The organism is Rhizobium sp. SL42, from assembly GCF_021729845.1.
In the GTDB taxonomy this organism is placed as follows: domain Bacteria; phylum Pseudomonadota; class Alphaproteobacteria; order Rhizobiales; family Rhizobiaceae; genus Allorhizobium.
This window is the reverse complement of sequence record NZ_CP063397.1, coordinates 715315-772985: the sequence shown is the minus strand read 5'-3', so window position 1 is coordinate 772985 and position 57671 is coordinate 715315. Positions and strand designations below refer to the sequence as shown.

Here is a 57671-nt window from a genome sequence, read left to right as displayed (position 1 = left end):
GCACATGCGGGCTGGTCGATCCGCGGTGCAGTTCAATCAGACGATCGGTGATTTCAGCGTCTGCCTTGGTACGGCGCTGATTGTGACGAACGTAATCGACCCAGGTCGGAACATGGTAGGTTTCCGTCCAGATCTCCGGCTTTTCGAGATCGCGCATCAGCGTCCAGTTGCGTGCGCCGTCGCGCAGGCGAATGCGGCGACGTTCGACCATGATGCGCAAAAATTCCGGCACGTCGGCATCATCAATCTCGAAATCGATCTGGATGACGATCGGCCCGCTGCGCGGTCGTATGTCCAGTTTCAGTGCCGGTTCGTTGAAACGGTTGAGAGGATCGAGATCGAGGGTGGAAAAGGCCGGCATCGGCAGGAAGAATCCAATCGCCACGCCGACCATCATCAAAGCGCCGGAGGCGATGAGGGCGTGCCCGGACCCGGAATTTTCCGCGATGCTGCCCCACAGCCAGCTGCCGGTTGCCATGCCGCCGAAGGTCGCCGTCTGGTACAATGACAGTGCCCGCCCGACCACCCAGCGCGGCGTCGAGAGCTGCACAACCGTGTTGAAAAGGGACAGCGCCAAGACCCAGCAGGCACCGGCAACCATCAAAGCGGCGCCCGCCATCCAGATCGAACCACTGACACCGGTGACGACCGTCGCCAGCGCAAAGCCGGCAAAGGAGGCGCGTACGATGTCCTCACTCGACAGGATGTCGCGCAGTCGCTGATTGTAGATCGCGCCGAGGATGGCACCCACGCCGAAGGCACCCAGGAGACCGCCATAGACCAGGGGCCCGCCCGCCAGCTGGTCGCGGGCCACGATCGGCAGAAGCGAGAGTATCGATGTCGCCGTCAGGCCGAAGACAAAGCCGCGAAACAGAACCTTGCCGAGATTGGGCGACATGGCGACATAACGAAGACCGGCCGAGATCGCCGGACCAAGCTGCTCGCGCGGCAGCGTGCTCTGCGGGTAATCAGGCTTCCAGCGGAACAGCGCGTAGAGAATGGCGAAATAGCTGAGCGTATTGGCCGCAAACGCCGCCGCAGCCCCAGCTGCAGCAACGATCAGGCCGCCGATGGCCGGGCCGACGCTGCGGGTGATATTGAAGCCCATGCTGTTGAGCGAAACCGCCGCCGGCAGATCGGCGCGCGGCACCATGTCCCCAACCGATGCCTGCCAGGAGGGATTGTTGAGCGCCGTGCCGCAGCCGATCAGGAAGGTGAAGGCCAGCAGCGCCCAGGGCGTAATCAGCTCGAGATAGGCAAACAGCGCCAGCAAGGCCGAAATCGTGATCATGAAAAGCTGCGAGGCGATCATCACCCGACGGCGGTCGAAGCTGTCGGCGATGGCACCGGCGATCAGCGAGAACAGCATGATCGGCCCGGTATTGGACGCCTGAACGAGCGCCACCATGTTTTCGGAGCTGGAGATGGATGCCATCATCCAGGCAGCGCCAACCCCTTGAATCAGTCCGCCGAGATTGGACGCCATGCTGGCGAACCAGATCCGCCGATAGAACTCGTTTGCAAGCGGAGATAGCGGAGATCGGCTGTCGGGCACAGAGCTTACTCGTCGATTGGCTTGTCCGGGAATGGAATTGGCGGAGCACGCCAGCCAGAGGCTCACCTTGCAACGGCCAAGCCCTTAAAGGCAAGTTTGTTTTCGACCCGACGCGAAAAGCTTGCATTTGGGGGCAAGGCAGCGTATACGGCATTCAAATTCTTGATCGACCGATGGAGAGTGGGACCGCAAGGACCCGCTCTTTTTTATTGGCGATCGCAGCCAATCGGGAGTATGACGATTGTCCGATAACATGCCGCAGCCTGAACCGGGCGAAGCACGGATTATCATTGAGACGGGCCTGGACCGTCGTATCGCAGAGATCATCGAGCCTGTGCTCGTGGCGATGGATTTCAAGCTCGTCCGCGTGCGGATGATGAACCAGAACGGGCTCACGCTGCAGGTCATGGCCGAACGCAACGACGGGACAATGACCGTCGAGGATTGCGAAGCCGTATCCATGGCGATCTCGCCGGTGCTTGACGTCGAGGACCCGGTCGACAGGGAATATCATCTGGAAGTCTCGTCCCCAGGGATCGACCGGCCGATGGTTCGCAAGTCCGACTTTGTTCGCTGGCAGGGCAATCTGGTGAAGTGCGAGACATCGATTCTCGTCGATAACCGCAAGCGCTTCCGCGGCAAGATCGTTGCCGTGGATGCCGATGGCTTCACGCTTGAGCGCGATCAGCCGGCTTATGGCGAAGAGCCGCGGCTGGTCATCCCGTTCAGCACCTTGGCAGAAGCCAAGCTCATTTTGACGGATGAACTGGTCCGTGACGCGCTTCGTGCAGACAAGTTGGCAAAGGCGCAAGCGGCCAACCAGAATGACGAAGACGACAGCGAAGACGCATAACGTTTGACAGATAGCCTTGCGGCAGACGCCCAGGCATGAAGACGGAGACCTAAGACAATGGCAGTCAGTGCTAACCGGCTCGAGCTCTTGCAGATCGCAGATGCCGTTGCCCGCGAAAAGGTGATCGACCGCGAAATCGTGCTCGCCGCCATGGCAGACGCGATCCAGAAGGCTGCCCGTTCGCGTTACGGCACCGAGACCAATATCCGCGCCGACATCAATTCCAAGACCGGCGAAATCCGCCTGCAACGTCTGTTGGAAGTCGTCGAGAAGGTCGAGGACTATGCGACGCAGATCGCGCTCGAACTGGCGCGCGACCGCAATGTCGACGCGAAGCTTGGCGACTACATTGCCGATCCGCTGCCGCCGATGGATTTCGGCCGTATTGCTGCCCAGTCTGCCAAGCAGGTCATCGTGCAGAAGGTTCGCGAAGCCGAACGTGATCGCCAGTATGACGAGTTCAAGGACCGCATGGGCGAAATCGTCAACGGCACCGTCAAGCGCGTCGAATACGGCAATGTGATCGTCGATCTCGGCCGCGGCGAAGGCATCATTCGTCGCGACGAGATGATCCCGCGCGAAGCTTTCCGTTACGGCGACCGCGTTCGCGCCTATGTCTACGACGTGCGCCGTGAACAGCGCGGCCCGCAGATCTTCCTGTCGCGTACCCATCCGCAGTTCATGGTGAAGCTGTTCACCATGGAAGTTCCGGAAATCTACGACGGCATCATCCAGATCAAGTCGGTTGCCCGCGACCCCGGCTCGCGCGCCAAGATCGCCGTCATTTCCAACGACTCGTCGATCGATCCGGTTGGCGCCTGCGTCGGTATGCGCGGTAGCCGCGTTCAGGCCGTTGTCGGCGAGCTTCAGGGCGAAAAGATCGACATCATTCCGTGGTCCCAGGATCCGGCATCCTTCATCGTCAACGCCCTGCAGCCGGCTGAAGTCGCCAAGGTCGTTCTCGACGAAGATGCAGAACGTATCGAAGTCGTGGTTCCCGACGAACAGCTGTCGCTCGCCATCGGCCGTCGCGGTCAGAACGTTCGCCTCGCGTCGCAGCTGACCGGCTGGGATATCGACATCATGACGGAAGCCGAAGAGTCGGAGCGCCGCCAGAAGGAATTCAACGAGCGCACCAACCTGTTCATGGATGCCCTCGACGTCGACGAAATGGTCGGCCAGGTATTGGCCTCGGAGGGCTTCGCGGCCGTCGAGGAACTGGCTTATGTCGAGCTCGACGAAATTGCCTCGATCGATGGCTTTGACGAGGACACGGCCGAAGAAATTCAGACGCGTGCTCGTGAATACATCGAGAAGATCGAAGCCGAGAGAGATGCCAAGCGCAAGGAACTCGGCGTTGCCGACGAACTGCGCGAGATCAACGGCATGACCTCGCAGATGATGGTCGCGCTTGGCGAAGACGGCATCAAGACGATCGAAGATTTCGCAGGCTGCGCCGCCGACGACCTGGTCGGATGGAGCGAGCGTAAGAACGGCGAAACCAAGAAGTTCGAGGGCCTGTTCTCGAAGTTCGAGATTTCGCGTGCGGAAGCTGAAAACATGATTGTCCAGGCGCGACTTTCCGCCGGATGGATCACCGAAGACGATTTGGCTGCTGAAGCCGAAGGCGATGTGGAAGGCGAGGCGGAAGCCGAGCAGGAAGCGTGATGGCCGCCCAGTCTCCAGACACGGCACAGGACGAAGACGACTTCGACCTCAGCGACGTGAATGGACGCATGTGCATCGTCACCCGTGAGAGCAGTTCGCCCGAGACGTTGCTTCGCTTCGTCGCGGGGCCGGACGGCTTGATCGTTCCCGATCTGAAGCGCACGCTTCCCGGTCGGGGCTGCTGGGTCACACCGAGCCGCGAGGCTGTCGATAAGGCTGTGGCGAAGAAACTCTTCGCCAGGGCGCTCAGGAAAGACATCAAGGCGGATCCCGACCTTGGTGCGATGGTTGACAGGCTTCTCGCCAGCCAACTGACGGGAATGATGAACCTGGCCCGCAAGGCGGGGCAGTTCATCATCGGATCCGCCAAGGTCGAACTCGCTGTGCGCAGCGGGGAAGCGCTTGCGGTGTTCCACTCAACGGACGCCGCGGCGGACGGGATACGAAAGATCGACCAGGCCCGAAAGGCCCGGCATCTCGGAATGGAAACTGAGGCGGAGATCCCTTCGTTCCAGCTTCTATCCGGGAATGAAATGGACGAACTGATGGGCCAGAATGCGTTTATCCATGCCGCAGCGCTTGCAGGGCAGGCGGGTGAAGGTGTAGTGAAACGCGCAACTCTGCTCGAAACCTATCGGGGCCAAGCGCCTCGCAGGTTGAGCACTGGCCCGAGACCACAATGACGCGGTCATCGGCCAAGGCCGACCTCCGTGGTTTAGGACAGTATGTGAACGGCTTGGTCTGATGCTCGGCATCCGGCCTCGCTCGAAGGAACGGGAACGGAATGACCGACAACAAAGACGACAAGACCATCGGCGTGAAAAAGACGCTCACCCTGAAGCCATCGGGGATGAGCCAGGGCACCGTACGCCAGGACATGGGGCGCGGCCGCACGAAGTCGGTCGTCGTCGAAACCGTGAAGCGGCGCCCGACGCGGCCGCAGGACGAAAAGCCGCCGATCACGCCGGTCCGGGCGCCTGAGCCTGTCGCACCGGTGGCTGTTGCTCAGCCACCGCGGCCGGCAGCGCCTGCACCTGCGCCGACACCCGCTCCTCGGGTCCAGCCGCCGGCTCCGCAACACCAGCGCCCGGTTCAGCAGCAGAACAACAACCGCCAGCCCGAGCGCCCTCAGCAGAACCGCCAGCCGGAACGTCCGCGCGGCGCCGTATTGCACGACCTGTCGGCCGGCGAGATGGAAGCCCGCCGTCGCGCGCTGATTGAAGCACAGGCACGCGATGTCGAGGACGCCAAGCGTCGCGCCGAAGATGAAGCCCGCCGTCAGAGGGAAGCCGAGGCAGCAGCGATCGTCGCGGCCGAGGAGGCCGCCCGCCGGGCCGCCGAGCCACAGCCTGAACCGCAACCCGAAGCACCGGTCGAAACGGCTCCTGCCGCTGTCGCTTCGCCTGCGGCTGGTCGTCCTGCCAACGAAACGCGTCCGGCTGCACCGACCGCTCCGGCGGCTCCAGGCTTCGTGCGTGGCCGCAAGGCCTCCGACGATGAAGAAGATCGTGCGCCGGCTCGCGTCATTCCGGGTCGCGGCAAAGTCGTGGCTCCGGCTCCGGCCAAGGTCCCTGCCCGTCCGAAGGTCGAGGAAGACCGCCGCCGTGGCAAGCTGACGGTCACCACGGTGAGCACTGACGACGATGGCAATGCACGCGGCCGCTCGATGGCAGCGACCCGTCGCCGCCAGGAAAAGTTCCGCCGCAGCCAGATGCAGGAAACGCGCGAGAAGGTCATGCGCGAGGTCATCCTGCCGGAAACCATCACCATTCAGGAACTGTCGCAGCGCATGTCCGAACGCGCTGTCGACGTCATCAAGTACCTGATGAAGGAAGGTCAGATGATGAAGCCGGGCGACGTCATCGACGCCGACCTCGCTGAACTGATCGCCACCGAATTCGGCCATACCGTCAAGCGCGTTTCGGAATCCGACGTTGAAGAAGGCATCTTCAACATGAAGGACGACGAAGGCGAAATGGTATCGCGTCCGCCGGTCGTGACCATCATGGGTCACGTCGACCACGGCAAGACCTCGCTGCTCGACGCCATCCGCAAGACCAGCGTCGTTTCCGGCGAAGCCGGTGGCATTACGCAGCATATCGGTGCTTATCAGGTCGAACAGAATGGTCAGAAGATCACCTTCATCGACACCCCCGGCCACGCCGCATTCACCGCGATGCGTGCCCGTGGCGCCCAGGCTACCGACATCGCCATCCTGGTGGTTGCTGCCGACGACAGCGTGATGCCGCAGACGATCGAGTCGATCAGCCATGCAAAGGCTGCCGGCGTTCCGATCATCGTGGCGATCAACAAGATCGACAAGCACGAAGCCAATCCGGACAAGGTTCGTCAGCAGCTTCTGCAGCACGAAGTCTTCGTCGAATCCATGGGCGGTGAAGTGCTAGACGTCGAAGTTTCGGCGAAGAACAAGCTGAACCTCGACAAGCTGCTGGAAGCGGTCCTTCTTCAGGCCGAAATTCTCGACCTGAAGGCCGATCCGAACCGGACTGCCGAAGGTACGGTCATCGAAGCCCAACTCGACCGCGGTCGCGGCTCGGTGGCAACGGTTCTGGTCCAGAAGGGCACGCTGAAGCCCGGCCAGATCATCGTGGCCGGCGACCAGTGGGGCCGCGTTCGTGCGCTGGTCAACGACCAGGGCGCGCATGTCAAGGAAGCCGGTCCGGCAATGCCAGTCGAGGTGCTCGGCCTGTCGGGCACGCCTGCTGCCGGCGACAAGTTCGCTGTTGTCGAAAATGAAGCCCGTGCTCGCGAGATTTCCGAGTACCGTCAGCGTCTGGCCCGCGACAAGGCCGCTGCCCGCCAGTCGGGTCAGCGCGGCTCGCTGGAACAGATGATGACCCAGCTGCAGAATACCGGTTTCAAGGAATTCCCGCTGGTGATCAAGGGCGACGTGCAGGGTTCGGTCGAAGCGATCATCGCTTCGCTCGACAAGCTCGGCACCGACGAAGTGCGTGCCCGCATCGTTCATTCGGGTGCAGGTGCCATCACAGAATCGGACATCTCGCTTGCCGAGGCGTCCAATGCCGCCATTATCGGCTTCAACGTTCGTGCCAATGTCCAGGCACGCGCCGCGGCCGAACGGGCGGGCTCTGAAATCCGCTACTACAACATCATCTACGATCTGGTGGATGACGTGAAGGCAGCGATGTCGGGCCTCCTGTCTCCGGAACGTCGCGAAACCTTCCTCGGCAATGCCGAAATCCTGGAAGTCTTCAACATCACCAAGACCGGCAAGGTCGCGGGTTGCCGCGTCGTCGAAGGCAAGGTCGAACGTGGTGCCGGCGTGCGCCTGGTGCGCGACAACGTCGTCATCCACGAAGGCAAGCTCAAGACACTCAAGCGCTTCAAGGACGAAGTCGCCGAAGTGCCGATGGGTCAGGAATGCGGTATGGCCTTCGAGAACTACGAAGACATCCGTGCCGGCGACACGATCGAGTGCTTCCGCGTGGAGCATATCACCCGTACGCTCTGATCCAGAGATTGCGGTCACAAATAGAGAACGGGCGCCGGGTTTCCGGCGCTCGCTTTGTTTGAATGCGGCCATTGGTCTGCAACGGCTGTTGCAGCCGATCGTATCTTCTCCCAACTGATGCATTGCGACCGGGAAAAACCGGAACTTCGGACCCCATTGAATGCGAAAGGGCAAACGACCATGAGCAAAGCAAACTCTTCAGCTCCCACGCAGCGCATGCTGCGCGTCGGCGAGCAGGTGCGCGCCGCCATCACTCAGGTCCTGCAGCGTGGCGATGTACGCGATGATCTGATCGAACGGACGGTCATCTCCATTTCGGAAGTGCGGATGTCCACCGACCTGAGGATCGCGACGGCCTTTGTGGCCCCGCTGGGGGTCAGCGACCATACCAGCATCATCGACGCCCTGAACCGTCATGCCAAATACATCCGGGGGCGGATCGGCAGCCAGCTTCGCCAGTTGAAGCATATGCCCGAGGTGCGTTTTCGCGACGACACCAGCTTCGACAACTACCAGAAAATCGATGCGCTGCTGCGCTCGCCGGAGGTCCAGCGTGACCTTGCCGCCAACAGTGCAGACGACGAACAAGAATAAGAGACAATGTCCAAACCCAGAAAACCCAAGGGTCGCCCGATTTCCGGCTGGCTCGTTCTCGACAAACCCGTAGACTTCGGTTCCACCGAAGCCGTCGGCAAGATCAAATGGCTGTTCAACGCCCAGAAGGCCGGCCATGCCGGCACGCTCGATCCACTCGCCTCCGGCATGTTGCCGATCGCGCTTGGCGATGCGACCAAGACCGTTCCCTATGTCATGGACGGCCGCAAGATCTATGAATTCACCGTGACCTGGGGCGAGGAACGCTCGACGGACGATCTTGAAGGCGAAGCGACCCGGACATCCGACAAGCGGCCGAGCGAAGACGACATCCGCGCGCTGCTGCCGAACTATACCGGCGTGATCAACCAGATCCCGCCACAGTTTTCCGCCATCAAGATTGCCGGCGAGCGGGCCTACGACCTCGCCCGCGAAGGCGAGACGGTGGAAATTCCGTCGCGCGAGGTTGAAGTCTTCCGCCTGACCTTGCTGAACGTGGAAACCGACAGGGCGCATTTCGAAGTGGAATGCGGCAAGGGCACCTATGTGCGGTCGATCGCCCGGGATCTCGGACGCGATCTCGGCTGCTACGGCCATATCTCGAGCCTGCGTCGCTCGTTTGTCGCGCCGTTTGCCGAAGAGATGATGGTGCCGCTTGCGGAGCTGGTGGCGCTTGAGGCCATCGAGGACCGCGATGCCCGGCTCGAGGCACTCGATGCCTTCATCGTCGACACGAGCGAGGCACTATCGGCCCTGCCACAGATCCGCATCACCGAGGACCAGGCGCATCGCCTGCGCATGGGCAATCCGATCATCGTACGGGGCCGAGACGCTCCGGTTGCCGAACCGGAGGCTGTCGCGCTGTCGGGAAGCAAGCTGGTTGCAATCGGCGAGATTGCCGGCGGCGAGTTTCATCCACGACGGGTGTTCAACTGAAATCACCGAAAAACGTCCGCTCTTCCCTTTCAAAGGGGAATGGAGTATAGGCGGCACCAGCTGGCGCTTATGCGCCTGCATTCATGGCCATTGCTGAACGACATCTCGGCATTGGGCGACCTTTTTCTCATAAATTCTAGAAAGGATTTACGATGTCGATTACTGCAGAACGCAAGGCTGCCCTCATCAAGGAATACGCGATCAACGAAGGCGATACCGGTTCTCCGGAAGTCCAGGTTGCGATCCTGACCGAGCGGATCAACAACCTGACGGAACACTTCAAGGGTCACAAGAAGGACAACCACTCCCGCCGTGGCCTTCTGACGATGGTTTCGACACGCCGTTCGCTTCTTGACTATGTCAAGAAGAAGGATGAAGCCCGCTACAGCAAGATCATCGCTGCTCTGGGCATCCGCCGCTAAAACAGTTTCCGGCGGATCTTCGGATGAAGATCCGCCGGCCTCTTTTGGGACACAGGTCCCTGGACTTCGACAGATTGTCATCGTGATCGAAGCGCATGAAAGGCAGTCCGGATGACCGGTGCTGCAAATACCAACCGATGACCTGTCATGGGGCAGGATTGCCGGATGCTTTCGCCAGAGATCTGGCGTCAGATGGACTGAGCGGTCGGAAACAGATCCGTTCGCGACACCCGAAAGCCTCCCGCTGTCTTGCCCGTGATGTGTCAGAATTTCCGCGGAGACGTTGGTTCCTTCTGGACCGTTCGTCTATTTGTGCAAGGGCACTCCGTGGATGAAGGACAAGAGATGTTTGATACTCACAGCGTTGAAATCGAGTGGGCAGGCCGCCCGCTGAAGCTCGAAACCGGCAAGATCGCCCGTCAGGCTGACGGCGCCGTTCTGGCCACCTACGGCGAAACCGTCGTTCTCGCCACCGTCGTTTCGGCCAAGGCACCGAAGCCGGGCCAGGACTTCTTCCCGCTCACCGTCAACTACCAGGAAAAGACCTATGCCGCCGGCAAGATCCCCGGCGGCTATTTCAAGCGCGAAGGCCGTCCGTCGGAAAAGGAAACGCTGGTTTCCCGCCTGATCGACCGTCCGATCCGCCCGCTGTTCCCGGAAGGCTACAAGAACGACACCCAGGTCGTCGTCACCGTCGTCCAGCACGACCTTGAAAACGATCCGGACGTATTGTCGATGGTTGCCGCCTCGGCAGCCCTGACCCTTTCCGGCGTCCCGTTCATGGGTCCGGTCGGCGGCGCACGCGTCGGCTACATCAACGGCGAATACGTTCTGAACCCGCATCTGGACGAAATGGACGAGTCCGTACTCGACCTCGTCGTTGCCGGCACCCAGGACGCCGTCCTGATGGTTGAATCGGAAGCCAAGGAACTCAACGAAGAAATCATGCTCGGCGCCGTCATGTTCGGCCACAAGGGTTTCCAGCCGGTCATCGACGCGATCATCAAGCTTGCCGAAGTGGCTGCCAAGGAACCGCGCGATTTCCAGCCGGAAGATCATTCCGAGCTCGAAGCCGAGATGCTCAAGCATTTCGAAGCCGAACTGCGCGCTGCCTACAAGAACACCCAGAAGGCTGAACGTTATGCAGCCGTCGACGCCGTCAAGGCGAAGGTGAAGGCACACTTCTTCCCTGAGGGCGTTGAGCCGAAGTACACCGCCGAAGTCATCGGCGCGACCTTCAAGCACCTGCAGGCAAAGATCGTCCGCTGGAACATCCTCGACACCAAGAGCCGCATCGACGGCCGCGACCTGTCGACCGTTCGTGCGATCATCTCTGAAGTCGGCATCCTGCCGCGTACACATGGCTCTGCGCTGTTTACCCGCGGCGAAACCCAGGCCATCGTCGTTGCCACGCTCGGCACCGGCGAAGACGAGCAGTATGTCGACAGCCTGACCGGCATGTACAAGGAGCGCTTCCTGCTCCATTACAACTTCCCTCCCTACTCGGTTGGCGAAACCGGCCGCATGGGTTCGCCGGGCCGTCGCGAAATCGGTCACGGCAAGCTCGCATGGCGCGCCATCCGTCCGATGCTGCCGTCGGCTGAACAGTTCCCCTACACGCTGCGCGTCGTCTCCGAGATCACCGAGTCGAACGGCTCCTCCTCGATGGCAACCGTTTGCGGCACCTCGCTCGCCCTGATGGACGCCGGCGTTCCGCTGGCAAAGCCGGTTGCCGGTATTGCCATGGGCCTGATCCTCGAAGGCGAGCGCTTTGCGGTTCTCTCCGACATCCTCGGCGACGAAGATCACCTCGGCGACATGGACTTCAAGGTTGCCGGTACTGCCGACGGCATCACCTCGCTGCAGATGGACATCAAGATCGCCGGTATCACCGAGGAGATCATGAAGGTGGCTCTGGAGCAGGCTCAGGGTGGTCGCAAGCACATCCTCGGCGAAATGGCCAACGCCATCAGCGAAGGCCGTTCGCAGCTCGGTGAATTCGCACCGCGCATCGAAGTGATGAACATTCCGGTCGACAAGATCCGTGAAGTCATCGGTTCGGGCGGCAAGGTCATCCGCGAAATCGTCGAAAAGACCGGCGCCAAGATCAACATCGAAGACGACGGCACCGTGAAGATCGCCTCTGCCTCCGGCAAGGAAATCGAAGCCGCCCGCAAGTGGATCCATTCGATCGTGGCCGAGCCGGAAGTCGGCGTTGTCTACGAAGGTACCGTTGTGAAGACCGCCGACTTCGGCGCCTTCGTCAACTTCTTCGGTTCGCGTGACGGCCTCGTGCACATCTCTCAGCTCGCTTCCGAGCGTGTTGCCAAGACCTCTGACGTCGTCAAGGAAGGCGACAAGGTCTGGGTCAAGCTGATGGGCTTCGACGAGCGCGGCAAGGTTCGCCTGTCCATGAAGGCCGTCGACCAGACGACCGGCAAGGAAGTTGTCGAAAAGAAGAGCGAAGGTGGCGAAGCCGCTGAATAAGCGCGCTTCCTGCTGATCCAGAGGCGCGGAATAACTTCCGCGCCTTTTTTGTTATCCGATTGTTTGACGCAGTCTTCACCCGAAGAGGCCCGGCGCCCTTCCCTGAACTGCTCTAAAGGGGCCTCGACATGAGCCGCGAAACGCTGAAGACACTGTTCCATCCGTTCGTGACGGAAACCATCGCGCTGCCGGGCGAAGGTACCCGCTACCTCTTTCTCGGCGCAGAAGCAGGCTTTGCCAAGCCCGACGGATTTGCCGCGGACCTGACTGTGGTTCAGGGCTTCCGCCCCGATTTTCGCCGACTGGAAGCCGCACACCAGGCGCCCGTTCCTGTCGCAGAAGGCGATGACTTCGATGGTGCGCTGATCCTGTGCGACAAGCACAAGGGCATCAATGAAGACCGTGTTGCCGAAGCGCTGAAGCGCGTCAGGGCTGGTGGCCTCGTCGTGATCGCAGGCGCCAAGGAAGACGGCGTTCAGCCATTGCGCAAACAGCTCGATCGCCTGGGCTTCGAGCCGGAATCGATGCCGAAGTATCACGGCGTCGCAGTCTGGTTTACCGTGCCTGAGGATGCGTCCGCCGCGATCGCTGCGCTGCAGGCCAAGCCGGTCATCGTGGACGGTCGTTTCGAGACCCGTGCCGGCCTGTTCTCGCACGCGCATGTCGATGGGGGCTCGGAGCTTCTGGCAAGCCGACTTCCGACAAATTTCGACGGCAACGCTGCCGACTTTGGTGCGGGCTGGGGCTATCTTTCCGTCATGCTTGCCGAAAAGTCGCCGCGCACCAATCGCATCGATCTTTTCGAGGCCAGCCATGACGCGCTGGAACACGCCCGCAGAAACCTCGCGACCAACTGCCCGAGGCTGACGACGCGTTTCTTCTGGCAGGATCTCGGCAACGAGCCGGCGAAGGAGAAATATGATCTGGTGATCATGAACCCGCCTTTCCATGAAGGGCACGCCGCAGAACCATCCATCGGTGAAGCGATGATCAAGGCCGCGGCCGAGGCACTGCGCAATGGCGGCGAACTGCTTCTGGTCGCGAATCGCGGCTTGTCCTACGAGGCCGTGCTTGCTGCCAACTTCAAGCAGCATGGAGAAACCTGCCGCAACGCTCGCTTCAAGGTCCTTTGGGCGAAACGCTAGTTCATACTTTCGTATCTGGTCACGGGAGATTGATATCTTCCGCGACCGCCGCACTCGACTCGCGCAGTGTCTTGACTTAGCTTTTGACGCCAAGCTCTTTCCCTTCGGCGCCAGGCTTTCCAATGCCGCAAAAAAATCTGACCGATGAACTGACGACGGTCGCGGGCCTTGCCTCGGCCGTAGTGGTTCACGCCCAGAGCTACGGCATAGATATCGTGCCGATTTGCAAGGCGCTGGACATCAATCCTGACTGTTTCCAGAGCATGACTGCCCGCATCAGCCTTGATCGCCTGTGCAGGCTCCTGGAAGCCTGTGCGCTGCTTTCCGATGACGAGGCATTCGGCCTTGTCAGCGTCCGAGCCTACGAGCCGGGTTCGACCGGCGCCTTCGGCTACGGACTGTTGTCTGCACCGACAGGTCTCGACTTCGTTCGCTTCCTTGATGCACATATTCAGTATGTGACCCATACGAGCTATTCGCGGCTGTCGATCGACGAGCGTGGCGCGCTTCTTTCATGGACATTTGCGCCGATCATCGTGAAACGCGATCAGTATGTCGATATGTCCGTAGCACTTGTCATGCAGCGCGCGCGTGATCTTGCCGGCCCGGTGACAGATCATGTCGAAATCGAGTTGGAGAGACCGAGGCCAAGGAATATCCAGCCGTTTCGGGAGTGCCTCACCCGGAAAGTCAGTTTTGGCCAGCGGATGAACTGCATCCGGTTCCCGACCAGTTTTCTGGAGGCGGTCAATCCGTCCGGCGACAAGCGGCTGCACGAACTGATGGATACGCAATGTCGGGCAGCCCGGCCCGCCACGCTCGACATGGATGGCGACTTTCTCGACCAGGTACGCCACTATCTGCTTCTGCATGTCTGCGATGGCGAATATCCGCTGTCTGACATTGCGCCCTATTTCGGCCTGTCGGAGCGGACCTTCCAAAGAAGGCTGGCCCAGCATGGCACGAGCATGAATGATCTTCGGGACAGCATTCGCCGCGACGTCAGCTTCAACCTGCTGACGGAAAGCGAGCTGCCGATCTCCGAAATCTGCTACCGCCTGGGTTATTCCGCGCCCAGCGCCTTCACGCGATCGGTCACCCGATGGTTCGGTCACACGCCAACCGAGGTGCGCGAGCGAAAGTCGGCATAAGCTTAAGGTCTTGACAAAAAAGCCATTGTGCCGCGAAATAGAGTTTCGGCTCAAGCCTCCCCCCAAGCAATCACACTGGCTTGCACCAAAGGATAAGACTTTGGCGCGCGGGGATAAATACTTTACGGCTGGTTGGTTTATAAGGCGGCCGTGTTGACGAGCGGGTTGAGCCCTTCCGTCTTGTGTGGCTTTACCTTCCCGGCATAAAGAAAATGATGACCGACACCCATATGGCGATCGGAGATCGGCTGATTTCTCCGATGCTTACAGATCGTGAAATACACTGCCTGACGCTGGTTGCCGAAGGCAAGAAGCCTGACGAAGCCGGAAATGGCTTGGCTCTATCGCGCGCGGATATCGATGTGGCGTTGACGTCGGCACGGATCAAGCTGAATGCCAGCAATCTCATGCATGCCGTAAGCATCGCAATGTTGATCGGCGCAATCGATCACTCGGATAAATCTCATTCGGAGTAGCCGATCTCCCATCGGCTAGCGGACCTTCCGACTGAATGCCTGGCGCGTTACGAGACGCGCCAGGCTTTTTTTACCCCTTATTCGCTGTCCGCACTGGCGAGAACATCCAGCGCAGGCATCGATGTGACGTTGTAGCCCGCATCCACGTAGTGGATTTCACCGGTCACACCGCGCGACATGTCCGAGAGAAGATAAAGCGCCGAACTGCCTACATCCTCGATCGTGACACTGCGGCGGAGCGGAGAGTTCTTCTGCTGCCAGGACAACATCGCGCGCGCATCGGCAATGCCGGCACCTGCCAGCGTGCGGATCGGGCCTGCGGAGATCGCATTGACGCGAATGCCGCGGGGACCGTAGTCAGCCGCGAGATAACGCACCGATGCTTCAAGAGCTGCCTTGGCAACACCCATGACATTGTAGTTCGGCATGACCCGGACAGAACCGCCATAGGTCAGCGTCAGCATCGAGCCGCCCTCGGTCATCAGGCCGGCTGCACGCTTGGCGATTTCGGTGAAGGAGAAGCAGGAGATCACCATGGTCTTAGTGAAATTATCCCGCGTCGTGTCGGCATACAGCCCCTTCAGCTCGTTCTTGTCGGAAAAGCCAATGGCGTGAACAATGAAGTCGATCTTGCCCCAGCGGGCCTTCAGGGCGTCGACAACCCCATCCAGCGACGCCAGATCCTCGACATCGCACGGCAAGACGACATCCGAGCCGAGTTCGGCCGCCAGCGGCTTGACGCGTTTGCCCAGCGCTTCGCCCTGGTAGGTGAATGCGAGTTCCGCGCCGGCCGATGCGAGCGCCTTGGAGATACCCCAGGCGATCGAGTGATTGTTGGCAACGCCCATGATCAGGCCGCGTTTGCCCTGCATAGATCCCAGCATACCGGTCATGCGTCGTGGCGCTGGAAGACCAGCGTGGCATTCGTGCCACCAAAGCCGAAGGAGTTCGAAAGCACCGTGTCGATCTTCGCGTCATCGATGCGCTTGCGCACGATCGGCACACCGTCGAATTCGGGATCCAGTTCGGTGATGTGGGCGCTTTCGCCGATGAAACGTTCCTGCATCATCAGCAGGCCGTAGATCGATTCCTGAACGCCGGCTGCACCGAGCGAATGGCCGGTCAGCGACTTGGTCGACTGGATGTGCGGGATCCTGGAGCCGAAGACTTCGCGAATGGCGCCGATTTCCTTCGAATCGCCCACCGGCGTCGAGGTGCCGTGGGTGTTGATGTAGTCGACTTCGCCCTTCACCGTGGAGAGAGCCTGGCGCATGCAGCGGATGGCGCCCTCGCCCGATGGCGCAACCATGTCATAGCCATCCGACGTCGCGCCGTAGCCCGTGATTTCCGCATAGATCTTGGCGCCGCGTGCCTTGGCGTGCTCGAGCTCTTCCAGGACAAGAACGCCAGCTCCGCCGGCAATGACAAAACCGTCACGCGACGCGTCATAGGCACGCGATGCAGTCGAAGGCGTTTCGTTGTATTTCGAGGACATCGCGCCCATGGCATCGAAGAGGTTCGACATCGACCAGTCGAGATCTTCATGGCCGCCGGCAAACATGATGTCCTGCTTGCCCCACTGGATCATTTCAGCCGCATTGCCGATGCAATGCGCCGACGTCGAGCAGGCCGAGGAGATCGAGTAGTTGACGCCGTGGATCTTGAACCAGGTGGCAAGGGTTGCCGATGCAGTCGAGGACATCGCCTTCGGCACGGCGAACGGCCCGATGCGTTTCGGGCTCTTGTTCTGGCGGGTGATATCGGCCGCCTCGACGATCTGTCGGGTCGAAGGACCGCCGGAGCCCATAATGATCCCGGTCCGCTCGTTGGCGGCGTAGTCCTTTTCCTCAAGGCCGGAATCGGCCAGCGCCTGCTTCATGGCAACGTGATTCCAGGCACCGCCCTGCGACAGAAAACGCATTGCGCGGCGATCGACCAGATCGGTGGGATCCAGGTTGGGCTTTCCCCATACCTGGCATTTGAAGCCATGTTCGGCGAAATCAGGCGAAAAGCTAATGCCCGACTTTGCGTTGCGCAGCGATGCGGTGACTTCAGCAGCGTCAGCGCCGATCGAAGACACGATGCCAAGACCCGTTACAACAACCCGTCTCATCTCTCAGACCTTCTAGTAATTATGGTGGGGGACGGGCGCCTATTCGGCAACCTTGTCCTTCGACAGACCTACACGAAGGTCGGACGCCTGATATATGGTTTCGCCGTCAGCCTTCAACCAGCCGTCGGCGGTGCCGAGCACAAGGCGGCCACGCATCACGCGCTTGAAGTCGATGCCGTATTCGAGCAGCTTCGTATCAGGACGAACCATGCCCTTGAATTTCACTTCGCCGGTGGACAGCGCCATACCGCGACCTGGTTCCCCGAGCCAGCCGAGGAAAAAGCCGGTCAGCTGCCACATGCCATCGAGGCCCAGGCAGCCAGGCATGATCGGGTTGCCCTGGAAATGGCAGGGAAAATACCAATCATCCGGACGAACATCGTATTCCGCACGGATATAGCCCTTATCGAAAGCGCCGCCGGTTTCGGAGATGTCGGTGATGCGATGAACCATCAGCATCGGCGGCAGCGGCAATTGCGCATTGCCCGGGCCGAACAGTTCACCACGACCGCAGGAGAGGATTTCTTCGTAATTATAGCTAGACTGTCTCGTTACCATTTTTCTTCTTCTTCCCCCCTCGGCTGCATATGTCCGGACCCAATAGAGCAAGAGAGAGGCAAAATGAAGCCCCGCAATCTTGGGTCAGCCACCGTCGGCATTTCAGCCGGACGATGATCCTATTTCACTCAAGGTCGATACAGGAAGCAATAACGCACCACCAGACCCATTTCGCCGAAAAAAGGGCGCCTGCCCCGCCTGCCCACCGGCTTGTGGCCACCCGAACTATTGAAACGCCCTGATTTTGCAGTTATATCCGAAGTTGATGCGATGCACATTGCTCGCACCGAACCGGAGGTCGTTCTTTGACGATGGCAATGTGCCAGACTGGCATCGAACTGAAATTGCGCCGATCGGGCCTGCGCCCGACGCGTCAACGTATCGCGCTGGCCAATCTTCTGTTCGCCAAGGGCGACCGCCATCTAACCGTGGAAGAACTGCACGAGGAAGCTCTTGCTGCCGATTTCCCGGTGTCTCTGGCAACGGTCTACAATACGCTGCACCAGTTTACAGAGGCCGGGCTGATCCGTGTTCTCGCGGTCGAAAGCGCAAAGACCTATTTCGATACCAATGTTTCCGACCACCACCATTTCTTCGTGGAGGGGGAAAACAAGGTTCTCGACATCCCGGTCAACAACATCACGATCGACAACCTGCCGGAAGCCCCCGAAGGCATGGAAATTGCGCATGTCGACGTGATCATCCGCCTGCGCGCCAAGCAGGGCTGAGCCTCACATCACCTCATCCGGATGCCGTCCCGGCTTGTGCCGGTAGGTCGGGAAGGTCCAGCCGAAATAGAGTGCGCCACCGCGCACAATGAATGCCGCCAGCGCGCCAATCATCGATGCCACATAGAGCGGCACGCCGTTTTCATTGGCGACGGTAAAGACAGCGGCGCCGACAAGCGCTGCGGTGATATAGATTTCCGGCCGCAGCAATACCGATGGCTCATTGGCGAGAAGGTCTCGCAGCACGCCGCCGAGGCTCGCCGTCAGTGTTCCCGTGACAATGGCAATCGTCGGTGATCCCGTGGCAGCCAGCCCCTTGGCCGCACCCATGACGCAATAGGCCGAGAGCCCGATCGCATCCAGCCAGATCAACAGCTTGTAGCGCGACTCGACAAGATGCGCGGTAAAGAAGACCAGCACGCCGATGGCGCAACAGACAATGATGTAGTCCGGATTGAGGACCCAGAAGACCGGGACACGACCGAGCACGATGTCACGCACCGTGCCGCCGCCCAGGCCGGTGATGACGGCGAAGAACAGGAAACCGATCATGTCGAGCTGCTTGCGCGACGCCGCCAACGCACCCGTTGCCGCAAACAGCGCGATGCCGGCATAGTCCAGATACGATAGCAGCGACATGTCTCTTTCTCCTTCCGGCCGGTGCCAGGATTTGAATCACGCCGTTAAGGGTGACGCAAGCCGCCTGCGCTAGATTGACGCCTCCTGTCGTTTGGCCGCTGCACACCGGAGGTTCAGCTTTGTCGCCTTTTCTTCGCTTGCTTCTTGCCCTGCTGCTTGGCCTTGCAGCGCCGATTGCCCATGCACAGCAGGAACTTCTCAATGATCCGGAGATCTACGAGAAGGAGCATTACGGCAAACGCTGCAAACTGGTGCAATACGGTGCCGACTTCATCGGTCGCATCGACATCAACAACGATGGACTGATCGACGCGGTCACCAATAGCAGCGAAATCCTGTGCGATGGCACGCGCGGCCCGGACTGCTCCGAGGAGGGTTGTCCGTTCAATTTCTACCTCCAGGTCAAGGAGGGCGGCTATTTCATGATCGCCACCGCGCAGATGTACAGCTACGACTTCATTAAGCGCTTCGGCAACATGGTCTTTGTCCTGAAAATGCACCCGAAATATTGCGAGCGCGAGGAAGGCACAGACCCTTGCGAAATGACGGTGCGGGTCAGAGGCACAAAATTCCTGACAATTTCCAAGAAGTAGGCGGGCCTTCTAAGACGTAGCCGGGTCGGCTCACGGCGCGGGATAAAGCGCGCTCGTTCGCCCGAGGGCATAATAGGCGGCAAGACCGATGCCTTCACGCACAGCCGTTGCCATCTGTTGCGCGTTCAAGGTCGGCTGGGTGAAATCCAAAGCGGGCGTGACGATGCCACTCGTGCGGAAATCGACGGGCCAGGGCACAACATCGATGCCGGCCTTGCGAAACAGGCCGATGGAGCGCGGCATGTGAAAGGCCGATGTGATCAGCAGACAATTGCTCAAGCCATTGCGCTCAAGGAGTGCTCCGCTGTTTTCGACATTTTCGTAGGTCGTGCGCGAAGCGGGCTCACCGATCAGCCTTTCGGCCGGAACGCCGAACGTGGCAAAGAAGCGTTCGGAGGCCGCAGCATCACCTTCATAGCTGCCGCTCAGCGACCCGTCGCCGCCAGACACGAAAATCTTTGACCGAGGAAACTGCTGGGCCAGCCGCAGCGCCTCGACGAATCGCTCGCTGGCCTGGTTGAATTCGATACCGCCGCGCTGTGTAGTCACCTCCGTATCGAAGGCACCGCCGAGCACGATCATGCAGGAAGGCGCCGCTGGATCTCCTGCCGGACGGGCAAAGCGCGCCTCGAGGCCCTGCAGCGCGTAGGACCCGAGCGTCGTGTAAAGCGTGAGAAACAGAATGATGAGACCGACCAGAAGGGCGCTGATTGCCGTTTTGCGTCGATGAAATATCAGGGCGAAAAAGGCCAGCGTTGCGAAGAGAAAGGCTAGCGATAGCGGCTGCGCCGCCATCCAGAACAATTTCGACACAACAAACATACGGCTTCCTTAATTCCCGCACTGCCCCGGCACGGCTCATCGACGCAGAGCCTTATTTTACATCCTGCGCGCCGGATTGCGCGGATCCTTCAAGATACGTCAGTTTCGCTCAAGCGCGCGTTTCTACATCCACATCCATTGCCAAATTTCGATTCTTTAATGGGGAGGGTGTTCATGCGTTTTGCAATTGATACCGTCGATGAAACCGGAAACAACCGCATCTATATCGGAACCCCGCTCGGCATGGCCGAAGATACATTATGCGTCCAGCTCCGCGACAGAGAAATGAAAATCCAAATCGACAAGATCGTCGACTGGTTCCCCATCGATCGCCCCGAAAGCAGGGAACGCGGGCAGCTTTTCCCGCGCTGAACGCAAAATATATCTCAACGAAGGTGAGCGACGGTCTCGGATACATCCGCGGCCGTTTTTCGTTCATACGGAAATGACCAGGGTTTATCCCGATTCAGCAGAATGATCTATCTATGATTGGAGAGTTTTGGTGGAGCTAAGCGGGATCGAACCGCTGACCTCTTGCATGCCATGCAAGCGCTCTCCCAGCTGAGCTATAGCCCCATCAAGGGTCCGGCAAGGCCGGTTCCGGGAACCCCGTGAAGCAGTGCTTCCGTCGGGGTGGCGGCTTAATACGTTCGGTTTCCGAAGATAGCAAGCCTAAAAATTCGGACCCGGAAAACTTTTCGTCGCCGGGCCCGAAAATATTGAAAAATCAGACTTCGTCGTCATCACCGGAGACGCCGATGATGCCGGTCATGTCGTCATCGTCATCATCTTCATCGGCTTCGAGGAAGGTATCATCATCGTCATCGCCGTCGATTTCGACGTCGTCGTCGCCGAGGTCAGGAATGTCGTCGCCGCCGGCTGCATCATCTGCATCCTCAAGCGAAACCAGTTCGACATCCGTGTTCTCGGTATCGACTTCGGCCACTTCCTCTTCTTCAGCCTTCTCCATGATGGCTGCGACCGAGGTCTCCTCGAAATAGGAGAGGGGCCAGGATTTGCCCGTGTAGGGGGATACGACCGGATCCTTGTTCAGATCGTAGAATTTCTTGCCGGTATCAGGGCAAGTGCGTTTCGTTCCAAGTTCTGCCTTCGCCACTGTCAAAGCCTCATGAAGTCGTGAAGAATAAGGGCATGCGCCAAGCGCCCGGCGGAAAGCCGGCCAATCTGTAGTCGGTCCCCTTAATCGTTGCGCTCGGGTCTGTCAAAGGCAAACTGCAGCGATTGAGGGAGACAGCAGACCAGCTCCTGCGTTCAGCCGGTCGATAGGCCTGGAATCGCGTCTCGACACTGGAAGGCGCCACCTGGCGGCATGCTTGGCATTCACGGCCGAGATCGGTATCAGAAACGCAGATCTCATTTTCACGACGAGGACGCCGATGATCATCGCCATTGATGGACCTGCTGCAGCCGGCAAGGGAACGCTATCGCGCCTTATCGCCGAAAACTATGGGTTCCATCACCTCGACACGGGGCTTACCTACCGCGCCACAGCCAAGGCCCTGCTGGATGCGGGACTTCCGCTCGACGACGAAGGCGTTGCAGCGGAAATGGCGTGCTCCGTCGAGCTTGCGGGCCTCGACCGTGAGATCCTGTCGGCACACGAAATCGGCGAGGCCGCCTCGAAGATCGCTGTCATGCCCTCTGTGCGTCGCGCGCTGGTCGAAGCGCAACGTGCCTTTTCCAGCCGCGAGCCCGGAACCGTGCTCGACGGTCGCGATATCGGCACCGTCGTCTGCCCGCAGGCGCCGGTGAAACTCTATGTCACGGCCTCACCCGAGGTTCGAGCCAAGCGTCGCTTCGACGAGATTGTCGGCAAGGGCGGATCTGCCAGCTTCGACGCCATTTTCGATGACGTGAAGCGTCGCGACGAGCGCGATATGGGCCGTGCGGACAGCCCCTTGAAACCAGCTGCAGACGCGCACTTGCTAGATACATCGGAAATGAGTATAGAGGCGGCGTTTCAGGCAGCGAAGGTCTTGATCGACGCCGCCTTGGATAAAGCATGAACTGATCCGGAACCGGCCTAGCCGTTTTCCGTTTGAGTTGACCGATCCCACCGTCCCCGCGCCGGATTGCTCTTTAGAGCGGACGAAGGAATTGGCCCCGACCAACACGAACCACCGGCGCAGCCCGCATCCGAGATGGATGCGATTAGGAGATTTCATGTCTGTTTCTACCCCGTCGCGGGAGGACTTTGCAGCCCTTCTCGAAGAATCCTTTGCCAAGACCGATCTGGCAGAAGGCTATGTTGCCAAGGGCATCATCACAGCCATCGAGAAGGACGTCGCAATCGTTGACGTCGGTCTCAAGGTTGAAGGCCGCATCGCGCTGAAGGAATTCGGCGCACGTGCCAAGGACGGCACGCTGAAGGTTGGCGACGAAGTCGAAGTTTACGTCGAGCGCATCGAAAATGCTCTTGGCGAAGCTGTTCTGTCGCGCGAAAAGGCTCGCCGCGAAGAAAGCTGGATCAAGCTCGAAGCCAAGTTCGAAGCTGGTGAGCGCGTTGAAGGCGTCATCTTCAACCAGGTCAAGGGCGGCTTCACGGTCGACCTCGACGGCGCTGTCGCCTTCCTGCCGCGTTCGCAGGTCGACATTCGCCCGATCCGCGACGTCACCCCGCTGATGCACAACCCGCAACCCTTCGAAATCCTCAAGATGGACAAGCGTCGCGGCAACATCGTTGTATCGCGCCGTACGGTCCTCGAAGAATCGCGCGCCGAGCAGCGTTCGGAAATCGTGCAGAACCTCGAAGAAGGCCAGGTTGTTGACGGCGTCGTCAAGAACATCACCGATTACGGTGCGTTCGTTGACCTCGGCGGCATCGACGGCCTGCTGCACGTCACCGACATGGCATGGCGCCGCGTCAACCATCCTTCGGAAATCCTGTCCATCGGCCAGTCGGTCAAGGTTCAGATCATCCGCATCAACCAGGAAACCCACCGCATCTCGCTCGGCATGAAGCAGCTCGAGTCGGATCCGTGGGATGGCATCGCTGCCAAGTACCCGGTTGGCAAGAAGATCTCCGGTACCGTGACCAATATCACCGACTACGGTGCATTCGTCGAGCTGGAGCCGGGCATCGAAGGCCTGATCCACATCTCGGAAATGTCCTGGACGAAGAAGAACGTTCATCCCGGCAAGATCCTTTCGACCACGCAGGACGTCGACGTCGTCGTTCTCGAAGTCGATCCGTCGAAGCGCCGTATCTCGCTCGGTCTCAAGCAGACCCTCGAGAACCCGTGGCAGGCATTTGCCTTCAGCCATCCGGCCGGCACTGAAGTCGAAGGCGAAGTCAAGAACAAGACCGAATTCGGCCTGTTCATCGGCCTCGAAGGCGACGTCGACGGCATGGTTCACCTCTCCGACCTCGACTGGAACCGTCCGGGCGAACAGGTCATCGAAGAGTTCAACAAGGGTGACGTGGTCAAGGCCGTCGTTCTCGACGTTGACGTCGAGAAGGAACGCATCTCGCTCGGCATCAAGCAGCTCGGCCGCGACGCGGTTGGCGAAGCAGCAACTTCGGGCGAACTGCGCAAGAATGCCGTTGTTTCGTGCGAAGTCATCGCGATCAACGATGGTGGCGTCGAAGTGAAGCTCGTTGCTCACGAAGACATCACGTCGTTCATCCGCCGCGCCGACCTTGCTCGCGACCGTGACGACCAGCGTCCTGAGCGTTTCTCCGTTGGCCAGGTTTTTGACGCTCGCGTCACGAACTTCTCCAAGAAGGATCGCAAGGTCATGCTGTCGATCAAGGCTCTCGAGATCGCAGAAGAGAAGGAAGCCGTCGCTCAGTTCGGTTCGTCCGACTCTGGCGCATCGCTCGGCGACATCCTGGGCGCAGCCCTGAAGAACCGCACCAACGACTAATCGTTTCGGTTTCGCTGAATAGGAAAACCCGCCGGACAAAAACGTCCGGCGGGTTTTTTGTTGAGAACCGCCTGACCTTCGCTTGGCTGCTCCGGCTTCAGATCAATCCGGACATCCGAACATAGAGATCATGGGCGGGGTCATCGATCTCCCCAGTCTGCGTGACCCGTGGATTGAAAGAGAGATCCACCAAAACGGCGGCCGGCTCGGTTGCTCCAAGAGAGTGGACAGGCTCTTCCTCTACAGCGTCGTCCTGCGCGGCCTGGTCATGATCGTGTTCGTTCTGTTCAGCGCCGGCGGAACCGTCATCCGGCCGATCCTCGTCGGCCTGCTCTGCCCCGTCATCCTCCGGTCTGTCATCCTCTGCTTCTTCATCCTCACCAGAATGCCTGCGCTCGTCGACCTCCGTCGGCTCCGCCTTGAAGTCGTCTGCAATCAAGTAGTTTACGAAGGGAACGGGGATGACCTCGCGCAGTCCCGAATGGAGAAGAATTTCGGGCGTCTCGGTCAGCGGCGGCGTTGTTGCATAGACCACCTGTTCCTCGAAGCCGCCGTTGCGGATACGCGCCGCCTGAGCGAGATCTACGGCATCTTCGTCCGGAACTGTGCGGGCAACGCCCACTTCCTGAAGCATGGCCATCCGATCGTCAGCATCGCTGTGGACGCTGTCGGCGCGGGTGACATCGTCGTTGCCATCCTGCCCTTGAAGATTGAGCAAGGCGCGAACCAGATCTGTCTCGGCGGCTTCAACCTGCAAAGCAGCAAGGCTTGTTGCAAGCGTTACCGGCATCGAACCCGCAGCACCCGGCAACGCAGCAAACATGGCATTGTCTTCATCTTGCTCAACCAGGTCGCGATCGACCCCGCCAACGCGCGCAGTATCCTGCCCGACATCTTTGTGCCGCAGACCGGCCGGGAGTCCATGCTTGTCGTCAAGCTCGGTGTCTTCGATTGACGAAGGCGAACGGTTCCCTGCCGGCGGTGACAAATCGGCAGATTGTTCCTGACCTCTGGCTGCAATCGGCTTGCCGGCAGAGAAAGCCTCGTCCAAATGCGCCTGAAGCAGGTGAGGTGCCACGTCAAGGCTGGGCTGCTGGCCTCTCACTGGCGGAATGGTGTCCACTGCAGCAGGTGCCGGACGCGATGCTGCTGCCTGGGATTGCTCCAACCGCCCGGCTAGCACATGCCTTGTCATCCCGTCCAAATTACGGTTCCCATCCTCGACGAACGGCGCGACCGCGTGTCGCTCGGCAGGCATCGGCCTGACAGCGGTTTGATTGTTGATATCGCGCCTATCGGCTGTGGACTGTGCCACGGGTGATGGCAGAGCCGAATCGCTGGCCGAAGTCTGGATCGCAGCCGCAGGTGCGCGCGCCTCTCCAGAATTTTGCCTGTAGGATGTCACCACAGATCGGGCGGCCAGATCGCGATCCTTCTGGCGATAAAGCTCCAGGTAGATCGAGAGGGTTGCAGCTTCCGGGCCGGCGGGATTGCGGAATGCCTCAATCAGGGTTCGCAACTGCAGGCCCGCAAATGTCTGCACCAACAGGCGCTGAACCGCGAAACGCTCGCGAGGAGACAGATCGCTGAGCGCTTCGACCAAGCGAACCGCGAAACCACTCAATGTTTCATCAGGCAGGCGTTCCATCTTCAGTGCGCTGCCGAGCAAGTCGACCAGCACCGCGAGGTTCTGCGACATCCGCTCCTGGCCGGTCAGAAGGAGAAGGTTGAGGCGGCCCGCGATTTCAGTGTTTTGTTCCAGCGCACGGGGAGTGTTCGTGACCGTGTTTACCCCTGCGCCTGCCCCAGCGCTCGCACCGACGCCAGCCGCTATACCGGGCGCACGTGTTTCCTGGTGGGTCAGATAGATATTGGACGCGGCGCTCACAGGAGGAAGCATAGCCACCTCTCTCGGTGCGAGTGAAACAACAAGAGCAAAATCAGACCGCTCATGCGGCCCGTGGTCTCCATGCAACACGGCACGGAGTGATCAACACAAAGGACTTGCCGACTTATCAACGCACAGTGTCGCCAAAGATGGTTAAGAAAGCGCTAACCATAATTGCCAAGGCTATCCTTGCCGCTCCAGCATGGCTCGCTTACATCTCTATGCAGCGTGATTCTCGGTCGGCGATGCGGTATTGTCGGGCTGAAATCCGGATGGACGCCCAGCATGACACTCAATGCGATTTTGAACACGGACAGCTACAAGCTCGGGCACTATCTGCAATATCCCGCAGATACCCACGCCATCAGTGCCCTCATCACCACTCGCGGCAACTCCTTCCGGCCGGAAGTTATGTTTTTCGGGCTGCAGATGTTCCTGAAGGAATATCTCTCGAAGCCGATCACCGCTGCCGATATCGAGGAGGCGGAAGATGTCGCGGGGCTCCACGGGCAGCCCTTCGACCGTACGGGCTGGACACATATCCTCAAGGCTCACGGCGGATTTCTGCCGCTGCGCATCGCGGCCCTGCCCGAAGGCATTGCCATTCGGCGCGGCGTGCCTGTCGTGCAGGTCGTCAACACGGATCCGTTGGTACCGTGGCTAACGTCGCATATCGAGCCAGCACTGCTGCGCGCGGTCTGGTATCCGTCGACGGTGGCCACCACGGCATGGCGCCTGCGGCTGGCAATCCAACCATATCTCGATCGCACAGCCGACGATATCGCTGACCTGCAAAGGAACCGCATCAGCGACTATGGCGCGCGCGGCACATCCAGTCTGGAACAGGCAGCTTTGGGCGGCGCGGCGCATCTCGTGCATTTCGACAGCTCCGATTCCCTGCCGGGCATCTTGCATGCACGCCGCTACTATGGCGCCCGGATGGCTGGCAAATCCATCCCGGCTGCAGAACACAGCACGATCACCGCATGGGGCCAGAGCCGAGAGCCCAATGCCTTTGCCAACATGATCGACCGTTTCTCGAAGTTCGCCGCCTATTCTGTCGTGTCGGACAGCTTCGATCTCAACAACGCAGTTGCGGAGATCTGGGGTAAACAATTGCAGACCAAGGTTCGGGCATCCGGGGCGACATTGGTCGTGCGGCCCGATAGCGGCGATCCGATCGAAACCCCGGTTCAGGTTGTGGCGCAGCTCGCCTACGCCTACGGCACACGGCTGAACAGCAAGGGCTTCAAGGTTCTGGATGGGAATGTCAGGGTCATCCAATCAGATGGCGTATCGCTACAAGACATCCAGATGATCCTGGGTCGACTGGAAGGCATGGGGTTTTCGGCCGAGAACATTTCCTTCGGTATGGGCTCGGCACTGCTGCACAAGGTAAACCGGGATACCCTGTCCTTCACCATGCGGGCAAGTGCGCTCAAGGACGACAGGGGCGTCTGGCGCGACATCGGGCGGCGACCGACAAATCCTCAGGAAAAAGCGCCCATGTCCGGCCGGCTGGCGGTGATCACAGATGGCACCGACATCGTCAATATCCCCCTCGCCGAACTTGGCAGCCGGGAGAACATCCTGCACCCGGTCTGGGAGAACGGCACGCTTGTGCGCGACTGGAGCTTTGACGAGATCCGACAGCGCGCCGCGGAAGCGATAGACCCGCGCTGATCAGTCCATAGGCTTCATGTGCATTTGGTAGAGGCCCGCGTCGTCGGAAGGCGAAGCAATTCTCGGAGCGATATTGCCCGAATGGCTGCGCTCGTCGGCCGTGAACGCATCGAGCCAGTTGGCCGGCGCGTAACTAGGCTTGGAATCTGATTCATCCTGATCAGAATGCAGCGCGTCGTCATCGACGCCGTCCGGGAATGATGCCAGTTGGCTTTCCGGATCATCCCGGTACATTGGCAAATCACGTGATACCGTCTCAAGCAGGCTAAAGGATGCTTCCGTCATGTCCGCAGAAATTCACCGCGCTATGGAGGCATGACCGGTGCGAAAACCAATCCTGCCCCTCTGATTCTTTGCAGCCATGATGGGTGACGGGAGTTAAGAAAGGCTTGGCGAGTTCGCATCCGCGACCCAAGAATTAACCCGTGTTTTTTCAAGGAACGATCGTCGCCTGCACCTTGCCGGAACACACACTCAGTATGCGGCAGGATCCATCGGGGATCGAGCAAAGGCGTGGTCGCATCCACCGGGTCGGACGCAGTTTTGACTTAGAAACAGCTGCCGGTCTGAAAGGTCGATATCAGCTATGTGCAAAAATGTCGGTTTCGTCCCAGCCTAGCAGGTCGAGCTTTGCTCGCGTTGGCAAAAACTCGAAGCAGGCCTTAGCGTGGTCCATACGGCCATCTCGGAGCAGACGGGCAATCAGGCGATCGCGCAGCGCATGAAGATAAAGAACATCAGAAGCGGCATATTCAAGTTGAGCCTTGCTCAGTGTCTGGGCGGCCCAATCCGACGACTGCTGCACCTTGGAGATATCGACTTCCAGCATCTCCTTCAGATTGTCCTTCAGGCCGTGGCGATCCGTGTAGGTTCGGCTCAAGCGTGAGGCGATCTTCGTGCAGAATACCGGTGTGGTGGTCACGCCAAAGGTGTGAAATAGGACGGCAATATCGAAACGCCCATAGTGAAAGATCTTCTGGCGGGCAGGATCGGCCAGCATGGCGACGAGATTGGGAGCCTCTTTTTGACCCGCCGCTATGCGAATGATGTCGGCGCTGTCGTCGCCTGACGAAAGCTGCACCAGACAGAGCCGATCACGTCGCGGAACAAGGCCCAGTGTTTCCGTATCGATTGCGATTGCACCGGTGTAGCGCGCGGCATCGTCTGCGGAAATATCACCTTCGTGAAAGCGGATCGTCGGTGCCATTCCTGTCTCTCCGTCAATATATGCTCTGCCCGCTATAGCCGAAAGCAGAAGACTGAACCACCCCGGCCACTCAAGCGTCAGGCGAGAGCCGCACAGAATTGGCGCAAAAGCCCTAAAGTCGGGCATTAATTCGCAAAGAACATGCATCTCCATGCGCCCGGCCGAGTCAGAGCTATCCGTCATTTGCATAGATTTTGACGCCACAGCCTATTACATGTTCAGTTCTACCGATGTTGCCGGCCATCGGGATCATTTTCGAAGATTTTTTCTTCCAATATGAATGCCGTCGAACGAGAAGCGCGCTCCCATCAATCAAAATCAGAACCAGCTATGCAATTTTAGCACTGCTGCGATGCAACAACAACGATTGGCTTTCGAATCCGAGAAGACTATAACAAGAGCATCGAAGCGGCGCACTCCTCCTCCCAGTGCCGCCCGATAGGATCGGCAACTCTCCTCCTCCTCCCGATTGCCGATCAAGTTTAAGAGCCTGGCGCATCCTCCTCCCGCGCCAGGCTCTTTCCATTTCTGCTTCCCCATCGAAAATGACAGGTTTGCTTGAGGCTTCGGCCTGCGGGCTCTATATGCAGTTCTCCATCAGTCTGATGAGCAGGAGAATCGCATGGCAGTGAAGTTTGGAACTAGCGGGTTGCGCGGGCTTTCCTCTGAACTGGTCGGAAGCGTATCGGCCCTCTATGCAACAGCCTTTGCCCGGTTCCTACTGGAAAAGAACCTCGTCGGCACTGGCGGCCGTGTCGTCATCGCAAGGGATTTTCGCCAATCGAGCCCGGAGATTGCGGCAACCGTCATGGCTGCGCTCACCCGTGCGGGACTGACGCCGATCGATTGCGGGACGATCCCGACTCCGGCACTGGCGCTGTATGGCGCAGCGATCAACGCCGGCGGCATTATGATCACCGGATCACACATTCCCGCGGATCGGAACGGCATCAAATTCTATCGGCCGGACGGCGAAATCGACAAGCAGGACGAACAGGCAATCGTCGCACTGGCAACGAGCCTCGCGGATGACGCCGAGGCCAATCGCGTCGAAACAGGCTCCGGCTCCAATCACGAGGCGCAGGCAACGGAACTTTTCCTGGCACGGAACTTCGCAACACTGCCCAGCCAAGCGCTTGCCGGCATGCGTGTGGGCATCTACCAGCACAGCACCGTCGCCCGTGACATGATGGTCAAGGTCTTCGAACATTTCGGCGCAACTGTATTCCCGCTCGGCCGCTCGGAGCAGTTCATCCCGGTCGACACCGAGGCCGTATCGGACCAGACTGTCGCCTTGCTGGCGGAATGGACGGACGAACTGGCGCTCGACACAATCGTTTCGACAGATGGAGACGGCGACCGGCCGCTGGTTTCGGACGAGTGTGGAACGCCCTTGCGCGGCGACCTGCTTGGTCTTGTCTCAGCGCGCTTTCTGAAGGCGGCGGTTGTCGCAACACCGGTAACCTCCAATTCCGGCCTCGAGGCTGACGGACGGTTTACCGTCGTCCGCACGCGTGTCGGATCGCCTTTCGTCATTGCAGCGATGAACGAAGCGCTGGCGGGCGGACAAACAGGCGTTATCGGTTTCGAGGCCAATGGCGGCCTGATGCTGGGTTCGGATTTCGATGTCGGGACGAGCATGCTGAAGGCACTGCCGACACGCGACAGTTTTCTGCCAGCGCTGGCCGTTCTGGCAACGGCAAAGCAGACTGGCCAATCGCTTTCGGCGCTCGCCGCATCGTTCAGCATGCCAATCGCGCTCAGTGACCGGCTGGAGAATTTCGCCGTAGAGCGCAGCGCGGCTTTGATGGCGCATCTGCGCCACTCTCCCGAGAACCTAGCGAATTTTCTTGTGCCATTGGGCGACGTGCAATCGATCAGCGACATCGATGGCTTGCGCGTCACACTCGATGATCAATCGATCGTTCACTTCCGGCCGTCAGGCAACGCACCGGAGATGCGTTGCTATGTCGAGGCGCCCACTGCTGACGCGGCAAAAACGCTGCTGAAGCGCGGACTGGCACTATTGGAAAGCTGGCAGGCCTGAACCGACTGGCCGGTCATGGCGTATTGGTTGCATGACAAACCAAGAGGATGCCATGACCAAGATCGCGTGGATTACCGGTTCAAGCTCCGGCATCGGCCGGGCACTCGTTCTGAGACTGGTGCGCGACGGCTATACCGTCGCCGTCAGCGCCCGTGGCGGTGACGCACTGGCTGATCTGGCCACAAGTGCGCCGCATCATATCCGACCTTTCCCGCTCGATGTCACGGACGGAGCGGCAGTTCAGACTGTTGCAGAGACGATCGAGGCAACCCTCGGCCCTATCGATCTGGCGATCTTTGCCGCTGGCTCCTATACGCGCGACTACGCTGAAGGCTTCAGCAGCGCGCGCACCCGGCAGATGTTCGAGTTGAACGTCCTGGGCACCGCGCAATGCCTCGAGGCGATCATGCCGCGCATGATGAAAAACAGACACGGCCATATTGCCGTTGTCGCTTCGGTGTCGGGCTATGTCGGGCTGCCGGGTGCCGCGAGCTACGGTGCCACAAAGGCGGCGCTCAACGCTTTGTGCGAGGCGCTTTACCCGGAACTGGACAGCCACGGCGTAAAACTGACCATCGTCAATCCCGGTTTTGTCGACACACCCTTGACCCAGAAGAACGATTTTCCCATGCCCTTTCTGGTGTCGGCAGAACAAGCCGCCGACAGCATTGCGAACGGCCTTAACACAAACCGGTTCGAGATCATCTTTCCCTGGAAAATGGCGCTCGCAATCCGGCTGCTCCACGCATTGCCGCATAGGCTGAGATTTGCCATTACCCGCAGAATGTTGCGGCCCCCCGCCTCCTGAACCGGCGCGGTCAATTCAGCGTCGGTTTGTCCAGCCTGAATTGCACGACATCGATGCGCCCCGTGCGGAAACCGACTGCACAATAATGCAGGTAAAGGCGCCACATGCGGTAGAAGCGGCGATCGAAGCCAAGCGGTGCGATCTTTTGCCAATTACCGGTGAAGGCCGCATCCCAAGCCATAAGTGTCCGGTCGTAGTCCTTGCCGAAGCGGAAGCAGTCGGAGACCTGCAATCCCGCATTTTGAGCGTCACAGCCGAACAGGGTAACGGTTGGCAACATGCCACCCGGAAAGATGTATGTCTGGATGAAGTCGGCATTGCGCCGATAACCCTCGAACCGCGCCTCGTCGATGGTAATCGTCTGGATGAGAGCGCAGCCGCCCGGCGCCAGCCGCTCGTGGACTGCCTCGAAATAGACTGGCCAGTTTTCCTCGCCGACGGCCTCGAACATCTCGATGGAAACGATCTTGTCGAACTGCCCCTTACAGTCGCGGTAGTCCTCGAGACGAATATCGACGTGCTCGGCGATGCCGGCCTTCCGCAATCTCTCCTCGGCGAAACGAGCCTGCTCCACAGACAGTGTCAAACCGGTAACGCGACAACCGGTTGTGCGGACCGCATATTCCGCAAATCCTCCCCAACCGCAACCGATCTCCAGAACGTGGTCATCGGCACCGATGCCCAGCTCGCGCACGATACGGGCGTATTTTTCCTCCTGCGCGTCCGCCAGAGAAAGGCTCGACGGCGTGTACAAGGCGGACGAATAGGTCATCGTCCGGTCCAGCCAAAGCCCGTAGAACTGATTGCCGAGGTCGTAGTGGAAGGCGATATTGCGACGGCTGCCCTGTTTGGAATTGCGCCGCAACTTGTGGCGCAGATGTGCCATCCGGCCGAATATCGTCGATGGATGGAGTACCTTTTGAAGGCTTTTTTCGTTCGCCAGTGCCAGTTCCAGCACCGCTCCGATATCCGGACTGTCCAGATCACCGTCGATGAAGGACTGCGCAAAACCCAGCGTGCCGCCCGTCAGGATGCGAAATACCGACTTGGCGTTTCGGACATACAAGACCGCGCTTGGTCCTGCTTCGCCCCCGATCGCAGCATGTTCGCCGCCGCCTTCAAACTGCAGCGTCAAACGGCCCACCGATATCCTGTCGGCCCATCCGCATAAGATCCGCTGCCAGAACGAGCGGGCATTGGTCAAAGTTTGCATTTCCTGCTCGGCATGGCTCATGGCTTGTCTATCCCATTCTGCAGAACGATCGTTGTCGCGATCGGCTGGGCTGCAGCCTTGTGGCGGTACACCGGCGTGCCTTTCAGCCATAGCCGTAGCGCTTCCCAGTGTATGCCTCCCATCACCTTCAGGGTCATCAAGGGGAAGGTTAACAACATGCGCAACAAGCCTGCATCCGACAAGTCCCGACGGTGTCCAGTAAATCCGGCAAACAACAGCGGTCCGTCGACATCGGTTTCGCTGATATTGATCACAACGTCTTCCGACGGCGGCTGGATACTGAAACTATACCGGCAGTCCATGGGAATAAACGGCGAGACATACATCTCCTTGGCGCATTGATGGCGCAAAACCTTGCCGCCTGGCGTTACCGGGATCACATAGGTATGGCGTTCCTTGAAGGTGTTGCTGACCTCGTAGAGAACGGCAGCCAATTCGTCATTGTCTCGATAGCAAAAATACACCGTCAGCGGATTGAATACATAACCCAATATGCGCGGGTAGCAGAGCATACGGACCTTGATGCCACTTGCCTCGACGCCGGCAGCAAGAAGCTGGCTCTCGACCCAGTCACGCAGCCCCCCGGTAATGCCGTCGCCGTGGTCTTCGTCGTGCACCGAATAGATGCCGGCCCTGTTGTGGCCGAAAAGGCGCAAGGACCGGTCAAGCAGCGGCAATTCGTCGAGATCGACCAGCAACGAGAACACGCTATAGCGCAGCTTGTGCTGTTTGGGCCGGTGCCGGACATGCAGCACGTGACCGGCGTAAATCGCTGAGGACATGGTCATTCCGCTGCCTCGAGACGATTGTGGCTGATCACGATCCGGCCGGATTCGTTGGCAACGATCCACGGTCGACGAATGCCCCCGAGCGCTTCGGCGACGGCAAGCCCGGCCTGCAGACCGTCTTCATGGAAGCCGCTGCCGAAATAGGCGCCGCAGAACCAGGTATTGCGTCGCCCCTGCACCTGCCAGAGTTGCCGTTGGGCACGGATGGCCGCTGTATCGAACAGCGGATGTTCGTAGTTGAAGGTCCGGACGATCTTCGCCGGATCGACCTCGCGGCAGGGATTGAGTGTAACGAAGAGTGGATGCGCGGCGTCGAGAGACTGGAGCTTGTTCATCCAGTAGGTGACGCATGGCGCTTCACTGGCCGCATCCCGGCCATCGGCGATGTAGTTCCAGCTCGACCATACCGATTTGCGCCGTGGCATCAGCCGGGCGTCGGAATGAAGCACGGCAAGGTTCGGTGTGTACTGAAAGGCTTCAAGAACACGACGTTCCGAACTATCGGCATCTTCCAGCAGATCGAGGCTCTGATTGGCATGAGTCGCCATCACGACATCGTCGAACTGATCCCGATGGCCACTGACGTCGGTAATTTCGACACCTGCACGACCGCGACGAACTTGGGCAACTGGCGTGGACAGCCTCAGTTCGCCTGAAAAATCTGCCAGAATTCGCTTTACGTATTCCCGGCTTCCACCGTTTACGGTGCGCCAGCGCGGCCGATCTGTCAGCGACAACAAACCGTGGTTGTCGAAGAACCGGATGAAGGCATGCAAAGGGTAAAGCTGCATGTCATGTGCGGTGGTGGACCAGATTGCAGCGCCCATCGGCAGCAGATGGTCTTCGATGAAGGAAGCACTGTAGCTGGCAGATGCCAGGTAGGAACCGAGGCTGACATTCTCAAGTTCCGGGCGCTTCAACAGGCCCGGCGCCTCCCGGTAGAAGCGCATGATGTCAGACAGCATTTTCCAGAAGCGGGGGCTGAAGATGTTGCTGCGCTGGCCAAGCAATCCGAATAGGCCGGAGCCGGAATATTCGAAACTGCCGCCCGACAGCGAGGCCGAAAATGACATGTTCGAAGCCAAAGTCGGAACCTTCAGGTGTTCGAAAAGCTTCACCAGGTTCGGATAATTGCGGTCGTTATAGACAATGAAGCCCGTATCGACCGGGATATTCCTGCCATCGGCTGGTGCAACCACCGTATTGGAGTGGCCGCCGGCACGGGATTCGGTCTCGTACAACACGACATCTGCGCTTTTCGACAGCAACCAGGCGGAGGACAGACCGGAGATTCCTGACCCGATGACCGCGATCCTGCGCTTTCCGCTGGCAACAGGCCTAGAAATATCCGTTTCCATTATCCGCCCTTCAATTCAAAGCCACAAATTTTATCTGCTCCCACTACGGCTGCATGCCGGGAACGGATTGATGGCAGGGAATAAAATCTCATCGGTGATCCGGAAAAGCGGCCTCGCCGTAATGGCTGGCATGATGGTCAACACATTTCCCATATCGGCAGATGCATGCCAGAATGGCCCCGGGCTATTGGTGCGGCAGACTGCCGTGGCGCAGCCTCAAAAGGGGAAGACAAGCGTTTCTATGTCCGATTCTGCAGACGATCTTGCGCAGCGTAATTTTTCGAAACTTCTGGCGGCCGTCGGCCGGGACAGGGACATCGAAGCGTTCGAGGAGATCTTCAGGCACTACAGCCCGAAAATTCGGGCCTACATGGCCAAGCTTGCCCGCGACGGTCAGGCAGCTGAGGAATTGATGCAGGAGACGATGCTGGCTGTCTGGAACAAGGCCGAACAATTCGATCCTTCAAGGGGCAATGTGTCCAGCTGGATCTTTACGATCGCCCGCAATCAGCGCATCGACGCCTTTCGCAAGGAACGGCGACCGACATTCGATCCTACCGACCCGGCCTTCGTACCGGATGACGTACCGCCGGCCGATGTCGAATATGAGGGACGCCAAGAGGCCGATCGCCTCCGGCGCGCCATGGAAACACTTCCACCCGAACAACTCGAACTCCTGAAGATGTCATTTTACAAAGAAGCCTCGCACAGCGCCATTGCCGCCGAACTCGGTTTGCCGATGGGCACCGTCAAATCCCGTATCCGTCTCGCTTTTGCAAAATTGCGAGCAGCACTGGAGCAACGCGCATGACGCTCCAGGTCCAACACCATATCAGCGATGAACTGTTGCTTTCCTATGCCACCGGAGAACTGGCAGAGGGCTGGAGCCTCGCCGTTGCGACTCATCTTGCGCTCTGCCCGAGCTGTCGCAACCGACTTTCATTCATGGAACATGCCGGCGGCGAGATGCTGGAACTGGCGATACCGGAGACGAGCGCCGGGATGCCGGCGAGCAGCTGGGAAGAGATGAAGGCGAAAATATCAGCGGCCGAACCTTTGAAAAGGCCGGATGCCAAGGCTGCGGCTGCTCAAACGGATGCTCCCGTTCTGCCTGAGCCGCTCCGGTCCTATCTCGGCGCTGATGTCGGTCATCTGAAATGGAAGGCGCTCGGACGGGGTGCTTATCACATTCCAATCAAGACGGAGGACGGCCGAACCCAGGTGCGGCTGTTGAAGATCCCGGCAGGAAAACCCGTTCCGGAACATTCGCATGGCGGGCGTGAGCTGACGCTGGTGCTCAAGGGCGCGTTCACCGATGGCGCCAGCGTTTTCAAGAGAGGCGACCTTGAGGAAGCCGATGAAAGCCTGACGCATCAGCCCGTTGCAACTCCGGAAGAAGATTGCATCTGCCTGGCCGTAACCGATGCGCCGCTGAAATTCCAAAGTCGGCTTCTGCGGCTGTTGCAGCCTATCCTCGGAATCTAGCGTCAAACGCACGGTCGCGGCAGACCGAAGAATGGAGAAACACGATGACCTATGTGGTCGCCTATCTGTCGACAACAGTCGTGTTCTTCGGACTCGATTTCCTCTGGCTGACGCGCCTGGCGATAGGCTTCTATCGCCGGAACATAGGAGACCTGATGCTGGCGAGCCCCAATCTTGCCGCAGCAGGTGTCTTTTATCTCATTTATATCGCCGGTATCGTCTATTTTGCCGTTTTGCCTGCCGTCAATGCCACCAGCATCACCACCGCGATCATCAATGGCGCCCTGCTGGGGCTCCTCGCCTACGGCACTTATGACATGACCAATCTGTCGACACTGAAAGGCTGGTCCATCTCGGTCAGCGTGGTCGACATGGCCTGGGGTGTATTTCTTACGGCAACGGCCGCCACCGCAGGCTACCTGGCCGTTTCGCGTTTCGCCGCATAACCGTCTGGCCGGGCGTTGATGCGCGCCCTATCTTGTTGACATGATCAAGCCAGAGCAAGTGCTGCATCCCACCCCCAACGGGCTCTATTGCCCTCCCGGCGACTTTTATGTCGATCCGGTGCGACCGGTCGAGAATGCTCTGGTGACGCATGGACATTCCGATCATGCGCGTTCCGGGCATGATCGCGTCCTGGCGACACGGCAGACACTCGAGATCATGGCTATCCGCTATGGCGAAGACTTTTGCGGCAGCGCCCAGTCGGCGGAGTACGGCGAAACGATCAGCCACAATGGTGTTTCTATGCGCTTTCATCCCGCCGGGCATGTGCTGGGTTCAGCGCAGATCGAGATCGAGCACAATGGCACAAGAATTGTCGTTTCAGGCGATTACAAGCGCTCCCCTGACCCGACATGCGCGGCTTTCGTGCCAGTGCCCTGTGATGTCTTCATTACCGAGGCGACCTTCGGGCTACCTGTCTTCCATCATCCCGACCCCCAGGTTGAGATCCTCAAACTGATCGCCTCGCTCAACCAGTTTCCGGAGCGCAGCCATCTGGTCGGGGCCTATGCGCTGGGCAAGGCACAGCGGGTGATTTCACTCATTCGCCGCGCCGGCTACGAGAAGCCGATCTACATACATGGAGCCCTCACCAAGCTCTGCGACTATTATCGCGCAGAAGGCATCGACCTGGGTGATCTTCGGCCGGCAACCACCGTGCAGACAAAATCCGGTGCCTTCAAAGGGGCGGTCGTCGTTGGACCGCCATCGGCATTCAACGACCGCTGGGCACGCCGCTTCGAAGATCCTCTGTCAATTTTTGCGTCCGGCTGGATGATGGTTCGGCAACGCGCCAAGCAACGCGGCGTCGAGCTGCCGCTGGTAATCTCCGACCATTGCGACTGGCCGGAGCTGATCTCAACGATCACGGATATTGCGCCGCAGCAGGTCTGGGTCACGCATGGTCGTGAAGAGGCACTGGTGCGCTGGTGCGAGCTTGCCGGCATCAAGGCACGCCCGTTGCATCTTGTGGGCTACGAAGACGAAGGAGACTGAGGATGAAGGCATTCGCAGTCCTGCTTGATCGCCTGGTCCTGACGCCGAGCCGCAATGGCAAGCTGAAGCTGCTGCAGGACTATTTCAGAGTGACACCCGATCCAGACCGCGGATATGCGCTGGCCGCACTCACCGACAATCTCGATATCGGCGGCGTCAAGCCGGCATTGCTCAAGGAACTCGTGCTCGAGCGCATGGACGAGGTGCTGTTCCGCTACTCATACGACTATGTCGGCGATCTGGCCGAGACGATTTCCCTGGTCTGGGAGCCATCATGCGAGGTTCAGCCACCCGAGGGTGCAGAGTTGCAGCTTTCGCGCATCATCGAAAGACTGCAACAACTAGGACGGAGCGAGACCCGCAGCGTGATGCGTCAACTGCTCGACACCTTGGGATCGTCCGAACGCTTCGCGCTGATCAAACTCGTCACGGGAGGTTTGCGCATCGGTGTGTCGGCACGCCTCGCCAAGCAGGCATTGGCGAATTTCGGTGACAAGGATGTCGGCGACATCGAAGGCCTGTGGCACGGGTTGACGCCGCCATATTTGCCGCTGTTCGACTGGCTGGAAGACCGCAGCGAAAAACCCGTACTGGCGACGCCTGCCATTTTCCACTCGGTCATGCTGTCGACCCCCATCGAGGACCGCGATCTTGAGGTGCTCGACCCATCGGATTTTGCCGCCGAATGGAAATGGGACGGTATTCGCGTGCAGCTTTCCTGCTCCGACGGGCGAAACCGTCTCTATTCCCGGTCCGGCGACGATATCTCGGGCGCCTTCCCGGACATTGTTGAAGCGGCACGGTTCGATGGCGTGATCGACGGCGAACTGCTGGTCGGCGGAACCTCGCGCAGCAATGCGCCGGTCCGGACATTTTCGGATCTCCAGCAAAGGCTGAACCGCAAGACGGTGACCGCTCGGATGATGGAGGATTATCCCGTCTTCATCCGCGCCTATGACATTCTGTTCGAGGGAAGCGAGGACGTTCGCGGCGAGGTCTTTCCTGTGCGGCGAGAAAGGCTTGGCAGGCTTATTGAGGCGCAGGAGGCAACCCGTTTCGACCTCTCGCCGCTGGTTCCGTTCTCAAGCTGGGAGGAGCTGGAGCGGTTGCGGTCTTTACCGCCCGATCCGGTCATCGAAGGCGTGATGCTAAAGCGCCATGACAGCGTCTACCAGGCCGGCCGCGCCAAGGGACCATGGTTCAAGTGGAAGCGCGATCCGATGAATGCGGATGCGGTGTTGATGTATGCGCAGCGCGGGCATGGCAAGCGTTCGAGCTATTATTCGGATTTCACCTTTGGCGTCTGGACTGCCGTTCCCGGCGAAGGCGATGTTCTGGTGCCTGTCGGCAAGGCCTATTTCGGTTTTACCGACCAGGAACTCGAAGTGCTCGATCGCTTCGTGCGCAACAACACCGTCGATCGCTTCGGCCCGGTGCGGGCGCTCAGGGCTGAAGCAGAACATGGTTTTGTCGTGGAAGTGGCCTTTGAAGGCATCGCCCGCTCCAATCGGCACAAGTCGGGCGTCGCCATGCGCTTCCCGCGCATTGCACGCCTGCGGCAGGACAAGCTGCCGAAGGATGCAGACCGACTGGAGACCCTTGTCGCGATGATCGCTTAGACTTGAACCTATCGCTTGGTCAGGCAGCGACTGACGCAGTCCTGCCAGCCGGCAATCGCTTGCTGTCTTTCGGAGGATTGCATCTGGGGTTCGAAGCGGCGATTGCGTTTCCAGGTCGCGGCAAAACCAGCCTGATCCGGCCAGAGACCGGCACGCGAGCCCGCAAGCCAGGCTGCACCCAGCACAGTGGTCTCCAGGATCATCGGACGGTCGACGGGCGCGTCGAGAATGTCGGCGAGGCGCTGCATCGTCCAGTCGGAAGCAACCATGCCGCCGTCAACGCGCAGGACCGTCTGATCGCTGGCGCCGGACCAATCCTTCTTCATCGCCTCCAGCAGATCATTGGTCTGATAGGCCACGCTTTCCAGCACGGCGCGGGCAAATTCGGCAGGCCCTGAACTGCGGGTCAACCCGAAGATCGCGCCGCGCGCATCCGCATCCCAATGTGGCGCACCGAGGCCGGTAAAGGCCGGCACGAGATAGACGCGCTGATTGGGGTCGGCGCGCATGGCCAGCGCATCGGTATCGGACGCGACTTTGACGAAGCCCAGTTCGTCGCGAAGCCACTGCACGGCAGCACCGGCGATGAAGATCGAGCCCTCCAGGGCGTAGGTGGTTTTGCCGTTCATGCGGTAGGCGATCGTGGTCAGCAGGCGATTGGACGAGGTGACGCGATCCGAGCCGGTGTTCAGCAGCGCAAAACAGCCCGTTCCATACGTCGATTTCATCATGCCAGGTTCAAAGCAGGCATTGCCGATGACGGCTGCCTGCTGGTCGCCGGCAACGCCGAGGATAGGGATGGCCGCGCCGAGAACGGAGATTTCGGTGATGCCGAAGTCGTCAGCGCAGTCCTTGACCTCCGGAAGCATCGCCCGCGGGATCTCGAGGATCTGCAGCAACTCGTCGTCGAATTGATTTTCGCTGATGTCAAAGATCAATGTGCGCGAGGCGTTGGTCGCATCCGTTGCGTGGACCTTGCCACCGGTCAGCTTGTAGATGAGCCAGCTATCGACCGTGCCGAAGCAGAGTTGGCCTTCTTCTGCCCGCGCCTTCAGGCCGTCGACATTCTTGAGCAGCCAGGAGAGCTTGGTGCCGGAAAAATACGGATCGAGCAGCAGGCCGGTCTTCTGCGTGAAAAGCGGCTCCAGGCCCCTCGCCTTCAGTTCATCACAAAAACGGGCCGTTCGGCGATCCTGCCAGACGATCGCACGATGCACGGGCATGCCGGTTTCGCGGTCCCAGACGACGACGGTCTCGCGCTGATTGGTGATTCCGATCGCGGTCACATCGCCGATCTTGATGTCGGCTGCGGTAACCGCCCGGTCTACGGTCTTCAGGACGCTTTGCCAGATCTCGTCTGCATCATGTTCGACCCAGCCGGAATCGGGGAAATGCTGGGTGAATTCCTGCTGCGCGACACCGACAATCTGCATGTCTTTGTCAAAGATCATCGAACGCGTCGACGTTGTTCCCTGGTCGATCGCCAGAATGTAACCGCTCATCAGGTCTCAAGCTCCCTCATAGAAGAAGCCGGGGCGTAAGAAGCGCCCCGGCAATTGTCAATTCGGCATATCTGCCGGCTTACTTCTGCCAGCTCTTGACGAGTTCGTCATAGTTGACGGTGATCGGCTTTTCCTTTTCGTTCTCGACCTTCAGCTGCGGCGCAAGGTTGCCCTTGGCAACAGCATCGGCATTCCACTCTTCGAGGGTCTTTTCCTCGGCAAGCTTCGGACCGATGTCGCCCTGAACGCCTGCGCGTTCCAGGCGCTGCATGACCTTCTCCTGCTCGGCGCACAAGGAGTCCATGGCTTCCTGTGCCGACTTGGCACCCGAAGACGCATCACCGATCGCCTGCCACCACAGCTGAGCCAGCTTCGGATAGTCCGGAACGTTGGTGCCGGTCGGCGACCACTGGACACGGGCCGGAGAACGGTAGAACTCGATCAGACCACCAAGTTTCGGCGCGCGGTCGGTGAAGCTCTGGTGCTGGATCGTCGACTCACGGGTCAGCGTCAGGCCGACATGGCTCTTCTTGACGTCAACGGTCTTTGAGGTGACGAACTGGGCGTAGAGCCAGGCTGCCTTGGCGCGGTCGTCCGGCGTGGACTTCATCAGCGTCCAGGAACCCACGTCCTGATAGCCGAGCTTCATGCCGTCCTTCCAGTAGACGCCATGCGGGCTTGGGGCAAAACGCCACTTCGGCGTGCCGTCGGCATTGACCACCGGCAGGCCGTCCTTGACCATGTCCGCGGTGAAGGCGGTGTACATGAACATCTGCTGGGCAATTTCGCCCTGGGCCGGGACCGGACCGGATTCAGAGAAGGTCATGCCGGCAGCGGATGCAGGCGCGTAGGCCTTCAGCCAATCAAGGTACTTCTGGATGGCATAGACTGAAGCCGGACCGTTGGTATCGCCACCACGAGCGACGCACGAGCCGACCGGACGGGAATTCTCATCGACCTTGATGCCCCATTCGTCGACCGGAAGGCCGTTCGGCAGACCCTTGTCGCCATTGCCGGCCATCGACAGCCAGGCATCCGTGAAGCGCCAGCCGAGTGACGGATCCTTCTTGCCATAGTCCATGTGACCATAGACCTTCTTGCCGTCGACTTCGCGACCGGTGAAGAACTCGGCAATATCCTCGTAGGCAGACCAATTGACCGGAACGCCAAGGTCGTAGCCATACTTCGCCTTGAAGTCGGCCTTGTTCTTGTCGTCGTTGAACCAGTCATAGCGGAACCAGTAGAGGTTCGCGAACTGCTGGTCGGGCAGCTGGTAAAGATTGCCGTCAGGCGAGGTGGTGAATTTCAAACCGATGAAATCGTTGAGGTCGAGACCTGGATTGGTCACATCCTTGCCGGCATTGGCCATCCAGTCGGTCAGCGAGCGAGCCTGCTGATAGCGCCAATGCGTGCCGATCAGGTCGGAGTCGTTGACATAGGCGTCATAGATGTTCTCACCCGACTGCATCTGTGTCTGCAGTTTTTCGACGACATCGCCTTCGCCGATCAGGTCATGGGTGATCTTGATGCCGGTGATCGCGGTGAAGGCCGGCGCCAGAACCTTGGATTCGTATTCATGCGTCGTGATGGTTTCGGAGACCACCTTGATATCCATGCCGGCAAACGGTTTTGCCGCATCGATGAACCATTGCATTTCCGCTTCCTGGGCGGCGCGGTCGAGCGTCGACATGTCGCCGACTTCCTTGTCCAGGAACTGTTTTGCTTCGTCCATACCGGCATAAGCCGAGCCGGTCATTGCCAGCAGCACAGCTGCCGTCGTCGTCATAAGGTGCCGTCGCATAGTCATCCTCCCTAAGGTTGCGATTGCAGTGACTTCCAAGTCGATAGAATGGCGACCTCCCGCCGCCATTCGCCTTTTCTTGCTCTAGACGTAGCGGAACACGCCGATGGCGTAGACCACGGACAGAGCGAGAGCCCACCACAGGCTGGGTCCGACCAGACCAAGCCATGCGAGATGAATGAATGCCGAGCCGAGCAGCGACACGAAGAGCCGGTCGCCACGGGTCGTCTCGAAATGCAGAATGCCGACACGCGGGCTGCCTCCCGGGACAAGATATTCCCAGACCGCCATGGAGGCGATCAGCCCCAGGATCACCAGGAAGAAGATCGCGGTTGGCAACGTCCAGGCCATCCATGTGAAATCCATTGTAGCCTCCTCAGACGCGGCCCAGGGCAAAGCCCTTGGCGATGTAGTTGCGGACAAAATAGATCACCAAAGCACCGGGAATGATGGTCAGGACGCCGGCCGCGGCCAGAACGCCCCAGTCCATGCCCGACGCAGAGACCGTGCGCGTCATGGTCGCGGCGATCGGCTTGGCATCCGTCGTGGTCAGGGTGCGGGCAATCAGAAGCTCGACCCAGGAGAACATGAAGCAGAAGAAGGCGGCGACACCGATGCCGGACGCAATCAGCGGCATGAAGATCTTCACGAAGAATCTCGGGAAGGAATAGCCGTCGATATAGGCCGTCTCGTCAATCTCCTTCGGCACACCGGACATGAAGCCTTCCAGGATCCAGACGGCCAGCGGCACGTTGAACAGGCAGTGGGCGATGGCGACCGCGATATGCGTGTCGATCAGGCCAAAGGCCGAATAGAGCTGGAAGAAGGGAAGCGCGAAGACGGCCGGCGGCGCCATGCGGTTGGTCAGAAGCCAGAAGAACAGATGCTTGTCACCGAGAAAACGATAGCGCGAGAAGGCATAGGCTGCCGGCAGGGCCGCAGTCACCGAGATCAGCGTGTTTAAAACGACATAGATAATCGAATTGATATAGCCATTGTACCAGGATGGATCGGTGAAGATCACCATGTAGTTGCGGATCGTCGGATCCTGCGGCCAGAGCGAAAAGGCACCGAGGATCTCGCCATTGCTCTTGAAGCTCATATTGACCAGCCAATAGATCGGCAGCAACAGAAACACGATGTAGATCGTCGGGACCAGAAAGCCGAAGCTTGATCGGTTATCGGAATTGCTCATCGGTCCTCCTCCCTTATTCGCCTTGGGCATCGCTGACGGTCATGACTGTGTAGAAGATCCAGGACAGGGCCAGGATAATCAGGAAGTAGATGATCGACATGGCCGCGGCTGGGCCCAGGTCGAACTGTCCGACCGCCATCTTGACGAGGTCGATCGACAGGAAGGTGGTCGAATTGCCGGGACCGCCGCCAGTGACGACGAAGGGCTCGGTGTAGATCATGAAACTGTCCATGAAGCGCAGCAGGACGGCGATCAGCAGCACGCGTTTCATCTTCGGCAGCTGGATGAAGCGGAAGACAGACCAGCGCGAGGCACCATCAATCTTGGCGGCCTGATAATAGGCGTCGGGGATGGATACGAGGCCGGCATAGCAGAGCAGCACGACAAGACTTGTCCAGTGCCAGACATCCATCACGATGACGGTGATCCAGGCATCGATCGGGTTCTGGGTGAAATTGTAGTCGATGCCCAAAGCGCTCAGCGTATAGCCAAGGAGCCCGATATCGACACGACCGAAGACCAGCCAGATCGTGCCGACGACGTTCCAGGGAATGAGAAGTGGCAAGGCCATCAGAACGAGGCAGACCGGGACGCCGAGGCCCTTTTTCGGCATGTTGAGCGCGATGAAGATGCCAAGCGGCACCTCGATCGCCAGGATGATCATCGAGAAAATCAGGTTGCGTGCCAGCGCGTCCCAGAAACGGGCCGAGGACAGGATTTCGGTGAACCAGTCCGTACCGGCCCAGAAGAACTCGTTGTTGCCGAAGGTATCCTGTACCGAATAGTTGACAACGGTCATCAGCGGTATGACTGCGGAGAAGGCCACCAGCACAAGCACCGGAATGACCATGAACCAGGCTTTGTTGTTCCAGGTCTTGTTCATCACTTGGCCTCCATGCCAACACGCCAGCTGTCGGCATAGATGCCGATCGCCTGGGGTACGAATGTCACCTTCGGATCCGCGGGAATGTCGGTATCCTCTGCAACGACGATCGACATCGGATGATCGCAGAAACGTGTGCGAATGATCTTCTGGCGGCCGATATCCTCGACCTTTGAAATCGAGATCGGCATGCCCTCGCGTGCGAGGCGGACGAATTCGGGACGAATGCCAAGCTCGATCCTGGACTGGCCGGACAGTATCGGCGCTCCCGGAAGCGCAATCGACTGGTCACCAACGGTCGCGGTTGCACCATTCACGGCAGCGGGCAGGACATTCATTCCCGGCGAACCAATGAAATAGCCGACGAATGTATGGCTGGGCTTCTCGAACAATTCGGCCGGCGTGCCGATCTGGACAATCTGACCATCGTACATCACCACGACCTTGTCGGCGAAAGTCAGCGCCTCGGTCTGGTCGTGGGTGACATAGACCATGGTAAAACCGGACTGACGATGCAGACGCTTCAGCTGGGAGCGCAGCACCCATTTCATGTGCGGGTCGATAACCGTCAGAGGCTCGTCGAACAGGATCGCGTTGACATCGGCGCGAACCAGGCCGCGACCAAGCGAAATCTTCTGCTTCTGGTCCGCTGTCAGGCCCTGAGCGGTCTTCCTGGCCATGGCGGCGAGATCGGTCATTTCGAGGATCTCGGTGACGCGCCGATGAACCTGATCTTCCGGCACATGCCGATTGCGCAAGGGAAAAGCCAGATTGTCATAGACGCTCATCGTGTCGTAAACGACCGGGAACTGGAACACCTGGGCGATGTTGCGGGCCTGGGTGGACAGATGGGTCACGTCCACGCCATCGAACAGAATCTTGCCGTCCGACGGATTGATCAGGCCGGAAATGATGTTGAGCAGGGTCGTCTTGCCGCAGCCGGACGGCCCGAGCAGAGCATAGGCCCCGCCGTCAGCCCATTCGTGATGAACTTCCTTGAGCGCGTAGTCACCCGCGGCCCGGGCGGCGGGCGAATAGGCGTGGCGGATATGGTCGAGATTGATGCGTGCCATGTCGCGCCTCCCCTCACGCGGCCATGCTGGCATGGGCGAGCAAGGAGCGGCCTTGCGCGTCGAACGCCATCAGGTGACGGGTGTCGATATAGACATCGATTTCCTTGTCCGGATCGATGTCGTGAATGCCATGCGCCAGGATGACCCAGCGCGCACCGGCAAATTCGACGTGGATGAAGCTTTCCGATCCGGCGATTTCCGACACCAGGGTCCTGGCCCGCAAGGGCTTCGCGGCATGGGAATTTGCAGAAAGAGACAGATGATGCGGGTGGAAGGCGACCGTGACCGGCCCATCGGCAATCGCTGCAAGATGCGCTGGAACGTCCAGCACATGACGGCCTGCCAGCAGGAACTGCTGACCCGATTTCACCAGAGACAGGGTATTCAGCGGCGGGTCGGCGAAGGTCTTTGCCGTCAAAAGATCGACCGGCTGTCGATAGATTGCGATGGTCTCGCCAAACTGTGTGACACGCCCTTCGCTCAGGGTTGCCGTATTGCCACCCAGCAGCAAAGCCTCCGAAGGTTCGGTGGTCGCATAAACGAAGATCGCACCGGATTGGGCAAAGATCTTGGGAAGTTCTTCGCGCAACTCCTCACGGAGCTTGTAGTCCAGGTTGGCCAGAGGCTCGTCGAGCAGCACGAGTGTCGCCTTCTTCACGAGGGCGCGGGCGAGCGCCGTCCGCTGCTGCTGGCCACCGGAAAGGCTGAGTGGCGTGCGTTGAAGATAGGGCGTCAGCCTCAGAAGGTCCGATGCCTTGTGGACCTCGCGGTCTATGGTGGCGGCATCCTTGCCGGCAATGCGCATCGGCGAGGCGATGTTTTCATACACCGTCAGGGCCGGATAATTGATGAATTGCTGGTACACCATAGCGACATTGCGCTGCTGCACAGGCTGACCTGTCACATCGACACCGTCGACATGGATCGTCCCGGATGTCGGCTTGTCCAGCCCGGCCATCAGCCGCATCAGGGATGTCTTGCCCGAAAGCGTCGGCCCGAGCAGCACGTTCAGCGAGCCCCGCTGCAACGTCAGGTCGGTCGGGTAAATGTGGTAATCACCACCCGCCATTTTCGAGATGTTCTTCAGTTCCAACATATTTCCTCAGGCCTCCTCCAAACCTTCGGCAATCCGGGATAGCGCGGCTAGGTCGCCGCGACGGCCCCCAGATATTCCTCCAGTCCCCGCGCCTCTTCCGGCGACAGGAACAGCCCCTGTTTCGTTCGGCGCCACAGCACATCCTCGGCCGTGACCGCCCACTCGTTTTCCATCAACCAGCGCAGTTCGCACTCGTAGAGACTTCCGCCGAAATGACGGCCCAGATCCTCGGTCTTGGCCGCATTTCCGAGAATTGTTTTTGCATCCGTACCGTAACAACGGATCAAGCGTTCCGCGTGACGGCGGTCAAGAAACGGATAAAGACGGACAAGGTCCTGCACCAGCGTGTCATAACCGGTGACAAGGAAATCGCCACCCGGCAACCGGCTGTTTGCGGTCCAGGCATTGCCCCTGACGCCAATCGCTTCGCCGATTTTCTCCAAGGCATGTTCGGCAAGACGACGATAGGTCGTCAGCTTGCCGCCAAATACATTGAGCAGCGGCGAGCCGTCGTCTGCCATCTCGAGCTTCAAGACGTAGTCGCGCGTCGCTTCCTGCGCCTTGGAAGCACCATCGTCGAACAGGGGACGCACGGCCGAATAGCTCCAGACGATATCGCCCGGCACGACCGGTTCCCTGAAATACTCACTCGCCGCATTGCAGAGATAGTTTATCTCTTCCTCGCTGATCTTCACATCCTTCGGATCATCGGTGTAGTCACGATCCGTTGTGCCGATCAGGGTAAAGTCGCCTTCATACGGTATCGCGAAAATGATGCGATTGTCCGGGTTCTGGAAGAAATAGGCGCGAGTGTCGGTGAATTTCTTGCGAACAATGATGTGACTGCCCTGCACGAGGCGAACATTGTGCACATTGTTGCGACCGACGGCGCCGGCGAGAACCTGGTCAACCCAGGGGCCTGCAGCGTTTACCAGCATGCGGGCGCGATGCATGGTCGTCGCTCCATTGCCCTTTGCCTTGGTGGTAATGACCCAGACACCACTCTCGCGATGTGCAGAAACCACCCGGGCGCGACTGAAAATCCTCGCGCCGCGATTTTGCGCATCACGGGCGTTCAGCACGACCATGCGCGCATCATCGACCCAGCCGTCGGAATATTCAAAGGCCTTGGAAAAGATCGGCTTCAACGGCTTGCCTGCCTGATCGTGGCGAAGATCCAGGGTCTTCGTTGCCGGAAGCAGCTTTCGACCGCCAAGATGATCATAGAGAAACAGGCCGAGACGGATCAGCCAGGCCGGGCGAATGCCGCCCTTTTGAAACGGCAGGACAAACCTGAGCGGCCAAATCACATGCGGCGCCATTGCCCAGAGCACTTCCCGCTCCATCAGCGCTTCGCGCACCAGGCGAAATTCATAATGTTCGAGGTAACGCAGACCGCCATGAATCAGCTTGGTCGCACCGGACGAGGTACCGGAGGCGAAATCGTTCATTTCGGCAAGAGCCACAGAATAGCCACGGCCAGCAGCGTCACGGGCGATGCCGCAGCCATTGATGCCGCCACCGATCACAAACAGATCGTAGATAGGCTCGTCCGTCATCATCCCCCCGTATTTCGCGGCGCAGCATATATTGCGATTGCGAAAGCACGATTATCTAAAATGAAATCAAAACGAATGTCAAACGAAAGTTAATTCGATTGTTCAAGGTCAATGTCCGACGGGGTCGTCTCGATCAGTTGCACCTCCCTGTCCAGGCAGATAGCCCGGACGTTCTGGGAGGGACAATGATCGGTGATAAAGGTGTGAACCTGTGATATATGGCCGATCCGGACGGGTGCCGTGCGTTCGAACTTGGAGGCATCGGAAACAAGGACGACATGGCGGGCATTGGCGATGATGGCCTGCGCAACCTTCACTTCGCGAAAATCGAAATCCAGCAGCGCGCCATCCTCATCGATGGCCGAAACACCGATGACCGCAAAATCGACCTTGAACTGGCGGATGAAGTCGACCGCTGCCTCACCGACGATGCCCCCATCGGCACCACGGACAACACCGCCTGCGATGACGACCTCGATCGAGGGATAAACGCGCAACCGATTGGCCACATTGATGTTATTTGTGATTACCATCAGTTCCTTGTGGTCAACAAGCGCCTCCCCGACGGCCTCTGTCGTGGTGCCGATATTGATGAATAGGGAGGAATTGTCCGGGATGAGTGCAGCCGCTGCCCGGCCGATCGCCTGCTTTTCGATCGCCGCCATGGAGCGGCGCGCCTCGTACTTAACGTTTTCATTTCCATTGGGAAAAACGGCGCCACCGTGAATGCGGTTGAGCGCTCTCGTGTCACAAAGATCGTTTAGATCCTTGCGGATGGTCTGCGGCGTGACGGCAAAACGCGCGGCGAGCTCATCGACCAGGACGCGGCCCTGCTCCTTCGCAATTGCCATGATTTCAGCCTGGCGTGCAGAAAAAATCATCGTCCCCTCCCCGTTTTTCGTTTTGCTTCATCCTAGGCCAAAACGAAAATGGAGCAATAGGCGGTGAGGAATCGACGCCAGAATCTGGCTCGCGCCTATCGGCGACGTAGTAAAACGATGAACGCAACACCGCCCACCAGGCCGGTAACAACGCCGATCGGCATGTCTTCCGGAGCCATGGCGACGCGGGCGGCGATATCGGCAAGGATCAGCACGATCGCGCCGACAAAAGCGGACAGTGGAATGACGCGAACATTGTCGCCGCCTCCAACCAGGCGGACGACATGGGGGATCAGCAGCCCGACAAAGCCGATAGCGCCAGAAAAGGCCACCATGACACCTGTCAGAAGCGCCGTGATGACGAACAGTTGCGCCCGAAACCGCGCGACGGGTATGCCCAGAGTTGCCGCAGTCTCGTCTCCCATGGCGAGCGCATTGATTTCGCGCGCTCGCAGCATCAGCCAGCCCAGAGACAGAGCAAGCGCCAGCGCGGGATAAAGCAGGTGTGACCACTGCGCGAGGCCCAACCCACCCAACATCCAGAAAACCACGGTATGCGCCGCGCGCGGATCGCCGAGGAAAATTGTGAGGTTGCCGAGCGCGGTCGCGACAAAGGCGACCGCGACACCCGAGAGCACAAGCCGGTCGGCAGCAGCCCCCGAATAGCGGGTGACCGCCATGACAGCCAGCGTTGCGCAGAGCGCACCGATGAAGGCAAACAGTGGTACGGTGACGAGCCCGAAGATCAGTCCTGTATGCAGCAGGGCAACGATCGCCCCCAGCGCGCCGCCCGAGGAGACGCCGAGCAAATGTGGGTCTGCCAATGGATTGCGCGTAACCGCCTGGAGGACAGCACCAACGACGGCCAGACCCGCGCCGACGAGACCAGCAAGGATCACGCGTGGGAAGCGCACATCCCAGACAATACTTTCGCGGCCGGGCGACCAAGTCGCCTCGACGATGCCGGGATGAAGCTTGTTGGCGACAATCGACCAGACCGTGGTGAACGGGATGGGTGCGGCTCCGAAGGATACACCGGCCGTCAGGCACAAGCCCATCGCCGCGACGGCAAGCACCGCCCATATCAACATCCTGCTACCCGTCATCACATGCCAATCTTATCGATAAAATGTGCATCACCGGACGCGTTGAAGCCCGATGATGCAGCGTGTTCGCGGCCAAGTAGGCTGCCTACATATTGCGGGGATGCAGCACATCAGCCAGTCGGCCGATGCCATCGATATTCCGCGGTCCCGGTGTCGCCTCGACGTATTCCAGAACCACGAAACGGTTCTGCTTCACCGCATCGAGATTTTTGAAGGCCGGGTTTTCCTTCATGAAGGCAATCTTCTGATCGGCCGTCACATCGCCATAGTTGACGATGACGATCACTTGCGGATTGCGTTCGATGACCGGCTCCCATGAGATTTCCGTCCAGCTTTTCTCAACATCATCCATAATGTTGACGCCGCCGGCGGCCTCGATCATCGCAGTGGGAATTCCGTACCGGCCGGAGGTGAACGGCTTCTCCGTGCCTGAATCATAGACGAAGACGCGGACCGGCTCCTTCACCTCGCCGATACGGTTTCGGATCTCGGCCAAGCTACTTTCATAGCCGGCTACAAGCTCATTGGCGCGATCTTCGACGCCGAAGATCTTGCCGAGATTGACGAGATCGACAAACATATCGTTCATCGTCGGCTTGTCCTTTGCCATGATGTGAATGCAGGATTCCGTCAGTTCGTAAACCTTGATCTTGAAGGCATCGAGCGTCTCCGGGGTAACTTCGCCGCCCACTTTCATGCCGTAATTCCAACCGGCGAAATAGAAGTCGGCGTCGGCATTCAACAACACCTCCTTGGTCGGATATTTGGGTGACAGTTCGGGTAGCTCCTTGACGCCCTGCCTGATTTTTTCGTCCAGGGTCTTCCAGCCGGAGACGCCGGTGTAGCCAGCCATGTGGTCCTGAAGCTTCAATGCCAGCATCATCTCGGTCAGATTGACGTCGTTGGAAACTGCACGGCTTGGTGCGGCCTCGAATGTGACATCGCGGTTGCAACTCTTGACGGTCACCGGATAGGCAAGCGCCGAACTGGCGAACAGGGCGGAAACGAGGAAACCTGCGGTGGATGCGGCCAAGCGTCGGTAAGACATGTAAAATCCTTTTAAATCAGACTGTTTCGAGTGAAAACGAGAAGCGTGCCGTTCCGTTACCCGGCACCGGATGGGCCGTGGCCGCCACGCCGAAAGTGGCCGACACGGCATGGGATGTCAGAACATTGTCCGGCGTTCCGAACGCGGTCATGCGGCCATCGCGCATCAGCGCAACATGCGTTGCGAAATCACCGGCCAGGTTGATGTCGTGCAGCGTGGTGATGATGGTGAGCTTGAGCGTGCGCAACAGATTGAGAATCTCGAGCTGATGACGGATGTCGAGATGGTTGGTCGGCTCATCGAGAATGATGATCTCGGGCTTCTGGGTGAGAGCGCGGGCAACCAGCACGCGCTGCTTCTCGCCTCCCGACAGGGTGGAAAACTGGCGCGCGGCAAGATGCCTGAGATTCAGGTGTTCAAGCGCATGGGCAACCTCCTGGCGATCCTCGTCGGTCCAGCCGGTCAGGCCTTCGCGCCAGGGAATACGCCCCATCAACACCACGTCGCGAACGCTGAATGGAAAGTCTGCCGGCATCTCCTGGAGCACCACCGCAATCCGGCGCGCAACCTGCCGGGAACCGATTTGCCAGATGTCTTCACCGCCGACCTCGACCTTTCCCTCCCGCGGTGAGACGCCACGATACAGGCAGCGCAAAAGCGACGTCTTTCCAGCTCCATTCGGACCTATGATCGCAAGCCGATCTCCGGCATCCAGGGCGAAATTGACCCCTCGCACGAGAAAGTGGCCCGGTTTCGGCCCCCAGCCGAGATTGGAGACGGTGATTGATGTACCGGTCGCATCGCAGCTCACTGGAGACGCTCCCCAGACCGTTCAGAGACAAGAACGGAGGCCGGGATGCGCGCAAGAACCTTGCCGCCGAGCCCGCGGGGACGCTCTGCCTCCCGGGTCATGCCGTCGGGCCGTTCGCCGTAAAGTTTGGCGAATTCCACCAACGCTTCGATATCGGCATCAGGCTCTATATCACCGAACAGATAAGTGGCCTTGCCGCTTGCCTGGAAAGCGATGGTGCAAGGTCTCCAGCAGCCCGCCATGCAGACCGTGCCTTCAACCGCAAAGTCACGATTGGCAGACGCATCCATCTTTGACAGACACGCATTCAGGTGAGCGAGGAGCTTCAGTCCGGGCCGGCAAGCCGTGCCGGTGATTCGGCAATCCGTACAAACGGTTACCGTGTGTTGTTTCGCAGGCGCCATAATTCTCCCCCGTCGGTTATCTCCGGAGGCAAAATGGCATTGCAAAAAAAGCGCACAGACGCGCTGCTTTCAAGCCAGATCTTTTCCATCGGAACACCCCGTCCGTTGCGGTTTCTCTTCTGTGACGGCAGGTCTCCTGGCTCGCGGATATCTGCTGTCCATCGGCCTTCCCACGAGTCAACTCGCAGTGGCCTGGCGCTTTCGCACCACGATGGACGGCAATCCGCTTACAGTTGCGGGGGCAGCCACGGTTTTGGTCCCAATTGGGTCTTCCGCACCGTGTTCCCTATTAATCCCCTTGGAGTCATCCAATTGGGGAACCGTCGATCCAATGCTTAGGGCCTGACGGGGCATTCGGTCAAGCCTGCACATGGTGAGCACCACCCAATCCTGCTTCGTTTCGTAATGTAATATCGTTACGTATATGTCGATCAGATATTTTGTCCAGCAGATTCTGAAGACGGAGCAATTCCAATGGCCGCCAAGCTGCCGACACCGGGCGGAGGTTCGCGATCAAGTTGCAAATAAACCTGGAGGAATGCCTTACCTTCGAAGAGCGCTCGTCAGCGGCGTGCTTTTCAAGCGACTTCCCTGATACGCCTCTCAAAATACGGGCGCAGACAGGTCCGCCAAGCATATCTTCCGGGGAAGAGAATAGGCACATTCGTACATTTGCAGGAGTAGCCGATTTTTTTGTTCAAGGCCGTGTTTCGATCTCTTTCGCCTCGGCCGCGTAGACGCGCGCGTCGCCAGGCTGTTCAATGCCTGTGGTCCGCACATGCAGCCCGACGAAGGCCGCATCGTCCAATCTGGTTGTCCAGGCTCTCACCGGCCGCGGGCTGGTCGCGATGATGGAACGAGAACTCAATCCTGCATGGCCGATCACCTGAGCAATCCGGACGAATTCACTATCCACCAACTGGCCGTAATGGTTCAGCGCGAAATCCCGACCAGCAAGGATGTGGTCGATCTTCGCTTGCCGATCGATGATCCACGGCGGCGGCAACCGGATATCCGCCGCGCCGGCGATCTTCTCGATTGGCGGCCTGAAATTCCCCTGGAACAAGGGCTTCGCCACACAATCGACTGGTTCACACAAATCATCAAACCTGCAGATTTACATCCTGCAGGGCTTGAGGCGGCTTCGGCAATTTGACAGTCGCGGTTAAAGTTGGCAGCACTGATCTGGAAAGGGTGGTCCAATCTCGATGGCAAAGCGACAAGAAGGTCAAACTCGGCTCGATGATGCGGCAAGAGCAGGCTGGCTGTATTATGTCGCCGGTCGAACCCAGGACGAGATCGCGGTTGCAATGGGCATCTCGCGCCAGAGCGCGCAAAGGCTCGTGTCCCTGTCGGTTGCCGAGAAGCTGATCAAGGTACGGCTCGACCATCCGATTGCCGCCTGCCTGGAACTCGGAGAGGCGGTCAAAGACAAATACGGTCTCAGGCATGTCGAAATCGTCCCCAGTGATCCGGCCTCCGATTCGGCAACGGTTGGCGTGGCGGAGGCCGGCGCCGCCGAACTGGAACGATGGCTGAAACAGCCCGACCCGCTGGTTATCGCCATGGGAACGGGACGTACGCTACGTGCCATGGTCGATCAGCTCTCGCCCATGGAATGTCCGCAGCACAAGATTGTCTCGCTGACCGGCAATATCAGTCCGGACGGATCGGCCGCCTATTTCAACGTCATCTTTTCGATGGCAGATGCGGTCAAGGCCCGACATTTCCCCATGCCGCTCCCGGTTATCGTATCTTCGCGAGAAGAGCGCGATCTTCTGCATCGCCAGCCGCTGGTCGCCCCGACGATCGAACTTGGCAAATCATCCAACGCCGCCTTCGTCGGTATCGGCGAGATGACGCTCAATGCACCGCTCCTGCTGGACGGCTTTCTGCAGCGAGACGAGATGGAGGCACTGCTGACGGCAGGCGCGACTGGTGAAATCTGTGGCTGGATCTTTGGGCCGGATGGCCGTCTGCTTGACGACCCGGTCAACGAGCGAGTGGCAAGCCTTGCCATTCCCTCGCGTGACACCTCGACCGTCATCGGCATGGCACGCGGCCAACGCAAACATGCCGCCATCCGCGCTGCGGCATGCGGCGGGCATATAAATGGGCTGATTACCGACGAAGACGCGGCCCGTTATCTGCTGAAGAATTGAGCGTTGCGATTAAATTAAATCCTGAAATTTCAATTGGCTGACTAATTCTTGCGGCATCGCAGCATGGAATGCCCATTGACTTTCCATGGCCATGAAGTGAGTAATTGCCCATGAGCAAAGCGAATGCTCAGTTCTCTTCTGGGAGGAAGACATGACATTGAAGACGATTTTGCTGGGCGCATGCTCAGCTCTCGCCCTTGCGGGCATGGCATCTGCCGAAACCCTCACCATTGCGACCGTGAACAATGGCGACATGATCCGCATGCAGGGTCTGACGTCCGAATTCACCGCGAAGAACCCCGACATCCAGGTCGAATGGGTCACGCTGGAAGAAAATGTCCTGCGCGAGCGTGTCACAACCGACATCGCCACCAAGGGCGGCCAGTACGACATCATGACCATCGGCACTTACGAAGTTCCGATCTGGGCAAAGCAGGGCTGGCTCCTGCCACTCGACAATCTCGGCGCTGACTATGACGTCGACGATCTGCTGCCAGCCATCCGTTCCGGTCTCACCGGCGACGACAACAAGCTCTATGCCGCACCGTTCTACGGCGAAAGCTCCATGGTCATGTATCGTCGCGACCTGATGGAAAAGGCCGGCTTGACCATGCCGGACGCGCCGACCTGGGAATTCATCGGCGAGGCAGCTCGCAAGATGACCGACCGCGAAGCCGGCATCAACGGGATTTGCCTTCGCGGCAAGGCCGGCTGGGGCGAGAACATGGCGTTCCTGACGGCAACGTCGAATGCTTTCGGCGCACGCTGGTTCGACGAGAACTGGAAGCCACAGTTCGACCAGCCGGAATGGAAAAACACGCTCGACATGTATGTGAAGCTGATGAACGACGCTGGCCCGCAGGGCGCTTCGTCGAACGGCTTCAACGAAAACCTGGCGCTTTTCCAGCAGGGCAAGTGCGGCATGTGGATTGACGCCACTGTCGCTGCCTCGTTCGTGACCAACCCGAAGGACTCGACGGTTGCCGACAAGGTCGGCTTCGCCTTGGCACCGGATACGGGTCTCGGCAAGCGCGGCAACTGGCTGTGGGCATGGAACCTTGCCATTCCGGCCGGTTCACAGAAGACCGCTTCTGCCGAAAAGTTCATTGCCTGGGCCACCGGCAAGGAATACGCGAACCTCGTCGCTTCCAAGGAAGGCTGGGCCAACGTTCCTCCGGGCACGCGCACCTCTCTCTACGAAAATGCCGAATATCAAAAGGCGGCTCCGTTCGCGAAGATGACGCTCGACAGCATCAACGCGGCTGATCCGAAGAACCCGACCGTCAAGCCGGTGCCTTATGTCGGCGTGCAGTTCGTCGCCATTCCCGAATTCCAGGGTCTTGGCACCACCGTCGGCCAGCTGTTCTCCGCAGCGCTTGCAGGCCAGATGTCGGTCGATGATGCTCTCGCACAGGCCCAGCAGGTCACCGAGCGCGAAATGACCCGCGGCGGTTACATCAAGTAATTTCCTCCCGAAGGAAATGAAGCCGCCCGGATTGCGATCCGGGCGGCGACACCAAAAGTCCAACGCGCCTCTCCTGCCGTTCGGCGCGGATGCTTCAGGCCATTTTGGCCGACACAAGAAAACGAGCTGACGCAGGCGGCCCAGACAGCCGCGCGTGTTGGCCATTAGGGTGGGTTCTTCCATGGCTACGCACAACACACGGACGCTGTCGCGTCTCATGATGGCGCCGTCCGTCGGTCTTCTTCTGGTCTGGATGATCGTTCCGCTGGCAATGACGCTGTGGTTCTCGTTCCAGAACTACAATCTGCTCAATCCGGGCAATGTCAGCTTCGCCGGACTGTTCAACTATAAATATTTCTATACCGATCCGGCCTTCTTCCAGTCGATCTGGAACACACTGCTGATCGTCGGTGGCGTTCTGTTGATCACCGTGGTCGGCGGGATTGCCATCGCCTTGCTGCTCGACCAGCCGATGTTCGGCCAAGGCGTAGTTCGCATTCTGATCATTTCGCCCTTTTTCGTCATGCCGCCGGTTGCCGCGCTGGTGTGGAAAAACATGATCATGCATCCCGGGTACGGCGTTCTGGCCGATATCAACAGGGCAATTGGCCTGCAGCCCGTCGACTGGTTCGCACAATATCCGTTGTTCTCGATCATCGTCATCGTCGCCTGGCAATGGCTTCCGTTTGCAACGCTCATCCTCCTGACTGCGCTGCAATCGCTTGACGGCGAACAGAAGGAAGCCGCCGAAATGGACGGGGCCGGCTTCATCAACCAGTTCATCTACCTGACCTTGCCGCATCTGGCGCGTGCGATCACCGTGGTTATCCTGATCCAGACGATCTTCCTGCTCGGTGTCTATGCAGAAATCCTCGTCACCACCAATGGTGGCCCGGGTTACGCCTCCACCAACCTGCCGTTCCTGATCTACCGCACCGCCCTGCTCG

General features: G+C 59.3%; 54 protein-coding genes, 1 tRNA gene and 1 riboswitch (2 of these 56 only partly in view). Of the genes, 27 read left to right on the top strand and 28 right to left on the bottom strand.

What is annotated here, in order from left to right; all coding sequences use genetic code 11:
- Nucleotides 1-1555 carry the 5' portion of an MFS transporter gene (locus IM739_RS03450; RefSeq protein ID WP_237369837.1) on the bottom strand. 74 nt of this gene lie to the left of the window's left edge, so only the first 1555 of its 1629 coding nucleotides appear in the window; the start codon lies at nt 1553-1555; its stop codon lies beyond the left edge, outside the window.
- Nucleotides 1556-1808: 253 nt separating this feature from the next.
- Here IM739_RS03450 and rimP point away from each other — a divergent pair, with 253 nt between their 5' ends.
- The 11 genes from rimP (at nt 1809) to IM739_RS03395 (ending at nt 14780) form a co-directional block, all read left to right on the top strand.
- Entirely contained in the window at nt 1809-2408 is a 600-nt protein-coding gene (rimP, locus tag IM739_RS03445) for a ribosome maturation factor RimP (protein WP_237370964.1), read from the top strand.
- Between the two features lie 57 nt (nt 2409-2465).
- Nucleotides 2466-4076 carry a transcription termination factor NusA gene (gene nusA / locus IM739_RS03440; RefSeq protein ID WP_237369836.1) on the top strand — a complete coding sequence of 537 codons (1611 nt, stop codon included), beginning with the start codon at nt 2466-2468 and terminating at the stop codon, nt 4074-4076.
- Nucleotides 4076-4759 (top strand): RNA-binding protein, encoded by a 684-nt coding sequence (locus IM739_RS03435; protein ID WP_237369835.1) that lies wholly within the window; start codon nt 4076-4078, stop codon nt 4757-4759. Before nusA ends, IM739_RS03435 begins: the two co-directional genes overlap by 1 nt.
- Nucleotides 4760-4860: 101 nt before the next feature.
- Nucleotides 4861-7569, top strand: a complete 2709-nt coding sequence (gene infB, locus IM739_RS03430; RefSeq protein WP_237369834.1) for a translation initiation factor IF-2 — start codon at nt 4861-4863, stop codon at nt 7567-7569.
- A gap of 180 nt (nt 7570-7749) precedes the next feature.
- A complete protein-coding gene (rbfA, locus tag IM739_RS03425; RefSeq protein ID WP_237369833.1) occupies nt 7750-8163 on the top strand; it encodes a 30S ribosome-binding factor RbfA in 414 nt (137 codons plus the stop codon).
- Between the two features lie 6 nt (nt 8164-8169).
- Complete coding sequence (gene truB / locus IM739_RS03420) at nt 8170-9099, top strand: tRNA pseudouridine(55) synthase TruB (protein WP_237369832.1); 930 nt, start codon at nt 8170-8172, stop codon at nt 9097-9099.
- A gap of 152 nt (nt 9100-9251) precedes the next feature.
- The gene (gene rpsO, locus IM739_RS03415) at nt 9252-9521 is read left to right on the top strand and encodes a 30S ribosomal protein S15 (RefSeq protein ID WP_237369831.1); all 270 of its coding nucleotides are present in this window, start codon (nt 9252-9254) and stop codon (nt 9519-9521) included.
- Nucleotides 9522-9866: 345 nt separating this feature from the next.
- On the top strand, nt 9867-12008 hold the full coding sequence (gene pnp, locus IM739_RS03410; RefSeq protein WP_237369830.1) for a polyribonucleotide nucleotidyltransferase: 2142 nt from the start codon (nt 9867-9869) through the stop codon (nt 12006-12008).
- Between the two features lie 128 nt (nt 12009-12136).
- The gene (locus IM739_RS03405) at nt 12137-13153 is read left to right on the top strand and encodes a class I SAM-dependent methyltransferase (protein WP_237369829.1); all 1017 of its coding nucleotides are present in this window, start codon (nt 12137-12139) and stop codon (nt 13151-13153) included.
- A 122-nt stretch (nt 13154-13275) separates the two neighbouring features.
- Nucleotides 13276-14304, top strand: a complete 1029-nt coding sequence (locus IM739_RS03400) for an AraC family transcriptional regulator (RefSeq protein ID WP_237369828.1) — start codon at nt 13276-13278, stop codon at nt 14302-14304.
- Nucleotides 14305-14516: 212 nt separating this feature from the next.
- Complete coding sequence (locus tag IM739_RS03395; RefSeq protein ID WP_237369827.1) at nt 14517-14780, top strand: LuxR C-terminal-related transcriptional regulator; 264 nt, start codon at nt 14517-14519, stop codon at nt 14778-14780.
- 77 nt (nt 14781-14857) lie between these two features.
- Here the strand turns inward: IM739_RS03395 and fabI are convergent, their stop codons facing one another.
- Genes fabI through fabA form a run of 3 tightly spaced genes read right to left on the bottom strand, consistent with a single transcriptional unit; the run spans nt 14858 to nt 17451 of the window.
- A complete protein-coding gene (gene fabI / locus IM739_RS03390; protein WP_237370963.1) occupies nt 14858-15664 on the bottom strand; it encodes an enoyl-ACP reductase FabI in 807 nt (268 codons plus the stop codon).
- Nucleotides 15665-15669: 5 nt separating this feature from the next.
- Nucleotides 15670-16893, bottom strand: coding sequence for a beta-ketoacyl-ACP synthase I (gene fabB / locus IM739_RS03385; protein ID WP_237369826.1), 1224 nt, complete (start codon nt 16891-16893; stop codon nt 15670-15672).
- Nucleotides 16894-16932: 39 nt separating this feature from the next.
- Nucleotides 16933-17451 (bottom strand): 3-hydroxyacyl-[acyl-carrier-protein] dehydratase FabA, encoded by a 519-nt coding sequence (gene fabA / locus IM739_RS03380; RefSeq protein WP_159945881.1) that lies wholly within the window; start codon nt 17449-17451, stop codon nt 16933-16935.
- Nucleotides 17452-17762: 311 nt separating this feature from the next.
- Between fabA and irrA the strand changes: the two genes are divergently transcribed.
- A complete protein-coding gene (gene irrA / locus IM739_RS03375; protein WP_237370962.1) occupies nt 17763-18179 on the top strand; it encodes an iron response transcriptional regulator IrrA in 417 nt (138 codons plus the stop codon).
- A gap of 3 nt (nt 18180-18182) precedes the next feature.
- Here the strand turns inward: irrA and IM739_RS03370 are convergent, their stop codons facing one another.
- Nucleotides 18183-18818, bottom strand: coding sequence for a trimeric intracellular cation channel family protein (locus IM739_RS03370; RefSeq protein WP_237369825.1), 636 nt, complete (start codon nt 18816-18818; stop codon nt 18183-18185).
- 119 nt (nt 18819-18937) lie between these two features.
- On the opposite strand from IM739_RS03370, the gene IM739_RS03365 reads away from it, so the two are divergent.
- Nucleotides 18938-19411 (top strand): hypothetical protein, encoded by a 474-nt coding sequence (locus IM739_RS03365; RefSeq protein ID WP_442981085.1) that lies wholly within the window; start codon nt 18938-18940, stop codon nt 19409-19411.
- A gap of 30 nt (nt 19412-19441) precedes the next feature.
- Here IM739_RS03365 and IM739_RS03360 read toward each other — a convergent pair whose 3' ends face one another.
- Nucleotides 19442-20233, bottom strand: coding sequence for a YdcF family protein (locus IM739_RS03360; RefSeq protein ID WP_237369824.1), 792 nt, complete (start codon nt 20231-20233; stop codon nt 19442-19444).
- 174 nt (nt 20234-20407) lie between these two features.
- On the opposite strand from IM739_RS03360, the gene IM739_RS03355 reads away from it, so the two are divergent.
- Entirely contained in the window at nt 20408-20605 is a 198-nt protein-coding gene (locus IM739_RS03355; protein WP_237369823.1) for a hypothetical protein, read from the top strand.
- Between the two features lie 128 nt (nt 20606-20733).
- Here the strand turns inward: IM739_RS03355 and IM739_RS03350 are convergent.
- Nucleotides 20734-20809 (bottom strand) — tRNA-Ala (locus IM739_RS03350).
- 151 nt (nt 20810-20960) lie between these two features.
- Entirely contained in the window at nt 20961-21350 is a 390-nt protein-coding gene (locus IM739_RS03345) for a TIGR02300 family protein (RefSeq protein ID WP_007606023.1), read from the bottom strand.
- Between the two features lie 280 nt (nt 21351-21630).
- Here IM739_RS03345 and cmk point away from each other — a divergent pair, with 280 nt between their 5' ends.
- Together cmk and rpsA are read left to right on the top strand one after the other, a co-directional pair.
- Complete coding sequence (gene cmk / locus IM739_RS03340; RefSeq protein WP_237369822.1) at nt 21631-22260, top strand: (d)CMP kinase; 630 nt, start codon at nt 21631-21633, stop codon at nt 22258-22260.
- A 157-nt stretch (nt 22261-22417) separates the two neighbouring features.
- On the top strand, nt 22418-24121 hold the full coding sequence (gene rpsA, locus IM739_RS03335; protein WP_237369821.1) for a 30S ribosomal protein S1: 1704 nt from the start codon (nt 22418-22420) through the stop codon (nt 24119-24121).
- Between the two features lie 97 nt (nt 24122-24218).
- On the opposite strand, the gene IM739_RS03330 is transcribed toward rpsA, so the two are convergent.
- Nucleotides 24219-26021: a hypothetical protein gene (locus IM739_RS03330; RefSeq protein WP_237369820.1), complete on the bottom strand. Its 1803-nt coding sequence runs from the start codon at nt 26019-26021 to the stop codon at nt 24219-24221.
- A 273-nt stretch (nt 26022-26294) separates the two neighbouring features.
- On the opposite strand from IM739_RS03330, the gene IM739_RS03325 reads away from it, so the two are divergent.
- Nucleotides 26295-27692, top strand: coding sequence for a nicotinate phosphoribosyltransferase (locus tag IM739_RS03325; protein ID WP_237369819.1), 1398 nt, complete (start codon nt 26295-26297; stop codon nt 27690-27692).
- On the opposite strand, the gene IM739_RS03320 is transcribed toward IM739_RS03325, so the two are convergent.
- Together IM739_RS03320 and IM739_RS03315 are read right to left on the bottom strand one after the other, a co-directional pair.
- The gene (locus IM739_RS03320; protein ID WP_237369818.1) at nt 27693-27977 is read right to left on the bottom strand and encodes a hypothetical protein; all 285 of its coding nucleotides are present in this window, start codon (nt 27975-27977) and stop codon (nt 27693-27695) included.
- Nucleotides 27978-28272: 295 nt separating this feature from the next.
- Nucleotides 28273-28899 carry a ribonuclease D gene (locus IM739_RS03315; protein WP_237370960.1) on the bottom strand — a complete coding sequence of 209 codons (627 nt, stop codon included), beginning with the start codon at nt 28897-28899 and terminating at the stop codon, nt 28273-28275.
- 622 nt (nt 28900-29521) lie between these two features.
- On the opposite strand from IM739_RS03315, the gene IM739_RS03310 reads away from it, so the two are divergent.
- Together IM739_RS03310 and IM739_RS03305 are read left to right on the top strand one after the other, a co-directional pair.
- Nucleotides 29522-30946 carry a phosphomannomutase gene (locus IM739_RS03310; RefSeq protein ID WP_237369817.1) on the top strand — a complete coding sequence of 475 codons (1425 nt, stop codon included), beginning with the start codon at nt 29522-29524 and terminating at the stop codon, nt 30944-30946.
- Between the two features lie 52 nt (nt 30947-30998).
- On the top strand, nt 30999-31754 hold the full coding sequence (locus IM739_RS03305) for an SDR family NAD(P)-dependent oxidoreductase (RefSeq protein ID WP_237369816.1): 756 nt from the start codon (nt 30999-31001) through the stop codon (nt 31752-31754).
- Between the two features lie 10 nt (nt 31755-31764).
- Here the strand turns inward: IM739_RS03305 and IM739_RS03300 are convergent, their stop codons facing one another.
- The 3 genes from IM739_RS03300 to IM739_RS03290 are packed head-to-tail and all read right to left on the bottom strand — an operon-like array spanning nt 31765 to nt 35134.
- A complete protein-coding gene (locus IM739_RS03300; protein WP_237369815.1) occupies nt 31765-32988 on the bottom strand; it encodes an SAM-dependent methyltransferase in 1224 nt (407 codons plus the stop codon).
- Nucleotides 32985-33776: a DUF1365 domain-containing protein gene (locus IM739_RS03295; RefSeq protein ID WP_237369814.1), complete on the bottom strand. Its 792-nt coding sequence runs from the start codon at nt 33774-33776 to the stop codon at nt 32985-32987. Before IM739_RS03295 ends, IM739_RS03300 begins: the two co-directional genes overlap by 4 nt.
- Nucleotides 33773-35134 (bottom strand): NAD(P)/FAD-dependent oxidoreductase, encoded by a 1362-nt coding sequence (locus tag IM739_RS03290; RefSeq protein ID WP_237369813.1) that lies wholly within the window; start codon nt 35132-35134, stop codon nt 33773-33775. The genes IM739_RS03295 and IM739_RS03290 overlap by 4 nt, the downstream gene beginning before the upstream one ends.
- 241 nt (nt 35135-35375) lie before the next feature.
- Here IM739_RS03290 and IM739_RS03285 point away from each other — a divergent pair, with 241 nt between their 5' ends.
- The 5 genes from IM739_RS03285 to IM739_RS03265 are packed head-to-tail and all read left to right on the top strand — an operon-like array spanning nt 35376 to nt 39738.
- Entirely contained in the window at nt 35376-35945 is a 570-nt protein-coding gene (locus IM739_RS03285) for a sigma-70 family RNA polymerase sigma factor (RefSeq protein WP_237370959.1), read from the top strand.
- Nucleotides 35942-36619 (top strand): ChrR family anti-sigma-E factor, encoded by a 678-nt coding sequence (locus tag IM739_RS03280; protein ID WP_237369812.1) that lies wholly within the window; start codon nt 35942-35944, stop codon nt 36617-36619. Before IM739_RS03285 ends, IM739_RS03280 begins: the two co-directional genes overlap by 4 nt.
- A gap of 44 nt (nt 36620-36663) precedes the next feature.
- On the top strand, nt 36664-37065 hold the full coding sequence (locus IM739_RS03275; RefSeq protein ID WP_237369811.1) for a DUF2177 family protein: 402 nt from the start codon (nt 36664-36666) through the stop codon (nt 37063-37065).
- Between the two features lie 40 nt (nt 37066-37105).
- Nucleotides 37106-38119, top strand: a complete 1014-nt coding sequence (locus IM739_RS03270) for a ligase-associated DNA damage response exonuclease (RefSeq protein WP_442981084.1) — start codon at nt 37106-37108, stop codon at nt 38117-38119.
- A 2-nt stretch (nt 38120-38121) separates the two neighbouring features.
- Nucleotides 38122-39738, top strand: a complete 1617-nt coding sequence (locus tag IM739_RS03265) for a cisplatin damage response ATP-dependent DNA ligase (protein WP_237369810.1) — start codon at nt 38122-38124, stop codon at nt 39736-39738.
- A gap of 8 nt (nt 39739-39746) precedes the next feature.
- Here the strand turns inward: IM739_RS03265 and glpK are convergent, their stop codons facing one another.
- From glpK to IM739_RS03195, 14 genes are all read right to left on the bottom strand, one after another.
- A complete protein-coding gene (gene glpK, locus IM739_RS03260; protein WP_237369809.1) occupies nt 39747-41240 on the bottom strand; it encodes a glycerol kinase GlpK in 1494 nt (497 codons plus the stop codon).
- Nucleotides 41241-41319: 79 nt separating this feature from the next.
- Entirely contained in the window at nt 41320-43041 is a 1722-nt protein-coding gene (locus tag IM739_RS03255; RefSeq protein WP_237369808.1) for an ABC transporter substrate-binding protein, read from the bottom strand.
- A gap of 84 nt (nt 43042-43125) precedes the next feature.
- Complete coding sequence (locus tag IM739_RS03250) at nt 43126-43407, bottom strand: DUF2160 domain-containing protein (RefSeq protein WP_237369807.1); 282 nt, start codon at nt 43405-43407, stop codon at nt 43126-43128.
- Between the two features lie 10 nt (nt 43408-43417).
- On the bottom strand, nt 43418-44236 hold the full coding sequence (locus IM739_RS03245) for a carbohydrate ABC transporter permease (protein WP_007602813.1): 819 nt from the start codon (nt 44234-44236) through the stop codon (nt 43418-43420).
- 13 nt (nt 44237-44249) lie between these two features.
- Nucleotides 44250-45119: a carbohydrate ABC transporter permease gene (locus tag IM739_RS03240; RefSeq protein ID WP_237369806.1), complete on the bottom strand. Its 870-nt coding sequence runs from the start codon at nt 45117-45119 to the stop codon at nt 44250-44252.
- Nucleotides 45119-46192 carry an ABC transporter ATP-binding protein gene (locus tag IM739_RS03235; RefSeq protein WP_237369805.1) on the bottom strand — a complete coding sequence of 358 codons (1074 nt, stop codon included), beginning with the start codon at nt 46190-46192 and terminating at the stop codon, nt 45119-45121. Before IM739_RS03235 ends, IM739_RS03240 begins: the two co-directional genes overlap by 1 nt.
- 13 nt (nt 46193-46205) lie before the next feature.
- Entirely contained in the window at nt 46206-47288 is a 1083-nt protein-coding gene (locus IM739_RS03230; protein ID WP_237369804.1) for an ABC transporter ATP-binding protein, read from the bottom strand.
- 47 nt (nt 47289-47335) lie between these two features.
- Complete coding sequence (gene glpD / locus IM739_RS03225) at nt 47336-48847, bottom strand: glycerol-3-phosphate dehydrogenase (protein ID WP_237369803.1); 1512 nt, start codon at nt 48845-48847, stop codon at nt 47336-47338.
- Between the two features lie 89 nt (nt 48848-48936).
- The gene (locus IM739_RS03220; RefSeq protein WP_237369802.1) at nt 48937-49728 is read right to left on the bottom strand and encodes a DeoR/GlpR family DNA-binding transcription regulator; all 792 of its coding nucleotides are present in this window, start codon (nt 49726-49728) and stop codon (nt 48937-48939) included.
- Nucleotides 49729-49823: 95 nt separating this feature from the next.
- A complete protein-coding gene (locus IM739_RS03215; RefSeq protein ID WP_237369801.1) occupies nt 49824-50834 on the bottom strand; it encodes a FecCD family ABC transporter permease in 1011 nt (336 codons plus the stop codon).
- Between the two features lie 85 nt (nt 50835-50919).
- On the bottom strand, nt 50920-51882 hold the full coding sequence (locus tag IM739_RS03210) for an ABC transporter substrate-binding protein (protein WP_237369800.1): 963 nt from the start codon (nt 51880-51882) through the stop codon (nt 50920-50922).
- A gap of 16 nt (nt 51883-51898) precedes the next feature.
- A complete protein-coding gene (locus IM739_RS03205; protein ID WP_237369799.1) occupies nt 51899-52693 on the bottom strand; it encodes an ABC transporter ATP-binding protein in 795 nt (264 codons plus the stop codon).
- Complete coding sequence (locus IM739_RS03200; protein ID WP_237369798.1) at nt 52690-53097, bottom strand: DUF1636 family protein; 408 nt, start codon at nt 53095-53097, stop codon at nt 52690-52692. The genes IM739_RS03205 and IM739_RS03200 overlap by 4 nt, the downstream gene beginning before the upstream one ends.
- A gap of 109 nt (nt 53098-53206) precedes the next feature.
- Nucleotides 53207-53437, bottom strand: a riboswitch (cobalamin riboswitch).
- 357 nt (nt 53438-53794) lie between these two features.
- Nucleotides 53795-54163 carry a hypothetical protein gene (locus IM739_RS03195; RefSeq protein ID WP_237369797.1) on the bottom strand — a complete coding sequence of 123 codons (369 nt, stop codon included), beginning with the start codon at nt 54161-54163 and terminating at the stop codon, nt 53795-53797.
- A 142-nt stretch (nt 54164-54305) separates the two neighbouring features.
- Here IM739_RS03195 and IM739_RS03190 point away from each other — a divergent pair, with 142 nt between their 5' ends.
- From IM739_RS03190 to IM739_RS03180, 3 genes are all read left to right on the top strand, one after another.
- The gene (locus tag IM739_RS03190; RefSeq protein ID WP_237369796.1) at nt 54306-55259 is read left to right on the top strand and encodes a sugar-binding transcriptional regulator; all 954 of its coding nucleotides are present in this window, start codon (nt 54306-54308) and stop codon (nt 55257-55259) included.
- 151 nt (nt 55260-55410) lie between these two features.
- Nucleotides 55411-56724 (top strand): ABC transporter substrate-binding protein, encoded by a 1314-nt coding sequence (locus IM739_RS03185; RefSeq protein WP_237369795.1) that lies wholly within the window; start codon nt 55411-55413, stop codon nt 56722-56724.
- Nucleotides 56725-56905: 181 nt separating this feature from the next.
- Nucleotides 56906-57671 carry the 5' portion of a carbohydrate ABC transporter permease gene (locus IM739_RS03180; RefSeq protein ID WP_237369794.1) on the top strand. Its footprint extends 107 nt past the window's final position, so 766 of the gene's 873 nt are visible here — the first part of the coding sequence; it begins with the start codon at nt 56906-56908; the stop codon falls past the right edge of the window.

Excerpts from the sequence above, each read along its gene's own strand:
- rimP (WP_237370964.1), top strand. The coding sequence starts at position 1,809 with ATGCCGCAGCCTGAACCGGGCGAAGCACGGATTATCATTGAGACGGGC.
- nusA (WP_237369836.1), top strand. The coding sequence starts at position 2,466 with ATGGCAGTCAGTGCTAACCGGCTCGAGCTCTTGCAGATCGCAGATGCC.
- IM739_RS03435 (WP_237369835.1), top strand. The coding sequence starts at position 4,076 with ATGGCCGCCCAGTCTCCAGACACGGCACAGGACGAAGACGACTTCGAC.
- infB (WP_237369834.1), top strand. The coding sequence starts at position 4,861 with ATGACCGACAACAAAGACGACAAGACCATCGGCGTGAAAAAGACGCTC.
- rbfA (WP_237369833.1), top strand. The coding sequence starts at position 7,750 with ATGAGCAAAGCAAACTCTTCAGCTCCCACGCAGCGCATGCTGCGCGTC.
- truB (WP_237369832.1), top strand. The coding sequence starts at position 8,170 with ATGTCCAAACCCAGAAAACCCAAGGGTCGCCCGATTTCCGGCTGGCTC.
- rpsO (WP_237369831.1), top strand. The coding sequence starts at position 9,252 with ATGTCGATTACTGCAGAACGCAAGGCTGCCCTCATCAAGGAATACGCG.
- pnp (WP_237369830.1), top strand. The coding sequence starts at position 9,867 with ATGTTTGATACTCACAGCGTTGAAATCGAGTGGGCAGGCCGCCCGCTG.
- IM739_RS03405 (WP_237369829.1), top strand. The coding sequence starts at position 12,137 with ATGAGCCGCGAAACGCTGAAGACACTGTTCCATCCGTTCGTGACGGAA.
- IM739_RS03400 (WP_237369828.1), top strand. The coding sequence starts at position 13,276 with ATGCCGCAAAAAAATCTGACCGATGAACTGACGACGGTCGCGGGCCTT.
- IM739_RS03395 (WP_237369827.1), top strand. The coding sequence starts at position 14,517 with ATGATGACCGACACCCATATGGCGATCGGAGATCGGCTGATTTCTCCG.
- fabI (WP_237370963.1), bottom strand. The coding sequence starts at position 15,664 with ATGCTGGGATCTATGCAGGGCAAACGCGGCCTGATCATGGGCGTTGCC.
- fabB (WP_237369826.1), bottom strand. The coding sequence starts at position 16,893 with ATGAGACGGGTTGTTGTAACGGGTCTTGGCATCGTGTCTTCGATCGGC.
- fabA (WP_159945881.1), bottom strand. The coding sequence starts at position 17,451 with ATGGTAACGAGACAGTCTAGCTATAATTACGAAGAAATCCTCTCCTGC.
- irrA (WP_237370962.1), top strand. The coding sequence starts at position 17,763 with ATGGCAATGTGCCAGACTGGCATCGAACTGAAATTGCGCCGATCGGGC.
- IM739_RS03370 (WP_237369825.1), bottom strand. The coding sequence starts at position 18,818 with ATGTCGCTGCTATCGTATCTGGACTATGCCGGCATCGCGCTGTTTGCG.
- IM739_RS03360 (WP_237369824.1), bottom strand. The coding sequence starts at position 20,233 with ATGTTTGTTGTGTCGAAATTGTTCTGGATGGCGGCGCAGCCGCTATCG.
- IM739_RS03355 (WP_237369823.1), top strand. The coding sequence starts at position 20,408 with ATGCGTTTTGCAATTGATACCGTCGATGAAACCGGAAACAACCGCATC.
- cmk (WP_237369822.1), top strand. The coding sequence starts at position 21,631 with ATGATCATCGCCATTGATGGACCTGCTGCAGCCGGCAAGGGAACGCTA.
- rpsA (WP_237369821.1), top strand. The coding sequence starts at position 22,418 with ATGTCTGTTTCTACCCCGTCGCGGGAGGACTTTGCAGCCCTTCTCGAA.
- IM739_RS03330 (WP_237369820.1), bottom strand. The coding sequence starts at position 26,021 with ATGCTTCCTCCTGTGAGCGCCGCGTCCAATATCTATCTGACCCACCAG.
- IM739_RS03325 (WP_237369819.1), top strand. The coding sequence starts at position 26,295 with ATGACACTCAATGCGATTTTGAACACGGACAGCTACAAGCTCGGGCAC.
- IM739_RS03320 (WP_237369818.1), bottom strand. The coding sequence starts at position 27,977 with ATGACGGAAGCATCCTTTAGCCTGCTTGAGACGGTATCACGTGATTTG.
- IM739_RS03315 (WP_237370960.1), bottom strand. The coding sequence starts at position 28,899 with ATGGCACCGACGATCCGCTTTCACGAAGGTGATATTTCCGCAGACGAT.
- IM739_RS03310 (WP_237369817.1), top strand. The coding sequence starts at position 29,522 with ATGGCAGTGAAGTTTGGAACTAGCGGGTTGCGCGGGCTTTCCTCTGAA.
- IM739_RS03305 (WP_237369816.1), top strand. The coding sequence starts at position 30,999 with ATGACCAAGATCGCGTGGATTACCGGTTCAAGCTCCGGCATCGGCCGG.
- IM739_RS03300 (WP_237369815.1), bottom strand. The coding sequence starts at position 32,988 with ATGAGCCATGCCGAGCAGGAAATGCAAACTTTGACCAATGCCCGCTCG.
- IM739_RS03295 (WP_237369814.1), bottom strand. The coding sequence starts at position 33,776 with ATGACCATGTCCTCAGCGATTTACGCCGGTCACGTGCTGCATGTCCGG.
- IM739_RS03290 (WP_237369813.1), bottom strand. The coding sequence starts at position 35,134 with ATGGAAACGGATATTTCTAGGCCTGTTGCCAGCGGAAAGCGCAGGATC.
- IM739_RS03285 (WP_237370959.1), top strand. The coding sequence starts at position 35,376 with ATGTCCGATTCTGCAGACGATCTTGCGCAGCGTAATTTTTCGAAACTT.
- IM739_RS03280 (WP_237369812.1), top strand. The coding sequence starts at position 35,942 with ATGACGCTCCAGGTCCAACACCATATCAGCGATGAACTGTTGCTTTCC.
- IM739_RS03275 (WP_237369811.1), top strand. The coding sequence starts at position 36,664 with ATGACCTATGTGGTCGCCTATCTGTCGACAACAGTCGTGTTCTTCGGA.
- IM739_RS03270 (WP_442981084.1), top strand. The coding sequence starts at position 37,106 with ATGATCAAGCCAGAGCAAGTGCTGCATCCCACCCCCAACGGGCTCTAT.
- IM739_RS03265 (WP_237369810.1), top strand. The coding sequence starts at position 38,122 with ATGAAGGCATTCGCAGTCCTGCTTGATCGCCTGGTCCTGACGCCGAGC.
- glpK (WP_237369809.1), bottom strand. The coding sequence starts at position 41,240 with ATGAGCGGTTACATTCTGGCGATCGACCAGGGAACAACGTCGACGCGT.
- IM739_RS03255 (WP_237369808.1), bottom strand. The coding sequence starts at position 43,041 with ATGCGACGGCACCTTATGACGACGACGGCAGCTGTGCTGCTGGCAATG.
- IM739_RS03250 (WP_237369807.1), bottom strand. The coding sequence starts at position 43,407 with ATGGATTTCACATGGATGGCCTGGACGTTGCCAACCGCGATCTTCTTC.
- IM739_RS03245 (WP_007602813.1), bottom strand. The coding sequence starts at position 44,236 with ATGAGCAATTCCGATAACCGATCAAGCTTCGGCTTTCTGGTCCCGACG.
- IM739_RS03240 (WP_237369806.1), bottom strand. The coding sequence starts at position 45,119 with ATGAACAAGACCTGGAACAACAAAGCCTGGTTCATGGTCATTCCGGTG.
- IM739_RS03235 (WP_237369805.1), bottom strand. The coding sequence starts at position 46,192 with ATGGCACGCATCAATCTCGACCATATCCGCCACGCCTATTCGCCCGCC.
- IM739_RS03230 (WP_237369804.1), bottom strand. The coding sequence starts at position 47,288 with ATGTTGGAACTGAAGAACATCTCGAAAATGGCGGGTGGTGATTACCAC.
- glpD (WP_237369803.1), bottom strand. The coding sequence starts at position 48,847 with ATGACGGACGAGCCTATCTACGATCTGTTTGTGATCGGTGGCGGCATC.
- IM739_RS03220 (WP_237369802.1), bottom strand. The coding sequence starts at position 49,728 with ATGATTTTTTCTGCACGCCAGGCTGAAATCATGGCAATTGCGAAGGAG.
- IM739_RS03215 (WP_237369801.1), bottom strand. The coding sequence starts at position 50,834 with ATGACGGGTAGCAGGATGTTGATATGGGCGGTGCTTGCCGTCGCGGCG.
- IM739_RS03210 (WP_237369800.1), bottom strand. The coding sequence starts at position 51,882 with ATGTCTTACCGACGCTTGGCCGCATCCACCGCAGGTTTCCTCGTTTCC.
- IM739_RS03200 (WP_237369798.1), bottom strand. The coding sequence starts at position 53,097 with ATGGCGCCTGCGAAACAACACACGGTAACCGTTTGTACGGATTGCCGA.
- IM739_RS03190 (WP_237369796.1), top strand. The coding sequence starts at position 54,306 with ATGGCAAAGCGACAAGAAGGTCAAACTCGGCTCGATGATGCGGCAAGA.
- IM739_RS03185 (WP_237369795.1), top strand. The coding sequence starts at position 55,411 with ATGACATTGAAGACGATTTTGCTGGGCGCATGCTCAGCTCTCGCCCTT.